General features: G+C 41.4%; 57 protein-coding genes and 1 pseudogene (1 of these 58 running past the window's edge). 26 read left to right on the forward strand and 32 right to left on the reverse strand.

The features are described 5' to 3' along the window. A pseudogene (locus tag V7K30_RS26525) lies at window positions 1-239 on the forward strand (hypothetical protein); the annotation flags it as partial. 47 nt (window positions 240-286) lie between these two features. Here V7K30_RS26525 and V7K30_RS26530 read toward each other — a convergent pair. From V7K30_RS26530 to V7K30_RS26540, 3 genes are read right to left on the reverse strand one after another with little or no spacing between them, the layout of a single operon-like run. Continuing rightward, window positions 287-451: a type II toxin-antitoxin system HicB family antitoxin gene (locus V7K30_RS26530; RefSeq protein WP_335004434.1), complete on the reverse strand. Its 165-nt coding sequence runs from the start codon at window positions 449-451 to the stop codon at window positions 287-289. Window positions 452-492: 41 nt separating this feature from the next. After that, complete coding sequence (locus V7K30_RS26535; protein WP_335004436.1) at window positions 493-2,976, reverse strand: NACHT domain-containing protein; 2,484 nt, start codon at window positions 2,974-2,976, stop codon at window positions 493-495. Then, window positions 2,973-4,184, reverse strand: a complete 1,212-nt coding sequence (locus tag V7K30_RS26540; protein WP_335004438.1) for a S8 family peptidase — start codon at window positions 4,182-4,184, stop codon at window positions 2,973-2,975. The genes V7K30_RS26535 and V7K30_RS26540 overlap by 4 nt, the downstream gene beginning before the upstream one ends. Window positions 4,185-4,356: 172 nt before the next feature. Between V7K30_RS26540 and V7K30_RS26545 the strand changes: the two genes are divergently transcribed. Then, window positions 4,357-5,124, forward strand: a complete 768-nt coding sequence (locus tag V7K30_RS26545) for a thioesterase II family protein (protein ID WP_335004440.1) — start codon at window positions 4,357-4,359, stop codon at window positions 5,122-5,124. A gap of 85 nt (window positions 5,125-5,209) precedes the next feature. Here the strand turns inward: V7K30_RS26545 and V7K30_RS26550 are convergent, their stop codons facing one another. Both V7K30_RS26550 and V7K30_RS26555 read right to left on the reverse strand, forming a co-directional pair. Continuing rightward, on the reverse strand, window positions 5,210-5,614 hold the full coding sequence (locus V7K30_RS26550; protein ID WP_335004442.1) for an ExbD/TolR family protein: 405 nt from the start codon (window positions 5,612-5,614) through the stop codon (window positions 5,210-5,212). Continuing rightward, window positions 5,601-6,269, reverse strand: coding sequence for a MotA/TolQ/ExbB proton channel family protein (locus V7K30_RS26555; protein WP_335004444.1), 669 nt, complete (start codon window positions 6,267-6,269; stop codon window positions 5,601-5,603). Before V7K30_RS26555 ends, V7K30_RS26550 begins: the two co-directional genes overlap by 14 nt. Before the next feature lie 350 nt (window positions 6,270-6,619). On the opposite strand from V7K30_RS26555, the gene V7K30_RS26560 reads away from it, so the two are divergent. Continuing rightward, window positions 6,620-8,125, forward strand: coding sequence for a TonB family protein (locus V7K30_RS26560; RefSeq protein WP_335004446.1), 1,506 nt, complete (start codon window positions 6,620-6,622; stop codon window positions 8,123-8,125). A gap of 192 nt (window positions 8,126-8,317) precedes the next feature. Here the strand turns inward: V7K30_RS26560 and V7K30_RS26565 are convergent, their stop codons facing one another. Next, window positions 8,318-8,515, reverse strand: a complete 198-nt coding sequence (locus V7K30_RS26565) for a hypothetical protein (RefSeq protein WP_335004447.1) — start codon at window positions 8,513-8,515, stop codon at window positions 8,318-8,320. Window positions 8,516-8,729: 214 nt separating this feature from the next. On the opposite strand from V7K30_RS26565, the gene V7K30_RS26570 reads away from it, so the two are divergent. Both V7K30_RS26570 and V7K30_RS26575 read left to right on the forward strand, forming a co-directional pair. Then, on the forward strand, window positions 8,730-8,975 hold the full coding sequence (locus V7K30_RS26570) for a hypothetical protein (RefSeq protein ID WP_094327534.1): 246 nt from the start codon (window positions 8,730-8,732) through the stop codon (window positions 8,973-8,975). Window positions 8,976-8,985: 10 nt separating this feature from the next. After that, the gene (locus tag V7K30_RS26575; protein ID WP_335004448.1) at window positions 8,986-10,026 is read left to right on the forward strand and encodes a hypothetical protein; all 1,041 of its coding nucleotides are present in this window, start codon (window positions 8,986-8,988) and stop codon (window positions 10,024-10,026) included. Between the two features lie 163 nt (window positions 10,027-10,189). Here the strand turns inward: V7K30_RS26575 and ilvA are convergent, their stop codons facing one another. Beyond that, window positions 10,190-11,701, reverse strand: coding sequence for a threonine ammonia-lyase, biosynthetic (gene ilvA, locus V7K30_RS26580; protein ID WP_335004450.1), 1,512 nt, complete (start codon window positions 11,699-11,701; stop codon window positions 10,190-10,192). 397 nt (window positions 11,702-12,098) lie between these two features. On the opposite strand from ilvA, the gene V7K30_RS26585 reads away from it, so the two are divergent. The 3 genes from V7K30_RS26585 to V7K30_RS26595 all read left to right on the forward strand — a co-directional run bounded on the left by V7K30_RS26585 (window position 12,099) and on the right by V7K30_RS26595 (window position 14,545). Continuing rightward, window positions 12,099-12,410, forward strand: a complete 312-nt coding sequence (locus V7K30_RS26585; protein WP_335004452.1) for an RNA recognition motif domain-containing protein — start codon at window positions 12,099-12,101, stop codon at window positions 12,408-12,410. Window positions 12,411-12,485: 75 nt separating this feature from the next. Continuing rightward, window positions 12,486-13,022, forward strand: coding sequence for a hypothetical protein (locus V7K30_RS26590; RefSeq protein WP_335004454.1), 537 nt, complete (start codon window positions 12,486-12,488; stop codon window positions 13,020-13,022). 542 nt (window positions 13,023-13,564) lie between these two features. Continuing rightward, entirely contained in the window at window positions 13,565-14,545 is a 981-nt protein-coding gene (locus tag V7K30_RS26595) for an aldo/keto reductase (protein ID WP_335004456.1), read from the forward strand. Between the two features lie 333 nt (window positions 14,546-14,878). On the opposite strand, the gene V7K30_RS26600 is transcribed toward V7K30_RS26595, so the two are convergent. Both V7K30_RS26600 and V7K30_RS26605 read right to left on the reverse strand, forming a co-directional pair. Further along, on the reverse strand, window positions 14,879-15,574 hold the full coding sequence (locus tag V7K30_RS26600; RefSeq protein ID WP_335004458.1) for a pentapeptide repeat-containing protein: 696 nt from the start codon (window positions 15,572-15,574) through the stop codon (window positions 14,879-14,881). Between the two features lie 377 nt (window positions 15,575-15,951). Beyond that, entirely contained in the window at window positions 15,952-16,134 is a 183-nt protein-coding gene (locus V7K30_RS26605; protein ID WP_335004460.1) for a hypothetical protein, read from the reverse strand. A gap of 286 nt (window positions 16,135-16,420) precedes the next feature. Here V7K30_RS26605 and V7K30_RS26610 point away from each other — a divergent pair, with 286 nt between their 5' ends. From V7K30_RS26610 to V7K30_RS26620, 3 genes are all read left to right on the forward strand, one after another. Continuing rightward, window positions 16,421-16,627 (forward strand): hypothetical protein, encoded by a 207-nt coding sequence (locus V7K30_RS26610; RefSeq protein ID WP_335004461.1) that lies wholly within the window; start codon window positions 16,421-16,423, stop codon window positions 16,625-16,627. Window positions 16,628-16,649: 22 nt separating this feature from the next. After that, window positions 16,650-17,834 (forward strand): WD40 repeat domain-containing protein, encoded by a 1,185-nt coding sequence (locus V7K30_RS26615; RefSeq protein WP_335004463.1) that lies wholly within the window; start codon window positions 16,650-16,652, stop codon window positions 17,832-17,834. A gap of 318 nt (window positions 17,835-18,152) precedes the next feature. Beyond that, the gene (locus V7K30_RS26620) at window positions 18,153-18,362 is read left to right on the forward strand and encodes a hypothetical protein (protein ID WP_335004464.1); all 210 of its coding nucleotides are present in this window, start codon (window positions 18,153-18,155) and stop codon (window positions 18,360-18,362) included. Window positions 18,363-18,489: 127 nt separating this feature from the next. On the opposite strand, the gene V7K30_RS26625 is transcribed toward V7K30_RS26620, so the two are convergent. Then, window positions 18,490-18,756: a Precorrin-3B methylase gene (locus V7K30_RS26625; protein WP_335004612.1), complete on the reverse strand. Its 267-nt coding sequence runs from the start codon at window positions 18,754-18,756 to the stop codon at window positions 18,490-18,492. A gap of 50 nt (window positions 18,757-18,806) precedes the next feature. Further along, window positions 18,807-19,142: a hypothetical protein gene (locus V7K30_RS26630; RefSeq protein ID WP_335004466.1), complete on the reverse strand. Its 336-nt coding sequence runs from the start codon at window positions 19,140-19,142 to the stop codon at window positions 18,807-18,809. A 141-nt stretch (window positions 19,143-19,283) separates the two neighbouring features. Here V7K30_RS26630 and V7K30_RS26635 point away from each other — a divergent pair, with 141 nt between their 5' ends. Further along, window positions 19,284-19,730 (forward strand): hypothetical protein, encoded by a 447-nt coding sequence (locus V7K30_RS26635; RefSeq protein ID WP_335004468.1) that lies wholly within the window; start codon window positions 19,284-19,286, stop codon window positions 19,728-19,730. Between the two features lie 444 nt (window positions 19,731-20,174). Further along, window positions 20,175-21,389, forward strand: a complete 1,215-nt coding sequence (locus V7K30_RS26640) for a type I restriction endonuclease (RefSeq protein ID WP_335004469.1) — start codon at window positions 20,175-20,177, stop codon at window positions 21,387-21,389. A gap of 115 nt (window positions 21,390-21,504) precedes the next feature. On the opposite strand, the gene V7K30_RS26645 is transcribed toward V7K30_RS26640, so the two are convergent. The 5 genes from V7K30_RS26645 to V7K30_RS26665 form a co-directional block, all read right to left on the reverse strand. After that, window positions 21,505-22,458 (reverse strand): ATP-grasp domain-containing protein, encoded by a 954-nt coding sequence (locus tag V7K30_RS26645; protein ID WP_335004471.1) that lies wholly within the window; start codon window positions 22,456-22,458, stop codon window positions 21,505-21,507. After that, window positions 22,452-23,159: a hypothetical protein gene (locus tag V7K30_RS26650; protein ID WP_335004473.1), complete on the reverse strand. Its 708-nt coding sequence runs from the start codon at window positions 23,157-23,159 to the stop codon at window positions 22,452-22,454. Before V7K30_RS26650 ends, V7K30_RS26645 begins: the two co-directional genes overlap by 7 nt. A 5-nt stretch (window positions 23,160-23,164) precedes the next feature. Continuing rightward, window positions 23,165-24,046 carry a hypothetical protein gene (locus V7K30_RS26655; protein WP_335004475.1) on the reverse strand — a complete coding sequence of 294 codons (882 nt, stop codon included), beginning with the start codon at window positions 24,044-24,046 and terminating at the stop codon, window positions 23,165-23,167. Between the two features lie 143 nt (window positions 24,047-24,189). Further along, on the reverse strand, window positions 24,190-25,266 hold the full coding sequence (gene acsF / locus V7K30_RS26660) for a magnesium-protoporphyrin IX monomethyl ester (oxidative) cyclase (RefSeq protein WP_335004477.1): 1,077 nt from the start codon (window positions 25,264-25,266) through the stop codon (window positions 24,190-24,192). Between the two features lie 652 nt (window positions 25,267-25,918). After that, complete coding sequence (locus tag V7K30_RS26665) at window positions 25,919-26,617, reverse strand: DUF2996 domain-containing protein (RefSeq protein WP_335004479.1); 699 nt, start codon at window positions 26,615-26,617, stop codon at window positions 25,919-25,921. Between the two features lie 271 nt (window positions 26,618-26,888). Here V7K30_RS26665 and V7K30_RS26670 point away from each other — a divergent pair, with 271 nt between their 5' ends. Further along, complete coding sequence (locus V7K30_RS26670) at window positions 26,889-27,737, forward strand: alpha/beta hydrolase (RefSeq protein WP_335004480.1); 849 nt, start codon at window positions 26,889-26,891, stop codon at window positions 27,735-27,737. Between the two features lie 32 nt (window positions 27,738-27,769). Here V7K30_RS26670 and V7K30_RS26675 read toward each other — a convergent pair whose 3' ends face one another. Further along, window positions 27,770-28,849 carry a DMT family transporter gene (locus tag V7K30_RS26675; RefSeq protein WP_442941110.1) on the reverse strand — a complete coding sequence of 360 codons (1,080 nt, stop codon included), beginning with the start codon at window positions 28,847-28,849 and terminating at the stop codon, window positions 27,770-27,772. Between the two features lie 230 nt (window positions 28,850-29,079). Here V7K30_RS26675 and V7K30_RS26680 point away from each other — a divergent pair, with 230 nt between their 5' ends. Further along, window positions 29,080-29,442, forward strand: a complete 363-nt coding sequence (locus tag V7K30_RS26680) for a hypothetical protein (protein ID WP_335004484.1) — start codon at window positions 29,080-29,082, stop codon at window positions 29,440-29,442. A 447-nt stretch (window positions 29,443-29,889) separates the two neighbouring features. On the opposite strand, the gene V7K30_RS26685 is transcribed toward V7K30_RS26680, so the two are convergent. Genes V7K30_RS26685 through V7K30_RS26720 form a run of 8 tightly spaced genes read right to left on the reverse strand, consistent with a single transcriptional unit; the run spans window position 29,890 to window position 38,961 of the window. Then, a complete protein-coding gene (locus V7K30_RS26685) occupies window positions 29,890-31,125 on the reverse strand; it encodes a TIGR03986 family type III CRISPR-associated RAMP protein (protein ID WP_335004486.1) in 1,236 nt (411 codons plus the stop codon). 5 nt (window positions 31,126-31,130) lie between these two features. Then, window positions 31,131-32,126 (reverse strand): RAMP superfamily CRISPR-associated protein, encoded by a 996-nt coding sequence (locus V7K30_RS26690; RefSeq protein ID WP_335004488.1) that lies wholly within the window; start codon window positions 32,124-32,126, stop codon window positions 31,131-31,133. An 8-nt stretch (window positions 32,127-32,134) separates the two neighbouring features. Next, entirely contained in the window at window positions 32,135-32,689 is a 555-nt protein-coding gene (csx19, locus tag V7K30_RS26695) for a type III-D CRISPR-associated protein Csx19 (protein ID WP_335004489.1), read from the reverse strand. Then, window positions 32,686-34,179, reverse strand: coding sequence for an RAMP superfamily CRISPR-associated protein (locus V7K30_RS26700; protein ID WP_335004491.1), 1,494 nt, complete (start codon window positions 34,177-34,179; stop codon window positions 32,686-32,688). The genes csx19 and V7K30_RS26700 overlap by 4 nt, the downstream gene beginning before the upstream one ends. Continuing rightward, complete coding sequence (locus tag V7K30_RS26705; protein WP_335004493.1) at window positions 34,179-35,816, reverse strand: RAMP superfamily CRISPR-associated protein; 1,638 nt, start codon at window positions 35,814-35,816, stop codon at window positions 34,179-34,181. The genes V7K30_RS26700 and V7K30_RS26705 overlap by 1 nt, the downstream gene beginning before the upstream one ends. Further along, window positions 35,813-36,490: an RAMP superfamily CRISPR-associated protein gene (locus tag V7K30_RS26710; protein WP_335004495.1), complete on the reverse strand. Its 678-nt coding sequence runs from the start codon at window positions 36,488-36,490 to the stop codon at window positions 35,813-35,815. Before V7K30_RS26710 ends, V7K30_RS26705 begins: the two co-directional genes overlap by 4 nt. Further along, on the reverse strand, window positions 36,491-38,110 hold the full coding sequence (locus tag V7K30_RS26715) for a Cas10/Cmr2 second palm domain-containing protein (RefSeq protein WP_335004496.1): 1,620 nt from the start codon (window positions 38,108-38,110) through the stop codon (window positions 36,491-36,493). After that, the gene (locus V7K30_RS26720) at window positions 38,107-38,961 is read right to left on the reverse strand and encodes a Card1-like endonuclease domain-containing protein (RefSeq protein WP_335004498.1); all 855 of its coding nucleotides are present in this window, start codon (window positions 38,959-38,961) and stop codon (window positions 38,107-38,109) included. Before V7K30_RS26720 ends, V7K30_RS26715 begins: the two co-directional genes overlap by 4 nt. A 79-nt stretch (window positions 38,962-39,040) precedes the next feature. On the opposite strand from V7K30_RS26720, the gene V7K30_RS26725 reads away from it, so the two are divergent. After that, on the forward strand, window positions 39,041-39,337 hold the full coding sequence (locus V7K30_RS26725) for a TIGR03985 family CRISPR-associated protein (RefSeq protein WP_335004614.1): 297 nt from the start codon (window positions 39,041-39,043) through the stop codon (window positions 39,335-39,337). Between the two features lie 21 nt (window positions 39,338-39,358). Here V7K30_RS26725 and V7K30_RS26730 read toward each other — a convergent pair whose 3' ends face one another. Together V7K30_RS26730 and V7K30_RS26735 are read right to left on the reverse strand one after the other, a co-directional pair. Further along, entirely contained in the window at window positions 39,359-39,511 is a 153-nt protein-coding gene (locus tag V7K30_RS26730; RefSeq protein WP_335004500.1) for a hypothetical protein, read from the reverse strand. Between the two features lie 63 nt (window positions 39,512-39,574). Next, the gene (locus V7K30_RS26735) at window positions 39,575-40,447 is read right to left on the reverse strand and encodes a D-alanyl-D-alanine carboxypeptidase family protein (RefSeq protein WP_335004502.1); all 873 of its coding nucleotides are present in this window, start codon (window positions 40,445-40,447) and stop codon (window positions 39,575-39,577) included. Between the two features lie 406 nt (window positions 40,448-40,853). On the opposite strand from V7K30_RS26735, the gene mnmG reads away from it, so the two are divergent. From mnmG to V7K30_RS26760, 5 genes are all read left to right on the forward strand, one after another. Next, window positions 40,854-42,776, forward strand: a complete 1,923-nt coding sequence (gene mnmG / locus V7K30_RS26740; protein WP_335004616.1) for a tRNA uridine-5-carboxymethylaminomethyl(34) synthesis enzyme MnmG — start codon at window positions 40,854-40,856, stop codon at window positions 42,774-42,776. A gap of 47 nt (window positions 42,777-42,823) precedes the next feature. After that, window positions 42,824-42,946: a hypothetical protein gene (locus V7K30_RS26745; protein ID WP_335004504.1), complete on the forward strand. Its 123-nt coding sequence runs from the start codon at window positions 42,824-42,826 to the stop codon at window positions 42,944-42,946. Window positions 42,947-43,006: 60 nt separating this feature from the next. After that, on the forward strand, window positions 43,007-44,362 hold the full coding sequence (locus V7K30_RS26750; protein ID WP_335004506.1) for a hypothetical protein: 1,356 nt from the start codon (window positions 43,007-43,009) through the stop codon (window positions 44,360-44,362). Between the two features lie 132 nt (window positions 44,363-44,494). Beyond that, window positions 44,495-44,623 (forward strand): hypothetical protein, encoded by a 129-nt coding sequence (locus V7K30_RS26755; RefSeq protein WP_335004508.1) that lies wholly within the window; start codon window positions 44,495-44,497, stop codon window positions 44,621-44,623. 702 nt (window positions 44,624-45,325) lie between these two features. Continuing rightward, window positions 45,326-46,303, forward strand: a complete 978-nt coding sequence (locus V7K30_RS26760) for a bestrophin family protein (protein WP_335004510.1) — start codon at window positions 45,326-45,328, stop codon at window positions 46,301-46,303. Between the two features lie 267 nt (window positions 46,304-46,570). On the opposite strand, the gene V7K30_RS26765 is transcribed toward V7K30_RS26760, so the two are convergent. Together V7K30_RS26765 and V7K30_RS26770 are read right to left on the reverse strand one after the other, a co-directional pair. Further along, entirely contained in the window at window positions 46,571-47,191 is a 621-nt protein-coding gene (locus V7K30_RS26765) for a hypothetical protein (protein WP_335004512.1), read from the reverse strand. A 272-nt stretch (window positions 47,192-47,463) separates the two neighbouring features. Then, window positions 47,464-48,405, reverse strand: coding sequence for a DNA polymerase III subunit delta' (locus V7K30_RS26770; protein WP_335004618.1), 942 nt, complete (start codon window positions 48,403-48,405; stop codon window positions 47,464-47,466). A 173-nt stretch (window positions 48,406-48,578) separates the two neighbouring features. On the opposite strand from V7K30_RS26770, the gene V7K30_RS26775 reads away from it, so the two are divergent. Further along, window positions 48,579-48,707: a hypothetical protein gene (locus tag V7K30_RS26775; protein ID WP_335004514.1), complete on the forward strand. Its 129-nt coding sequence runs from the start codon at window positions 48,579-48,581 to the stop codon at window positions 48,705-48,707. A gap of 108 nt (window positions 48,708-48,815) precedes the next feature. Continuing rightward, complete coding sequence (locus V7K30_RS26780; protein ID WP_335004516.1) at window positions 48,816-49,430, forward strand: DUF411 domain-containing protein; 615 nt, start codon at window positions 48,816-48,818, stop codon at window positions 49,428-49,430. Window positions 49,431-49,549: 119 nt separating this feature from the next. On the opposite strand, the gene V7K30_RS26785 is transcribed toward V7K30_RS26780, so the two are convergent. Both V7K30_RS26785 and V7K30_RS26790 read right to left on the reverse strand, forming a co-directional pair. Beyond that, entirely contained in the window at window positions 49,550-50,518 is a 969-nt protein-coding gene (locus V7K30_RS26785) for a tetratricopeptide repeat protein (RefSeq protein WP_335004518.1), read from the reverse strand. 249 nt (window positions 50,519-50,767) lie between these two features. Then, entirely contained in the window at window positions 50,768-51,157 is a 390-nt protein-coding gene (locus V7K30_RS26790) for a hypothetical protein (protein WP_335004520.1), read from the reverse strand. Window positions 51,158-51,374: 217 nt separating this feature from the next. Here V7K30_RS26790 and V7K30_RS26795 point away from each other — a divergent pair, with 217 nt between their 5' ends. Further along, window positions 51,375-51,623 carry a hypothetical protein gene (locus V7K30_RS26795; protein ID WP_335004522.1) on the forward strand — a complete coding sequence of 83 codons (249 nt, stop codon included), beginning with the start codon at window positions 51,375-51,377 and terminating at the stop codon, window positions 51,621-51,623. 495 nt (window positions 51,624-52,118) lie between these two features. After that, on the forward strand, window positions 52,119-52,862 hold the full coding sequence (locus V7K30_RS26800; RefSeq protein WP_335004524.1) for a hypothetical protein: 744 nt from the start codon (window positions 52,119-52,121) through the stop codon (window positions 52,860-52,862). Between the two features lie 20 nt (window positions 52,863-52,882). Here V7K30_RS26800 and V7K30_RS26805 read toward each other — a convergent pair whose 3' ends face one another. Next, the gene (locus tag V7K30_RS26805) at window positions 52,883-53,932 is read right to left on the reverse strand and encodes a molybdopterin-dependent oxidoreductase (RefSeq protein WP_335004526.1); all 1,050 of its coding nucleotides are present in this window, start codon (window positions 53,930-53,932) and stop codon (window positions 52,883-52,885) included. A 451-nt stretch (window positions 53,933-54,383) separates the two neighbouring features. Between V7K30_RS26805 and V7K30_RS26810 the strand changes: the two genes are divergently transcribed. Continuing rightward, window positions 54,384-57,671, forward strand: partial view of an ATP-binding sensor histidine kinase gene (locus tag V7K30_RS26810; protein WP_335004527.1) — the 5' portion only. The gene runs 2,451 nt beyond the window's last position; the window shows 3,288 of its 5,739 coding nt (coding positions 1-3,288); the start codon lies at window positions 54,384-54,386; its stop codon lies beyond the right edge, outside the window.

The following is a 57,671-nucleotide window of genomic DNA, read 5'->3' on the forward strand; positions in this document are numbered from 1 at the left end:
TTATTTCGGAGAACCCATTTGTTATTTCGGAGAACCCATTTGTTATTTCGGAGAACCCATTTGTTATTTCGGAGAACCCATTTGTTATTTCGGAGAACCCATTTGTTATTTCGGAGTACGCATTTGTTATTTCGGAGAACCCATTTGTTATTTCGGAGAACCCATTTGTTATTTCGGCGATGCTTACGGCTGGCTACGCCTACGCAATTACTGATTGCGTTCATTCTCAAACAACTTAAGACAAATAACAAGCGACGAGGTGCTGTCTCAGCAAGCGGGAACTCTTCTAAATACAGTTCCGTGCAATATTAGCGATCGCTTCTTCTATCGTCTCTCCTTGGCTGGCGGTTCCCACCTCTGGACATTCAGCTACATAAACATCCTCTTCCCAGTGCAGAATTGCTGTAAAGGTTCGAGTTTTTGTATTCTTAGCCTGTTGTGATGAACTCATGAAGCGTTTATCGGGCTATCTTTTCATTTTTCTATTGTTGCTTAACTATCTGGAACCAACAACATCCGCGCCTCAATTGCTTCCCAGGTTTGGGGTGACACCCGGACTGCTGCTTGTTTGCACTGGATAATGAGATAATTAGCGTAGAGATAATTTTCCCGTGCTTTTATTTCTTCCTCAGATAAATTGACCATTTTTTGGGTGAGATGGAAAGCATTAAGTAAGGTTTCTTGGAGGTGTTTAGTAAATGCCAGACGCACTTCCCTTGGCTGTTTATCATCAGGAATTGTACCTTTCAGTGCTTTTAATTTAGCGACCAGTGTAGTAAAATCAACATTATTGAAGATTTTTAATTCCTCAAGTTCACCAGTGTAGTTAATAACTTTGGCGTTGGCGTTGGCGTTGGCGTAGGCGCTGGCGTAGGCGTTGGCGCCGGCGCTGGCGATGTCGTAGGCGTTGGCGTTGGCGTAGGCGATGGCAATGGCAATGGCGTTGGCGTTGGCAATGGCGGCGTAGGCGTTGGCGTTGGCAATGGCGTAGGCGTAGGCGTAGGCGTAGGCGTAGGCGTAGGCGTAGGCGCTGGCGATCTCAATAGCAACTGCACGTTTACCCACAGGTTTAAAATCCCCTGGCGATCCAACTGTTACCTTTTCTGCCCAGTTTAATAAAGCTTGTAACTTCCGTGTATTAATATATTTTTGCGCTTCCTTTTCCATCAGCCGCAGCAAATCATCTGCACCACCGCGCATTAACCCAGCTACTAACAAAAACACTTCTTTCCAACGTTGATCTATTAGGTGTTCACTAACTAACTTCTCAACTTGGCGATGGTCATCAATATATTGTGCTGTTAAATATTCTTGTAGCGTTAGATGAGAGAACGAAAAGACATCCTCGGCTCGTTCTACCAAAATTCCTTGTTGAACAGCGATCGCATCTAAAACTGCTTCAGCGTCTAAATCCTTGGGTGCATTGTCGTTATTGTGCAGAAACTCTTTAATTTGACTCACAAGTTCTTGGTGAGACAAGAATAGCCGTTGTGATTTAAAGCTGTGATATGCAATCTCAGCTAGCATGATTTTCTCTAAATCGATGCCAAGCTGACGATAAATTGGATCAGTTTGAATCCGTTTTTCCGCAGCCCATTTTTTGAGTAATATATCAAGAGCATCACTGTAAACCGTAGCTCGGTTTTTAGGCAAGTCTTGAGATTCGTCATACACTAAACAGAGAAAAGTTAGCAATACAGGAGTTCTAGCTAATTCTTTAGTTGATTCTTGGTTTTTGATTAACTCCCAGCACTTGTCAGCAGTTCCGGCTTGTCTATCTACCTCTGAAGAAAACCAATTTTGAATAAACTGCTGAATTTGAGCATCATCAAAATCTGCGATGGCAATTTCCATCAAATTCCTAAACTGCGATCCATAGGCAGCAGTCCGACAAGAGATAATAAACCGATTATCTTTGTATTGCTCAACGAAGCTTTGAATTTGCCTAATTGCTAAATCTGTATTTCCCGTTGGCACTTCATCTAAACCATCCAGCAAAATTAATAACTTGCCTTGTTGTAAGGCTTTAGTAGAAAATTCTTCAGAGAATGGTAACTGACACAATCTGAATGCTTGTCTAATTACTTCTTCAATATTGATTTCGTTCTCCGTAAATAGTTTTAATTCAATAAAAACCGGAATACATTCATGTTGCAATTCACCAGCTTTGCCCTTGAGTGCTTCTAGTCCTATCTTCCGCAAAAATGTAGACTTACCTCCACCCGGTGCGCCGAGTACCATCAAATATTGCTGCTGATTGGCAACTTTAATACCCTGTTGCTTATCAGCATTTTCAACTTGAAACCCACGTTTTCCAGTTTCACGGAAAAGATTGTGTAAAGCTTCAATTGATTCAAATCGCCGGATATCATCTGGCTGCAAACATTGCACAGCTATGTAAATTGAATCCAAATCTACAGGCTGTTGCATTCCCAATATTTGCAACTTGTTATGGCGCTTGTGGTAGTTAATAATATATTGCTCAGATGCTTGATAAATTAATTTTGTGGTTTTCTCATCTAAAGGGCGGTCAAGTGTGTTTATATAAATGTCAGCAAAATGTTTAACCGCTGCATCTGGTGCCACTTCCGGCAGTGCAATCAGCTGATCTAAAGTGACATGGTTAACTCCAGACAGTGCTAATGATAGCAAAATCGCATCAGCCGAACCTTCTACAACTACAACGCGGCTGAGTCCACCTCCAACAGGTTTCAAAGAAAGTTCCTGGAGTTCTTCGATAGTATCACCCAGCACTTCGGCAAGTTGGCTTTTGCGCTGATCAATTAATGCCTGTCGATAAGCCTCAGATGATGTAAATTGCTGAGGTTTCAGCGATGAATTGCTAGCATTTAATCTGATTTGATTTTCGTCCCCCAAACTCATAATTGCCCGAATTACCTCATTCCCTTTAGCCTCCATCAAAACTTCCTGAAGCAGAGGGTCAATTTTGGCAATTTGACTTTCGTTAAGTTTCATAGGGCTGCCGTTACCTGAATTAAACCTTTACCTTGACGTTCCTTGTCATGTCCCAAATCTTGACAACTTGTAAGCAATCCGTCAATTAAATCTAAAACCGGAATTTGCTTACTATACTTCTCTAAGATTAACGCTGCTACACCAGAAACGATTGGGGTTGCCATTGAAGTTCCGTCCCAAGCTTCATAACCACCACCTTGAACTGATGAATAAACTCCTTCCCCAGGTGCAACCAAATAGGGAACATCATAAGAATGATTATTAACAGATATCCTGCCACTGCCGCTAAAACTGGCAACTTTACTATTAAAGTTTGTCGCACCTACTGAAATTGAACTCCGACAGTTTGCTGGTGTTCTAGTATTGTTACGTCCATTGTTACCAACAGCACAAACAGGGAGTATACCAACTGCCAGTAGAGTATCAATGACATCGCTCATTTCATCAGCATATGTAGGAAGACCTGCTGAAATATTAGCAATATTCACGTCTACTCGAAGTGCTAGCCAGTCCAGCCACATCACAAAGTTTGATAAGTTGCCAGTACCTCTGGGGATGAGTACGCCGTCGATTAGTTTAGTTTCTGGTGCAACGCCAACCTGTTTACCACAAATTAGTCCAGCTACGTGAGTGCCATGACCATTGGTATCTTGGGAAGATGTTGACTGGATTTGCTTACTTCTATCATTAAAACTATAAGATTCAGTTACTCTGCCTTGCAATTCTGGGTGGGTTGAGTCGATACCCGTATCGAGGACAGCAATGGTAATGTTTTTCCCAGTGCCTGTAAATCCATTTTGACGTGCTATGTTGAGAGCGATCGCATCCAAATGCCACAATTCATCTCTGGTGAGTTCATCTTTAGTATCTGTATTTCTTTGTTGTGGCTGAATCAACTCAATCAGCTGATCGCGTAAAATTAACGCATTGGGTAACTCCTCACGAATCCTCTGAGCTTCTTCATCCGGCATTTCTACAACACTTACCCCAGTAATCCCTGAGTAATCTGGGTACTTTGCCACTTGCCTTGTGTCGTTTTGTGCATCTTCCAACCAGTTTTCAATTTGTTGGTATACTGGGTTTTCATGCCAAAAATTTACAACTTCTGCAACTTGCGCCTCCCGACTTTCCGGTGTAAATTTTTTAGATGCAAGTTCTAGCGATCGCGTTACTGATGTTGCTTTGGGTCGAATAATATAAACGCTCATCAAAGACTCCTTATTATAAAATAAGCAAGATGTCTGCTTCACGAATACAGTATTACATTTTTTACAGTTTTCATAGTAGTAAATACCTGCCTTTGTGCAGTCATTTGGTATGATATGAAGTAGGTTATAGCAATAAGCTACAAAAGGTGAAACAGCTAATTCCGGGTCTATTATGACAACTACACCAAGCTTCAATTCCTGGGTTATCTGTCCCCAACCAAATCCTCAAGCAAACTTGCGTTTATTCTGCTTCCCCTACGCTGGTGGTAGCGCGGCAATTTTTCGCACATGGCCTAATAATCTATCTAGTAATGTCGAAGTCTGTGCTGTGGAATATCCGGGACGGGGAAGACAGATTAAGTCAGCACCCTTGACGCGATTAGAACCTCTTGTTGAAGCGATCGCTCCAGTTCTCATGCCATATTTAGACAAACCATTCGCCTTCTTCGGTCACAGCATGGGCGGATTAGTTAGCTTCGAGTTAACCCGTTTACTTCGCTCTCAGTATAGTCTTGCTCCCTTTCATCTCTTCATATCTGCTCGTTGCGCCCCGCAAATCCCCTTGACAAAAGCACCCCTACACGTCTTATCAGACCCTGATTTGCAAGACGAGCTACACAGTCTTAACGGTACACCCAAAGCAGTACTAGAAAGCATGGAACTGATGCAGATATTCCTCCCGATTTTGCGGGCAGATTTTGCCGTTCTGGAAACTTATATTTACACTCAAAAACAGCCACTGAAGTGTCCTATTACTGTTTTTGGTGGTTTACAAGACCAAGAAGTTAATCATGAGGATCTGCAAGCATGGCGAGAGCAGACGAGCGCTACTTTCTCATTACAAATGTTTGACGGCGACCACTTTTTTATCCATTCACACCAAAATTTATTACTTAAACTTATATCTCAAGAATTGCAGATGTGTAACCATAGTTGGTAGTAGTCATTAGATAAGAAGGAGTTAGGAGTCAGAATATAGAATTTTTCTGACTCTCTGAACTTCTGATGCATAATATATCTACTTATTATCTTTGAGTAGCGATCGCTAACTTTGCCCCCTTTACCTGACGAACTTGATCCATGATCGCCACTACCTCACCGTGCAAGACTTTTTCGTCAGCATTAATAATCACCAAGGCATCTGCGTTAGAACCAACTAAAGTTCGCACTTGCGGTGCTAAATCATTAACTGCTATTGGATTGCGGTTTAAGCTTACCTCACCTTTTTCATCTACCGTGATCGTAATTTTAGTAGGAATTTGCTGCTCTTTCGCCGTGGCTGCCTTCGGTAGATTTACTGGCAATCCTTCTGATCGTGTTAAAAACAGTGTTGACATGATGAAAAATGTCAAAAGGGCAAACATTACATCAATCAGAGGTACCACATTTATAAATGGTGCTAAATCTGGTTCATTATCATCTAGATCCATAGGTCTTCTCCTGTTTTCCGTAGTGTTCAAGTTGTTCATAGCGATCGAGGAACAGTATTTCTAGCTGTCCGCCGTACTCTTGAATCATTGTTATCTGCCTCTGGTATAGTCCCCGGAAGATGCTGGCTCCTAAAAGTACAAAGATAGCCACAATCAATCCTGTGGCGGTAGCAACTAAAGCTTCACTAATACCAGCAGTGACTACACCAGTTTTAGTACCTCCGACATCACCAATATTCAGTCCAGCAAATGAGCGAATTAATCCTAAAATTGTGCCGAGAAGTCCCAACAGAGGCGCTAAACCGATAATGGTATCAAATACAGGTTGAAACCGCTTGAGCGTAGGGATTTCTGCTTGCGCCTCGCTTTTCAAAGCCAAACGAAATTTTTCTGGAGTCGGTCTTTCTAGCTGTAATCCAGCCAGAAAAATGCGTGCTATAGGTAAATCTACATTTTTTTGCAGCTTATCCACAGCAGCAACGACATTATCAGCTCGATAAAGATTTAAAACCTCTCGCACCACCCGGTTTTGACGCTTACCAATCTGTAGCCAAAACTTCGCCCGCTCAATCATTAGTGCCCCTGCCAACACCGAAAACGCCAGCAGGGGCAACATGACCACACCGCCTGCTTCAAACAAATTCTGAATTCCCATGTAGTGCCTCTAAACGTTATCAACAATACAAAATCAGACTACCAGAATCAAGGTAAAAAATGAAACTTTTTCTCAATAGAGTTTAAGACATAATGATAATTTTTTGAAATCTAATTATCATTATTTTTATTTAATCTTTTTTTAGATTACATAAATTAATCTGATCAACACATAACACAAAAATTCATTTTATCTAGAAATCGTCATAATCAACAGTATCTTTCAAAGATATTTTTATTATTAAGTATGGTGTTCCGTAACACTGCCAGAAATAATTTTAATTTTTTACTTGATATTTGCAACCATGCATTCTAAGATAACTGGGTTAGTGAGAATAGGTAGCAATAGCTATGAGCTTTTCCGGCACTACTGTCGAGCAACGTTCCAAAGAAGTTGAGGCTCTCAAGTCTTTTCTGACTTACAGTCTAATAGGTTCACTGGCGCTGCATATTGGCGTACTGTCCTCAGGTATAGGTAATTATTTGACGAGAGTGCCCACACCAGAAGAAGAACCAATAGAGGTGGCGATCATAGATACTCCGACTGCGGAACCAGAAAAACCACTTGAAAAAATTCCAGAAGAACCCAAAAAATCACCAGAAATTGTTCAAAAACAGTCTATAGAAACTCCACCAGTACAAAAACCAGTACAAGAATTGATTGAAAGACCAAAACCAGTACAAGAATTGATTGAAAGACCAAAAATTCAGCCAGTTCAACAACAACCAAAACAAACTACTCAAATTCAGCCAGTTCAACAACAACCAAAACAAATTACTCAAAACCCACAACCAACAAATAGGGAAATTGCTCCCAAGCCAGAAGTCCCCGTGAAAACTGTTGCACCTGAGAGCGGTGGTGGCGGTGGTGGCGGTGGTAGTTCAGTCCTGACAGGTAATGGTAGCTCTGGCTCTGGCGTTGCTTTAAGTACAGGTAGAGGTGCAGGTATAGGTTCAGGTTCAGGTTCAGGAATTGGCTCTGGCTCTGGCAGTGGTATAGGCTCAGGAATTGGGTCTGGCTCTGGCAGTGGTATAGGTTCAGGAATTGGCTCTGGCTCTGGCAGTGGTATAGGCAATGGAGTCGGAAACCGTCCGACAGTAGCAACAGCGCCAACAGTGCCAACACCTCCAAAAATTAACAGTTCAGGTAATGGTAATGCTAATGGTCGTGCAGCCTGCCGCGAATGTAATGCCAAGTATCCAGAGGCAGCAAGACGGCGAGGAGTTGAAGGCAGAGTTGAAGTAGCTGTCGATACTGATGCACAAGGCAATGTGACAAATGTGCGGATTGCTCACTCCAGTGGAAACCGCGACTTAGATGAAGAAACCGCCAGACAAGCGCGTGACTGGAAATTAAAACCCGTAGAAGGAGGCAGACAAGGAGTATCGATCGCCACTGAATTTGCCATAAAAGGTTCACGGCGATCGCGCCAAGTTCAAGAACGGCAAGCACAAAGAGAAGCAGAAGAGAGAACCCAGCAGGCAGCAGCTGCTGCTAACTCCACAGAAGAACATCCAGGACGTAGACGCAGAGAGTTGACACCCTCATCTAATGAAGCTACAGCCACAAGACCAGCAATATCTGGATTGAGTAGACGGTTGGAACCTCAAAGACAGGAAAGTACTGCTACAAGCTCATCATCTGGAGCTAGGACAACTCGCACTCAAGGAAGTGCAAGAGACTCCTTACGCCGTATCCAGCGTGAACAAGCGGCTACCGATTCATCACCAAAGCCACAAGCAACCACAAATCGGCGGCGGCGAGGAGAAAACACCAGCCAGGACAAGTTGCGGGAGTCTTTGCGCCGTTTACGCCCACAACCTCAATCACAACCTGCTGCTCCCAGTCAGCAGTAGTGTGTCAAATTGAAATTGATGGGTTCGTAGTGAATGATTTATCGCTCAATTTTAAAGGCTAGAGCGGCTACGAATTTTCACAACCCATCAAAATTAATCACATGAACCACTAGTAGAGCGACAAAACTTACTGGAATCATACTTTGATTAGCGATCGCACACCGCCTTCTGTTTTCAGGAGGCGGTTGTTCTTTATACAGTAATGGCGACCTTAAGCATCACCCCTCTACCATCAGGAAGAGGGGTTAGGAGTGCGGTAATTTTATGATGGGCAATTAGACACACTAGCGATCGCGCCCTTTGCCAATCATATGGAAGTGGAAGTGAATAATCCCGTAGTTTCCCATCCCCAATTTCTCGGATTAGGGCAATGGAAATCCCCTGTGCCATTCGGAATAGTACTAGTGTTTGCTCATCACCAATTAGATGCTGAGAGGATAGTCACTGGCTAACTCTCAAGTTGCTCATCTGCACTTTATGCTAGGCGTCAAATTCACTGATTTGAATAAAACTTCTACATAAACACACACTGATGCAGTTTGATTTGCTTGAATAGCTATATTGATAAGACATTGATCCGACGGCAATTCACAATTCCTGAATTATGGCAAGTAAATTCATTGATGTTAGGGAATATACTGTCAGGGCGCACAAAAGACAGATTCATACTCGTGTTTTCCAGTTTGTCTGTAAAGAATGTAACGATCTGACAAAACGCGAGACTTTCGGACCTCGACCCTTATATTGTGAGAGATGTCGCCCTCCCCAACCGCCTAAGAAATCCCAGCCAACATCTCACAAAGCAAAACCCAGAGCAATGTCTTACAAAAGTGACATCGATTTAAATTGATTGAAACCTTATGACTCAAAATGGACAATTAGAACCACCTCCAGGCACCTTTGTGTCACCACTGTTGGAATTACGAGATTATTATGCTCGCCTTACAGAAGAGTATGAACGCCTCTTTGTGCAGGCGCGATCGCAGCTCGATCATGTAGAAGCGTTGTTGTCTAACTGGTCTTTTTCTGACGCCAACAAGCAGATATCAAGTCTGATGGCGGCTGATGAAACCTCAAATCTTTCTCAAGAAGGCTCTTTGGGGTTTTTATCACCCCTTGATGACATCGACGAAATCAACTTGGTGGAGTCTGTAGAGTCAGAACGAAAAGACAAAGACTTGGTTGAGATAGATAATTCCTTTTCTGCTGCTGTTGATACAAAAGAGAGTCAACCTCCAACTACATCGCCAGATCCAAAGATCGCCCCAGAGAACAACGATAGTTCAACAAAGGTAGCGGAAATCCCCATGCTACCCCAGTATAATCAAGCTCTCTCGCGAATGGAAGCCATAAAACAGCTATTACAAGAGCAGATAGGCACTGTCTGTCATATTGATTTTATCGTGCGATCGCTTTATGGAGAATTAGATTCCAATCTATTCAAAGTAGTTAAAGGTAGGGTTCAATCTTCCCTTACCCAAGGCAGAGAAAGAAATTACTGGGTAACTATTCCCGATGAGCCAGGTTGTTATACTCTGGATTTAAGTTTGGTAGCCCCAAATAACCGCAATGGTGCTTCTAGGAGCATCAAAAACAAAAATAAGAAGCCTTTTGTACCCCCGACAAAAACAGTACCAATGCTCAAAGCCTTTGAGGGTGAATTCTTAATTGATGCCCTCACCTCTCTGTTAGAACAAAATCCCGGTAAAGTTTTCAGCGTTGCTGAAGTCATCGCCGGAATTTATGGAGAACTAGATTCTCAGCAACTTAGAGAGATCAAAAATAAGGTGCTGAATGAATTATCTAGAGGCTATCGGACAGGCAGATTCTCTAGGGTTCCTAACCAAATCGGCTTCTATACTTGGGACTCCAATCTGATATTGGAGAAAAGTTCTCGCTAAATTGGCATTGGGCATTGGGCATGGGGCATGGGGCATGGGGCATGGGGCATGGGGCATTGTGGGGATGAGGAAGACAAGGCAGATAATTCTTCACTCCTAACTCCTAACTCCTAACTCTTGACTTCCTACTCCCCAATCCCCAGTCCCCAGCCCCAGACACACCCTATCCCAAAAACAGCTTGTATGCCGGATTCTTGTTTTCATCCCAATAGCGATAGCCCAGGTTATCGAGAAAAGCTTGCCACTCTCCCATCTCGTGGGGGGGAACCTGGATACCAACAACGATTCGCCCGTAGTCTGCGCCATTATTGCGGTAGTGAAAAAGACTAATATTCCAGGCGGGATTCATGGAAGTAACAAACTTCATCAATGCGCCGGGACGTTCGGGAAACTCAAAACGGTAGAGCAATTCATTGTGAGCCAGGGGAGAGTGCCCACCTACCATGTGCCGCAGATGTAATTTAGTTAGTTCGTCGTCCGTTAAATCAAGGGTTTCAAAGCCATGAGCTTCAAACGTTTCTACCATCTTTGCAGCATCGGCACGATTTTGAATTTGCACACCTACAAAAATATGCGCTGTTTTTTCATCGGCAATGCGATAATTAAACTCAGTAAGATTACGGTTGCCAATACATTCACAAAACTGGCGAATACTTCCCCGTTCTTCAGGAATTGTAACTGCAAAGATGGCTTCGCGGCGTTCGCCGAACTCTGCTCGTTCTGCCACAAAGCGGAGGCGATCAAAATTCATGTTTGCACCGCAGGCGACAGCAATTAAGGTTTGTCCCTCGATTTGTTCCCGTTCTACGTAGGCTTTGGCAGCTGCGATCGCTAATGCACCGGCTGGTTCTAGAATGGATCGCGTATCCTCAAACACGTCTTTAATCGCAGCACAAGTTTTGTCTGTATCCACCAGAATAATTTCATCTACATACTGCTGACATAAACGGAAGGTTTCTTCACCTACTTCCCGCACCGCCACGCCATCAGCAAATAATCCCACTTGGGACAAGCGCACCCGATGTCCGGCTTTGAGCGATTGAGACATAGCATCAGCATCTACTGGTTCAACGCCAATAATCTTGATTTCGGGACGTAATCGTTTCACATAAGCCCCAATCCCAGAAATTAATCCGCCCCCTCCAATCGCTACAAAAATCGCATGGATGGGTTGCTGATATTGCCGTAAAATTTCCATCCCGATTGTTCCCTGTCCAGCAATGACATGCGGATCATCAAAGGGATGAATAAAGGTCAACCCTTTTTCTACTTCTAATTCACGGGCATAGCTATAAGCATCGTCATAGGTATTTCCATGTAACACGACTGCTCCGCCCCTCATTCTAACCGCATCTACCTTGACTTGGGGTGTGGTTATTGGCATGACGATAATCGCTTTGGTTCCCAAGCGATTGGCTGCAAGGGCGACTCCCTGAGCATGATTCCCCGCAGAAGCTGCGATTACACCCTTTGCCAATATCTCTGGTGGCAGTTGCACCATCTTGTTATAAGCACCCCGCAGTTTAAAGGAAAATACTGACTGCATATCCTCACGTTTCAGCAGGAGTTGATTATTCAGCCGCGCAGACAAATTTGGAGCATACTCCAGTGGTGTTTCCTGGGCAACATCGTACACACGGGCAGTCAGGATTTGGATCAGGTAGTCGCAATACATGGGCGTCAAAGTGTTAGCAAATGCCGGATGAAAATTAATTTTACGTTACAAGCGATCGCACTGGTTTCATTTAATTGAACTCTCTCGAAATTTTGAGTGAATAAAATTTAAAAATTACTAATATTGTCTGAAGATAAAATATTCAGTGATTGAAATTTTTTAGTGAGTTCAAATTTAATGCGATCGCTGGTAGGTTGATTTTAAACGAGTTTCGCTAGATGTCCGAGTATTTAGATCAACAGATAAGTATAGTGTTGTTTATGAACATAACTTCTGAATTTATGTTAAAGTATGCATATAAGATTGCATTCGGCTGTGTAGTTTGTTTTTATATATACTTGTATTACAGACCTCTCCGGATATAAATCTCTACACCCCCTGATTCTGGAGACATTCTATGTCAATTTACGTCGGTAACCTATCTTATGAGGTTAAAGAAGATGACCTCCGGCAGGTCTTTGCAGAATACGGAACTGTAAAAAATGTTCAATTGCCTATCGACCGAGAAACAGGTCGGGTGAGAGGTTTCGGCTTTGTCGAAATGGAATCAGACGCACAAGAAACAGCAGCGATTGAGGCTCTTGATAATGCTGAGTGGATGGGTCGGAGCTTAAAAGTTAATAAAGCTAAACCCAAGACAGACGGAGGTTCCTCTGGTGGTAGACGAGGAAACTATGATGGTGGTGGTGGTGGCTCTCGCCGCTATTAAGTAAGGTCTAAAACCAAGAATTTAACTCTAAGGTCTTGAGGGCAGACAAGGCGTCTGCCTTTTTTTGTGCTTCGGTTGACTATCGTTTTTGTAACAGGTGTAGCAACCATGAACCCAGAAGCTAAACATATTGTTAGCGAACTAAGGCGTGAGTTCTACTCTAACTTTGCTGCTGCTATGAATATGCCGGTGATTATAACTGGTACATCTTATAGTAGTAATTCACCGATCGCATCTTGGATGGATCATAGGCAGAGACTGAACTATATAAATGTATACGCTTATACAGCACCTGATGAATTTGTCCCATTCCGCCCATTCATTCTTCGATTGGCTATTAATAAGAGTGCTGGTAGAGTCACGATGTTAAGAAAAGGACAAGTATGCCGAGGTATTAATTTGCTGTGGGACTTTGAGTTAACTGTATTACCAAAAGAAATCTTAGACTTTCTTCCCTGGATAGTTAACTTAGTTGAGGCTCAAGACAAAAGTTCGCCCTTATTACTAAAATCACCACCTCATTCATTTGAATTAAAAGCGCCAGAGGTTGGCTTCTTTAATAACGCATGGACTCAGAAAGCTTGGCTCCTTGCAAATTCGACATTATCCTAATGGTTGGTGCTAATCGCTCTTTTAGCAACCGACTAAAAATATATGTGCTTGGGCTTTGTTTGCCTAATCAGAAAGTAGCGAGCCTACTTTGGGAAACGTCCTAAATCTTTGTAAATTTTTAAAACAAAATAGGCAACGTTGCACGAGTGCTAGAAGGTTTTCCCTATTTGCCTGGTAATCATGCTATTCGCGCGTTAATAAGCTGCATATTAGCAATTGCTAAAAGACTGGCTAGGATTGCATTTCTTCTCTACCAGACGCTACGCGAATATTTTGAATGCGTGAATTTTGAATTGCTTATACCAATTCTATGTGGATCTGCACAAAATCAACTTTGATAAGACAAGGGGCTTGAGCAACTGGTTTTATGCAACCTCACAGATAATCGGTATTAAGCTAAATCACATCTAGTTTGCATAATCTGAAATTGTACATTTCTTGTGGGGTGGGCGTCTCGCCCGCCCAATATATGCAAGTTAAATGTGGAACAACTTATCTGCTATATGCCTGATAATTAATAAGGCAATCTACAGAGAGCAAAGATGCAGACTCTCCAAAAACTCTTCCTCCCAAGCATGGGCTGCGGGACTTGGGCCTGGGGCAATCAACTGCTTTGGGGATATGACGAAAGTATGGATGACCAGTTACAAGCCGTCTTTAACCTTTGTGTAAGCAACGGTGTGACTTTATTTGATACAGGTGATTCTTACGGAACTGGGAGATTAAATGGTCGGAGTGAGTTACTCCTGGGACGATTCAACCGAGAATATATAGGTTCAGGCAAAGAAAATATTTGCATTGCTACTAAGCTTGCTGCTTACCCCTGGAGATGGACACCTCAGTCAATGGTAAAAGCTTGCAAATCATCTGCCCAACGTTTGGAAAGGAACGTAGATTTGGTACAGATGCACTGGTCTACAGCAAACTATGCTCCTTGGCAAGAAGAAGGGCTGTTGGATGGTCTTGCCGATGTGTATGAGCAAGGACTGGTTAAGGGAGTGGGACTATCCAATTATGGGCCTAAACGGCTTTACAAAGTGCAGAATAAGTTTGCTGCACGAGGCGTTCCGATTACTACTCTGCAAGTTCAATACTCTTTGTTGTCTACATATCCTGTAACCCAACTAAAGCTCAAAGACCTTTGTGATGAGTTGGGAATTAAACTGATTGCCTACAGCCCTCTGGCCTTGGGACTACTGACAGGAAAATACTCTGAGCAAGGCCCTTTGCCCAAAGGTATCCGAGGTCTGCTGTTTAGGCAGATATTACCAGGAATGCGATCGCTTTTGGCATGTTTACAAGAGGTGGCACAGTCCAGAAACAAAACTATGTCACAGGTAGCAATTAACTGGTGCATCTGTAAAGGAACCATTCCCATCCCTGGAGCAAAGAGTGTCGAACAGGCAAGGGAGAATATTGGTGCATTGGGTTGGCAATTAGACGCCAGTGAGATTGCAGAGTTGGATAGGGCGGCGGCGAATACAGACAAAAAAATGGTACAAAATATCTTTCAAACTAAGTAAAATTTAAAGGTTGCTGAATATGAATCATTGCAAACACTTGGTTTAAGTCTGAGAAGAAAAATACTTGGATTTTACAGAAATCCCGACATAATCTCTTAATTATGTCTTAATACAGTTCAGTTAAGGATAATTGTAGGTTGGGTTGAACGAACGCGAACAGCGTCCCGTAGGGAAGTGAAACCCAACAAATACCCGAAAATGTTGGGTTTCGTTCCTCAACCCAACCTACGCAATATATTTTTTGGGCTGAACCCAAGCGGATTGAATTATGTCTGATTAACTAGTAATATAAATTACTATTTTTCGATTAAAATACATGGACTTCAGGTGTGCTCATTGGAGAGCAAAAGCCAAGTCACTTTCAATAAACTTGGCACCTGTTAGGTTAGCCCCACTTAAATTGCAGAAGTGAAGATTTGCACCTCTTAGGTCTGCTAGTGATAGATTAGCTCCTGTTAAATCTGCATCAGTGAGGTTAACTTCATTTAAGTTAGCGCTACTTAGGTTAGCCCCCCTCAGTGAAGCTTGTTGCAGGTCTGCCTTAGTTAGGTTTGTCCTCATTAAGTATGCCTTACTCAGGTCGGCTCCACTTAAATTAGCTTGACTTAGGTCTGCGGCTGTTAAATCAGCTTTACTTAGATTGGCTTGACTTAGGTCTGCCCAACTCAATTTTGCATAACTTAGGTTAATTTCACTCAGTTTCGCTGATGCAAGTACTGCACACCTTAAATTAGCATTAATAAAATTTCTTTCTCCCATTGCATAACGCCGTAAAATTTCATCAGCTGTTAATCTATCTAAAACAGCTTTTGATGCGCCTTGATAACACCATGTAGCTATCTTAAGTTTGGCCGCAGTATTAACAGCTACTTCATCACATTTAGCAATTATCACACCATTGCAGCCATCCCATTGACCGTTAAGCATAAGGGCAATCTCACTAGCGGCAGCAATTGAGTCAAATAGTAAAACAGATTCTTTGTGCCGTTTTAACCAGCTATTCCAACCAATCGAGATAATATTTTTCATTTCTATAAGTTTTGGCACGTTAAGTGACGATTACGGCTCTAATACCATTTCACTTTAATAATGATACAAATACGTTTGTAAGGGCATGGCAATGCCATGCACCTACGAGAAATTTATGTATATCAAGGTTTTCGTGAAATAGTATAACTTCCAGATATTAATAAACTCTGGTTATTCTACCTCTGTCTTGAGTTATTTATTCAAGGTTAGTTCCACCAGTACAAAAGACTGGACTTCGTTTTTCAAGGCTGGCTCTTTTTTGCGCTAATTTATGACAGGACGCTGCACAAAGACCTACAACACTGATGCAGCCCATTTACAGCGCCCAGTCACAAAGGAGTTACAATCGGCTTAAGTACAAATGCAAGAACTAAGTTCTAAACAGCTGAGTCTGAGCGTTCTATTTGCTGCCGAATGGTATCAATAGAAGCATTAATGCCAGCCAGTTTGGACTCTAAATCATCTCGCATCCAAATCAAGAATTTTAATTTCCGCTCTAAGCCAGCTTTGCGCGAAATGGGTTCGCTTCCATAACAGGCATTACCCCAAAAAGGAAACATAGTTGACCTCTGTATTTAGCTTTTGTAACAGTGCAATATATTGCACTACTACACTACATTCTGACTAATCACAATCAAACTGGTGTGTGTAACAACCGACCTAAATTTGACGTGCTTAACGAACTTTGCTAAAAGTTATCTCTTGAACTAGTAGAGGTATTTGACCATACTGCCATCAACTCTTTCCATTCCTCCGTTAAAAAAAGGCGAAGTAACGGCGGCACTTCAAATGAAGACAGAAAGATTCTGCCAATTTGGCATTACAAGTCTCTGTTTTGCAGTTTAAATGAGATATCAAGAGAACGGGATAGCCCAAAGACATGAGGAATGGTTTACCCTATGCCTCAGTAGCTCCACAAATCGCCAGTTGTTGACCCAACGCTGTAGAATCACTTCTCAGGCAACTTACAGCCCTCGGTCATCGCTTCTCTACGAGACGCTGTGCGAACGCTACAACTGGCAAGTAATGTACTATAAAACACATAGCAATTGATAAGTTAATCTACTGGTTAGATTTGGCAGACATCCCTGCTGGCATATTTCCTCGCTTAAATCAAGAAGATGAAAAGCGATCGCACTTCATCAAATGGGAACTCTACTATATAATAATTGCGTTCCTCACCGCCATGAAATTATTAAATTTCCTCAAATCCAAACCAGCTATTACAGCCTTAGCTATTGCAGTAAACATCACTGTCATTGTCATTGATGTACATTCTTCCAGTTCCAATCCCCCCATTGGCAGAAGTACAATTACTCAGTCCCAATCACATATTCAACTTGTTCACACACTGACTGGGCATAAAAAAGTGACTTTTGGTGTTCCAGCAGTTGTCATTAGCCCGGATGGGCAAACCCTGATTAGTGGAGGTAGAGATGATACTATTAAAATCTGGAATCTCCAGACTGGAAAATTGCTGCGTAGTTTAGATGCTCACTCAGATGGTGTTACTTCAATTGCTATTAGTCCAAATGGCAAGCTGATTGTAAGTGGTGGAATAACCACCCCAACAATGAAGGTTTGGGATTTACGCACTCAATTAATGCTTAACATCGAAAGTGGACATACCCAGCCAGTAGAAACAGTTGCTATTAGTTCAGATGGTAAATTGATTGCTAGTGGCAGTGATGATCACACAATCAAGCTTTGGGATTTACACACACTTAAACTGCTTAATACCATTGCTGCACACTCAGACTTTGTGAGTAAGGTTGCAATTAGCCCTGATATGCAAACCCTTGTGAGTACTGGGGGTGGCGATGACAGTACAATTAGGCTGATTGATCTGCAAACTAAAAAAACACGCCATGTTCTTAAAGGACACAAAACTGGAGTTGATGCTATTGCTATTACTCCCGATAGCAAAAAGCTCGTCACTGGCAGTTTTGGTCAATTAGTTTCTCGAAATCGTGCAACTAGCACCCTGAAGTTATGGAATCTTCAAACTGGAAAACTGCTACATGAGTTTCCTGACAATTTTAGTTCAGTTGAATCTCTTACCATCAGCCCCAATGGAAAAATTCTGACCTGCGGCAATTATGATGGCAGTATTAAACTGTGGAGCTTAGAGACTTTGAAATTGTTGCACACCTTTCAGGATGGTTCCAGTTCCGTTTTAGGGCTTGCTATTAGCCCAGATGGTAAAACCCTCGCTAGTAGCAATGAGGATAGCACTATCCATATTTGGCGAATTAACTAAGAAACTAAAGTGAAAAAGCAAAATTCTGGTTAGATAAGGGTTTTAGATTTTACTATGACTAGAGTGATTAAAGAGGGTTAAGGCAGAATAGGATGATGGGATAATTGCTGATTTGCCTTTACAAGGCTAGTAAACTCTTGCAAAGTTTTATGATACTTTTCTTCAGCTACCCAAAATAAATCATTAAGGTAAAGCTTTATCAAGAATAAAGGTGTCAGTCGTCAGAATTTAGTTGGCTATTGTATACGACTGATGGATGAATAAATGGGTTTAATACAGTAGATTGCAAGTTACTAAGTAACAACGTCTCGTAACTGAATGTTGCACAATCCCTGTAGACAGTTCATTGTCGTTAAGCACTGGTTTTTCTGGCGGCGGTCAAATCTTTTAAACATAGCTGCTGTTCATAAACTCTATTTTAAGATTCCAGGACTTACGCAACTGGCACAAGCAATGGTGCGCGAAGCACACCGAGCGCCCAAAAACTACACAGAAGACATAGCAATATCTGGACGTTTTAGTTGCTAAATTAAATAATTAGAAAGCAAATTGTGCTTGGAGTGGCTAAGGGGAGATGATTATATCGATGAACTGAGCATCAACAACACAGGTATCTTTTGACATATCAACGGCGAGGTGTTGCCCTTGGTAAGGACTATTTTGATTTTCGTGCCGATTTGGGCGGTGTTCGGTGTGCGCCAAAGTACTTTTCACTGCGATAACGCAGCCACACCCGCAACACTTGCGGAATCTGCTCTTTTTGTTCCTTGCTCAGTGTATTGTAAAGGGCTAATGCGCGATCGCGCTCACCCCGACAAGCAGCGTTATTGTGAGCATCCCAATAGCTGCGGGCTACCCGAATCCGCCGACAGACTTCTTTAATCAGTGCAACTCCTGTGAGTGGAGCATCCTGCTTTGCCATACTCAGATGCGATAAATTTCTAATGCCATCGTAGCGAATCAGACTCATTCTCACAATTGCAACTCAAACAAGTCAAACCCGCAAATCGATATCAAGTCGATCTCAATAAGCAAAATGCCTGATTGCTTTCTTATTTCAGTAGATTTAGCAAGCAAAAAGGCATATTGCTTTCTCAAAATGCCTGATTGCTTTCTCATTTCGGTAGATTCAGCAAGCAAAAAGGCATATTGTTTTCTCAAAATGCCTGATTGCTTTCTCATTTCGGTAGATTCAGCAAGCAAAAAGGCATATTGTTTTCTCAAAATGCCTGATTGCTTTCTCATTTCGGTAGATTTAGCAAGCAAAAAGGCATATTGCTTTCTCAAAATGCTTGATTGCTTACTCATTTCGGTATATCGCGCATTCATGACAATCATCGCTATGTAACAAAAACTATTGGAGAATTGCCGGAGTTCTCTCAAGCTGATCAATACGAAAGTTTTTTAAAGTAAAGAATATTAACTCTACTGGATTACAAGGTTCATATCATGGCTCGAAGAAAAAGAACCTCTCAGGTGTTAGAAAAAGCAGCGCGTCGTGCTGCTGGCATTAACTCAATTGATCCGAATTTAGATGTAGGTAATGGACTCAGCCTACCTGCCTTTTCCACCCTAATCGAGAAGATGCGAACTAAAGAGAATTTATACAACACTGCTCTTTCCAACCTCGATAAGTTGTACCAGGAAATGCTCCAAACAGAGCGCGAGTTGGCAGATATGGCAGAGCATATGCTGTTGGGAGTTGCTACTCAATATGGTAAAAGCAGTGTGGAGTACGGCATGGCGGGAGGTGTTCCTAAGAACCAGCGCTACAAGGGACTGCGAGGCGAGTCACCAGTTCCCAGTTTACAGCAACCATCATTCATTGCCAGTGTGAACGGCAACGGCAGCAAAAATGGCAACCAGAATGGAAACAAAGTGGCAGCGACAAGTTAGCTTGTATAAAAGGCCCCACGGATTCATCCAGGGGCTTGAATAATTAGCTTGAGCATTTTTCTTTTGATAACTGCTATAGACTAAGGCTTTATCAAAAATTATTCTCATTTATTCTTATTCATTACCAATGCCATTGCACTTATAAACAGGTTATGAGTGTTACAGGTTAGTACTTATTTGGGAATACTTTTATAGGAGTGATCAGGAAGGCGATCGCGCTAAGTAGAAGGGCTTAATTAAATCAAAGCTCGTAGTAAGCGGCTCTAGCCCCTTAAAACCTTATACCGAGCGATAAATCGCTCACTATGAACAAGAGTTTTATCTGACATTTAATTACGTCTATCTACTTAACACTTTCAATTTAAATCTACCATATCACCTTGCAATCGCTCCTATTTTGCAAAATAAGTGTATCAAAAATTACTAATACTAGGAGTAAGCAATATGGGATTCACTGAAGATATTACCAAGCTGTCTGAACAAGTGCGTAAGCGGGCTGATCAAGTTGTTGGCGAAGAAGCTACTAAGATGACACTGATTGTTCCTTTTTTGAGTGCTCTTGGCTACGATGTCTATGATCCTAGTGAAGTAATGCCGGAATACGTGGCAGATTTTGCTATTAAAAAAGCAGGGCAGTTTGAAAAGGTAGATTACGCCTTAGCTATTAACAATAATATAGTTATGCTTGTAGAGGCAAAAGCCCGTGGTCAAAAAGCTGAAGCACATGATGGGCAACTGAGCCGCTATTTTAATGGACTTTTGACAACAAAAGTAGCTATCGTCACTAATGGGGTTGAGTATCGTTTCTTTACAGACTTGCATGATAAAAATGTCATGGACAAGGAGCCATTTTTTACTTTTAACATCCTGGAATATGATACCAAAGATATTGATAACCTCAAATTTTTTCACCGTGATAATTTTGAGGTTACAGCTATTACCAATCATGCTGAGGAAATGGTTTATGTAAAAGGCATGACTCAGCTTCTAGGAAATCTTTTACGTTCTCCTTCTGAAGAATTTGTTCGCTTTTTAGTAACTGAACTCGGTACAGTTGCCCCTAGTTATGAAATTAAAGGTCGAATTACTGGGAAAGTTATTGATAAATTCAAACCAATTGTTAAAAAGTCGATTCAGGGAAGTTTAGTAGAGTTAATGACTCGCTCACTTACTCCAGTAATAGATCAGCCTATTGAACCTAAAATAGAACAAGAGATTGAAGAAGAGGATAAACAACAAGAATCTCAAGAATCAAAAGTAGTAACAACTGCTGAAGAAATCGAAGCCTTTGAAAAAATTAAAGCAATCACGCAAACTTCAAGGAGTTACAACTTTGAACTCCAATACAAGGATACTGTTTCATACTTTGGTATCAATCTTGTTGGCAAAAGTACTTGGTGGTTTTTGAGACTATATCTGTCTTCGCAGAAAAAAAGTTTTATTGCTCGGCTAAGTGTAGATGAAGTAAAGTCTCTAGCTTCAAATTTTGAAGTGCAGGAAGTAACAGCTTCTCTGGGGGATGCCGCATCAAAAGTAATTATTTCCTCTGTCAGTGATTTCGATAAGCTTACATCACTGATTATCAGATGTTACGAGGCAGAAGCAGCCAAGCATCAAGTATTCACCCCAGATGTAATCAGAATGGAAAAATCAGCTTAACTCAAGGTATCTACTGCCAAACTATCTTTGTGCTGTCTCCCATTCTGAGTTTTGAATATTTGTAGATAAAGGCAGATTGGGAATAACAGCATACTCAAAAGACAAAGTTATTAAACTAGTTTCTTGAGCAGATCCGATTTTTGCCTGACAGCAAATTAGCGATCGCAGTACTAATTGGTTGACCTGTAAACTGTTGGTAATAAGTAAAACCAGGTGAAGGATTAACCTCAAAGCAGTACCAATCACCTCCAGGTGTTTGGCGCAAATCTATGCCGCAAAGAGGTAGATTTATCGCTTTTGCTAATCCTCTGCACTGCTGTTCTACATCTTCAGAAAGATGACAAGCACGAATTTCTGTGGATTCATCATCCTCTGCTGCATAGCGATAATCATCAGCTTGGGAAATTACCTCGCTGGCGAAAACTTCTGTCCCCACGACATGAACGCGATAATCTCTGCCAGGTATATACTGCTGAAACTGAGTCGGGCACCAAGATACATTCTCAAGTCTCTCCAAATGCTCAACTCCCAGACGCGAGACTTTGCTACGGATACCACTGATTGATTTATAAATTATGTTGCCGTGGCATTCCCAAAAAGCTCGCACAGCTTCGGGGTCTGTGGTGACAAGGGTTTGGGGAACTTTGAAGCCTAGCGATCGAATTTGCTCTAGCTGGTAAGGTTTAGAGCCGTTAGCAGCCATTGCTGACGGACGGTTGAGGACTAAGGCGGGTGTAATTTCAGACCAAGACATTAAGGTATCATCAACTGCGATCGCATGTTGCCAAGCTGGACTATTTGCACCTGCTTCGGCAATTTGGGGGAGGCGGCGCGAGTCATAGGGGCGCAAGTAGGCTGCGGTAATTTCACTCAAGTCTATTTTTTGATACTTGATACGGATTTGTCCTTGAACTGGTAGTTGTAAGACATCGCCTACAGAAAGTTCGATTTCAGTATCTAAAATATCTCGTTGATCGAGGAATACTGTCGGTATGCCCAGACGGGTTAGTTCTGAGTAGACTGCTGCCAAAGGAGATTCTTCGGAAATACCCCACAACAAAATCAACATTTGGCATCACCTCTACTTAAATACTCAAATATGGCATCACCTACATCTGGTGCAGAAATATCAGTCCACAGGTCAGCGCCCAAAAACTCTGCTGAGGATTCGCTGCTGCTAAAATAAACTTTCAACAAGTCAACTTGAGCAGCATCAGCAAGGCGTCTGGCATGAGATGCCAGCGGTTTTTCAACTTCACCCAAGCAGCGATCGCCCACCACTGTCACCGTTACCAGCGGTTTTTTAGCAACCTGGGGACACACTTTTGCCGACATGGAACTGTGCCGTAGCACTGGACGTACCGGAATACCCAGTTGAGCAGCTGCATAAACCCATTGTTCGGGTCGCCAAGCAGGCCCCAACAGATATGTTGGTGTTGGTCGGTTCAAGACTGAACATTTTAAGTTGGACAACCAGGCAATTAGAAAGGCATTCATTTCCGCAGCAACATATGTCCGGTCTTCGGGGACGATGTGCAGAAGTTCCTGTTCAAAAATAGAGGGTAGACGAGTTAGGACGCCGGTGATTTGATCGAGAGCGATCGCCATCCCACCTACCACTGCTGTAGAATCCTGAGTAGCACTTAAGTAGTGTCGCCATCCAACCAGTGACAAATCTTCAGGTGTCAGCAGGCTAGCACCATGAGCCGCCCAATTAGCAACCAGCGCCTCGGCGGCTTTGTCATAGCGACTGGCGACAATAACCAACACTAGCCTTAATTCCTTGGTTGATTAACTACTTGTTGACCAACACTTGGGCGTTCTTTGGCTTGAATGAAAGACTGCCCATTTTGGCCATTAGCCGTGCGCTGTTCTATTTGATCAAGACGTTGAGCCATCAGAGCGATTAGCCGCTGTAGGTCATTAGAAGCATCTGCTGGAGCAAGATTTTCAATTTGACTTGTCTCAGCGAGTTTTTCAGCCTGAACTTTCTCAAAATCTTTATCTTTCTGAACTTTCTCGAATTCTTTAACTTCTATCTTCAGTTCTTTGCTAATTTTCAACACTGGCCCTGTAAGCGTAAACAAGCTTCCACCAGTAGATGTGGGCAGAGAATAGGCCAATTGATCGAAGTCAGGATTGGGAGCCGCCAAATTCTGAGGCAGGAATGTGCCTCTATGTTCAGGCGTCAACAGCAGGTTAACTGGAGTTGCCGCAGAGGGAGAATTTAATAAGATTTCCACATACCCGCGAATCTCTAATTTCGCTGCTTTTATAATGTCTATTTTGGTGACATCGGGCAGTAATGTAAGCAAAGCCGTGTCGTTGGCTGAAATGCCTACACTGAAAGTAAATTTGTTGGGATCGCCTGCAACAGGAGTTAAATCACTAAAATCGTTAGTTCCTTTGACATCGCTGATTATCACGGTGTCAGCTACATTTAATACTGGTGTAGTTGCAGTAAATTGCAGCGTCAACTTTATATCAGAGTTGCTAGTATTGGCAATGGTCAAAAAGTAACCTTGGATAACTGTGCGAGCAACAGCCTCAGTCCCAGGAGCGGTAACAGGTGTAATTGCTTTTACTAGCAGTTCAAAGGTTGAAACTAGAGTTGGTTTTTGTCTGATGATTCCAATTCCGTTTGATAGGTCTGTCATATGTTTGTTTACAGCGAAACTACATATCCAACCTAACTGCCTAGACCTATTGACGAATAGTACCCCTTAGGGTAATATTCTGGACAAAAAAAGTGGCTCTGCAATCAGCAGAACCACTAAAGCTTTCGCAAACCTGTTATAACTTAACGAACTGCCCCTTGAGCAGAAACAGTATCAATTGGTTTCATCAGGTACAGCCGCAATAACTGCCAGCCATTGGAGATGTAAAGCGGCAGTTTCTGGAAGAATTGCAGGAATTTGGGAGTGTTGGAGTTAGCGATCGCACTCAGCTTTTCATTATTGCTTATACAAGTATCCAAGCGCTGATAAAACTCTGGATTCTCTACATCCAACATCAGCGGGAACACCCTACCTGCGTTTTCGTTAGTCTTCTGAATAACATGGATGTCGTATTCTCGCGCATCCAGTCCAAGGGTGGCATAAAAGTCCTTGCGTTGGATGTCATTGAGATACATTGTCGCAAACACCGACAACAGGAAGAACCGACTCCACAGCCGTGCTTTCCAATCATTCAATATTTGCGGCTGAGATTTCATGATCGCATCGAAGAAATCGCCGTGACGGTTTTCATCTTGACACCAGTTCTCAAAGAACCGGAAGATTGGATAAACCCGGTCTTCGGGATGTGCTTCTAAGTGGCGATAAATGGTGATGTAGCGCCAATAACCGATCTTTTCAGAAAGATAAGTGGCGTAGAAGATGAATTTGGGTTTAAAGAAGGTATAACTGCGACTCTTAGTCAAAAACCCTAAATCTAGGGATAGATTAAAGTCCGACAAAGCTTTATTCAAAAAGCCAGCGTGACGGGCTTCATCCCGTGACATCAGGTTAAAGCACTCTGCCAAGACGGGGCTTTTACCTTTCAAGCGACGACCGAGTTCTTTATACAGCAAAAAGCCAGAAAACTCTGCCGTACAGGAACGTTCTAGAAACTCAACGAACAATCGGCGAGTTTCCCCATCAATATGATCCCAGGATTGTTCAAACTCGGCATCCCGAACAAAGTGATGGCGGTTGTAGTCAGTGCGAAACTCTTCAAGAATGGCTCTCAACTCGTCTTCGTTGACGGAAATGTCCATCCGTGCCATTTCATCAAAATCGGTAGTATAAAACCGAGGTGTTAACAGGGTTTCTTTTGCCGGGACTTTAATCCCTGGCCGGATTTCTTCAAAGCCTGGTTTTTTGAGGGAATCTACCATGTCTTGATTGCTCTTTCGTCTTTATTATCTTAAGTAGACTCTTCGGGTGACGCTACGCACAGTCGCTACCGCTACGCTAACGGCAGTTCCTCATAGGAGAAACCCCGAAGACCGGACTGCCTCACCAGAAAGCCAAGGGTAATGCTTTGGCAAGCCGTAACAGCCCACAATAATCCAATTGTATAAAGTTCAGTCTACCAAGGTGCGGGTTATAAATTTGTAAGCAAAAGATTAAGAGTTGCAACAATAATTCAATGTTTGCGGAATCAAAAATCGCAGATTAGTAGTCAAATAAACGTAGTTCAGTGATTAACACTGTTTCGATTAAGTGGAGTAGCACGCACCTTTTGTATTCTCAAAGCACTGCTATCTCAGTAATTTTCTGTGGTTGTTACTACAACATGGAAAACCCATCTCAGACAACAAGAGCAAATCCAAAGGGTTGAAAACAGTACAAATCAGGTTATGTAAAAATCGATAACGACCCCAATACTGGAGCCGTTATCTACCATTTCCATGAACTTTAAGGAGAGTGGGGAAGAAGTAGGGGTTAGGGGGCAAGGGGAAGAATAAAAAATTACCTCTTTGCTCCCTGCTCCCTGCCCCTCTGCCTCTTTTCAATGCCCAATGCCCAATGCCCAATGCCCAATAACTAATTTATACCTAACCACTTTTGACCGTCCAAGCGCTGAACTAAGCCAAATACCAACAAATCGAGTGTAATTCTGCGCTCATCGATTAAAAATGACTCAAGAGTGCTAGGTTTTTTGCCTTCATTACAGGAAAATCCCTTTTTCCCTTGAATATCTTCTTCGGGGAAATAGAGGTTAAACTGACGCAGACCTGTTTCTTTCCAACTGCCGATAATTTGCCAGCATTCTTCGGCTGATTCAAAGCCAGTGATTGGCACCTTCTGCTTGGCAAAAGACATCTGTAAATCTTGCACCCCTTGTTGAGCGATCGCTTTTTGTAAAGCTGGCAAGTAGTCTTGCTCGATGAACTCTACAAATGGCTTATCTTCAACAGCTGGGGCTTTTTCCTTTTTCGCGGCTTTAGCTGCGGCGGCTGGTTTTTCTCCTGTTGCTGCGGCGCCTGCGGGTTTTTCTCCTGTTGCGGCTTTAGCTGCGGCTGCGGGTTTTTCTCGCTTGGGTGGTACAGCAGCTGGTTTAGCAGCATTGGGGTTATCTTCGGGGTTTGCGGCTTGAGGATCTGGCGCGTTGGCACTAGGAAGGTCTGTCGGTTCGGGTGAGTCTGTGCTAGGAGCGTGTTCTTCAGCCACACTGGGAGCTTGCTTGTCAACAGTGCTGGGAGCTACTTCTCCCGCTTGATTGTGATTGGTTTGGTCTGCCATTGCTCAGGTCAATCCTTTAATCTAGCTTTCGGAGCGATCGCTCACCTTGATGTATCGGGTATTCTCATTTTGACATATTAACGGAGTTTGTAGTAAGCACTTTAGTGCTTCAATCCCAAGCTATAGGAGCAATAACCTGCGGGAAGCCGTAACTCTTGGAGACGCTTTGCGAATGCGTCTACATGAGTTGCCTTTACCTGAATAAAGCGCAATCTCACATAAAATTGCTATTAGAAAACATAATAAAGCTTTACCCGATAAATAAAAACTAATGGATAAACAGCAACTTATAAAACTGCTAATTGGTGATTTTACTTGGCAACGACTGGTTAAATCTTTAATTTTTATCTATATATTTTTTGCTGTATTTGTATATTTTCGGGCAGATAGCATGATTTTTCTGTCTCAACCTTCTAGCTATCAGGATGATGCCGGAATTATTAAGTTAAGAAGTGGGGAAAATACAAATATCTCAGCTACATACTTATTGAACAATAAAGCTAAATATACTATTCTTTATTCTCATGGTAATTCTGAAGATTTAGGAGATATAAAACAGATCCTAGAAAAATTACACGCATGGGGTTTTAGTGTCTTTGCTTATGATTATCGTGGTTATGGTACGAGTCAAGGAAAGCCTACAGAAACTCACGCATACGAAGATATTGATAGCGCTTACAATTATTTGACGCAAAATTTAAAAATACCACCTGAAAGAATTATAGTTTTAGGTCGTTCGGTTGGCGGTGGTTCTGCGGTAAATTTAGCAATGCGGAAACCAGTAGCGGGTTTAATTATTGAAAGTTCGTTTATTTCCGCTTTTCAAGTAATAGTACCTTTTCGGATTTTACCTTTTGATAAATTTCCCAATCTTGACAATATCAAAAAAGTCAAATGCCCAATATTAGTAATTCATGGAAAAGCAGATGATATCATTCCTTTTGCTCATGGAGAAAAGTTATTTAATGCTGCAATATCCCCAAAACTTTATTTGTGGGTTGAAAAGGCAAATCATAATGATTTATTCCAGGTAGCTGAAGAAAAGTATCGTCAAACTTTGCAGGAGTTTACTAACCTTGTAAAGACAAATCAGCAATTACCCCGTCCCAGTAATTCGTAATTGCTAATAGGCTAGACGCTCCCTTGCACCCTTTAAATCCCCTTGAATCCCATACCAGTTTCTACCTGTTGCTGTGCTTGAGTAGAACTCACCTTGCCAGACGCAATGCTAGAAGTCTGACGCCAAATACCAACTTGGCTTAAGAATAAGCCTACTAAAATCAAGCTACCACCAATATATTGAGGTAGGGTAGGAGCTTCACCTAAAATTAAATAGGCTGCTAGGATGCCCGCAATTGGGCTAAATGAGCTAACTAAGGAAGCCATAGATATAGTGGAAGTTTTCAAGCCTTTAATCCAAAAAGACTGACCTACTACCACAATTAACCCACCATAGAGAAACATCCATTGCCATAAGAACGGTGAGAGGAAATCAGCAAAATGATCCCTGCCATAGAGGACTAAAGCAATGAAGAAAAAGATTACGGTTCCTAGTGCAGTCCGAAAAATGCTATAGATTCCCAAAGGTATCTGCGAAAGGTATTTCTTACCAATAATCGTAGAAGCGGCTACAGCCACAGATCCTACTGCTGCCAAAATTTCCCCTATCCCTAAACCGAAACCTCCCATGTTGAGCATGGCTTCTGTTGGGGGCTGAAGGATGATAGTTAGGATAACACCGATAAAGGCTGCGATCGCTCCGATAAATTGCCAAATATTTACCCGTTCCCTCAATAACCAGACTGATAAAGCCAGAGTTAAAGGTGGTTCCAAGCGTCCCACCAAGATGACATTGTTCACCCCTGTGAGTGCGAGTGCCTGGAAAACTAAGCCAGGGGCCAAGGCTCCTGATAAAATAGCTACTGCTGTTAAACTGACCCAATCCGTCCTTGAGAGTTGCTTTAAAGTGGCTTTGTTCCACTGTCGCCCATAGATGAGAATCAGAAGTATCAAGGCGCAAAGGTTTCCCACAAATAAAACATTACACAAAGAAATCGGATTGCGATTGCCTATGAAATGTTGAGCGCCAATTTCTGTTAGCTTCCGAGTAACTGCGCCAGATGCGGCAAAAATTAGCATTGCTAGCCAGAGATATGTTTGTCCTGAAACTCTATGGATTAAGCGATGTGGTCTTTTGGGTCTAGTCACAATAACACACTGCAATGAAAGCATTGCTCATTATATTAAGTTGCCCTCACCCAGTTATAAATGAGGTTTTGTTGAGAAAATACTTAAATTATGCTGTGACTTTGAGCTACCATCATTGCCTGAGAAAGTGCTGAGAATCAACTAAATTTTCTCAAGGGATAAATTCATGAAAATAGTGGTTTAGTTTCAATAAGCTCTCACTCCCACCTGAGATGCTTGGGATGTTCAGGATAAAACAAAGAAGAGAGTAACAAATGAAACTCGCACCATTACTTACAAGTTTTGCTTTGGTTGGTTTTTTCACAGTTTGGGACGCACCATTAAAGGTGATCAATCCATCATTAGTGCAGGCATCAGCAGCCGAAGAGATGTCTGTAGCACAAAAACTAGACTTGCTTACTAAGAGTAAGGGTCAGATTGGTAGTGGTGATCAACTACGTCGTTTCTTTTTTGGTGACTTGGAACCAATTGGTATCCAGCTAGGTGGTGCAGGTCACGTAGTTAACCTTTATAATAAAGCTAATGATGTCACCTTCGCTTACTGTTCTCACTACGATGTGATTGTAGCGGTTAAGAAAGGTAAGGTAACTAAGTTTGAACCCAGCGAAGTAAAGTAATTTATTCAGGGCGTTGAGTGCAAAAACTCATTAATCATGAATATGTCCAATCTGGATGCTGAGAATTTGGAAAAGTGTAATATCGTAACTAGGAAAAAGAGTGCAGTTTTCCCTTAATGTCCCCATAAACTACTACCTTTCAAAACAGTCTTATTGAAACCGTGTGGACAAGGGGTATAAGTTCTTTTTTCCCTTGTTCCCTTGTCGATGTTGAGAGTTTTAGTGAAGAGGAAGGGTGCGATCGCACTTTTTAGAAGGTGAAGAATATCTTCACAGAGAAATAAGTGTAGTGTTTCCTAATCTGAACATTCAAGAGATTCCGTCACTAATTGTAAAGATACCGCATGGTAGGAAGACGGGTTTTTCGACAAACAATCAGGGAATGGGTAAGGGGACAGATGGGTTAGATAGGATACTTTCAATATCTAGGGGTGGTGCGATCGCACTTCATTTTTTCGGCTTTGGTGGTTTTTGTGGTCTAGCTATTGCTGGATTAAAGCTAATCCCTCCATCTGAATTTCTTCTATCTGAATTATTTTGGAATTTATCTTTGAGTTGCCCAGTTTTTTTAATTGGTTTCTCAAAATTTCTAGATATTTCAGATGATGGCGTTGATGATTCTTCAAATTTATGATTATCTGAAATATTCATCACTTGCAATGGAGTTGGTAAAATAGGGCGTTTATTATACTCATTTGTTCCTTTGCCATTTCGTTTCAATTCACTAATACAAGGTTCTTGGTTTCGCGCAATTTCCATGTAACGACCAGAGTGTTCAGAAACTCCTTTCCAAGTCAACATTGTTAGTAGAGATTTGATCCGTGGTAAATCTTTTAATTGTTTAACGCTAGGATTCATATATTCGAGAATATAGCTTTCAAAATCTTGGACACATTTTTCACGAATTTCTCTCTCAGAATCTAATCCGTTAGCTTCAGCCCAATAATTATCTGAAAATAAGCTTTGATATCGTTTTTGGCGATCGCTTAACCATAGTTTTTGATTGCTAATCTTCACCGCTCCCATTCCCAATGGCTTACCCATCCCTAGAGATAGGCGAAAATTATCATCATCAGCAATATTCAAAACCCAAAGTAAACTTCCTAATTCAACACTACTTAAATTTTCAAATCTTATAGCGAAATCAAAAGATATATCAGGCTTTATAGGTTTTATACCAGTATATTGAAGAGGAGATTTAGCAATTTTAGTTTTATCACTTTCTTCAATCTGACTGAGTTTAGTTTCTCCTTGATGCCAATAAAGTTTATGGCCGCGAATTACAGTTTCATTTGATTGGCTAGCGTAATGTTTTAAATTTCCTTCATTGTCACTATCCTGAACTAGGTAATGTTGAAATGTTGTCGGCTTTGGACTAGCTAATATTTTCGGAGTGATGGATTTTGTTTTATCGCCACTCAACCAAATATCTTCATCGGCGGTTTTTTGACATTTCGCGTCGCTAAAAAATACTCGCCCAGCTTGCTCTTTACTTTGTTTTTTGTGCCGAATAAAGCCAAAAATTGCTTCAGCGATATCTACATCTATCTGTTGAGTTTCTGAGTTATATAAATTGTTCGGTATAAATTTTTTTATTGACTGTTCATAAGGCAGACGAAACATCATGGTATGCCCGAAGAACACCAGTTTGCCGTCCTCAATTAAGTAAAATATGGGGTGCATAGGTTTTAATACACCATCTTTCCCCCCAAGTTTATCCTTTTGTTCTTTTGTTCGTTAGTAATTTGCTCTTTATACTCCTGAATCATGGAATAATCAAAATTATCAGGAATTGGTATTAGTGTTGCGTCTTCATCAGGCAAACCAAATACACATTCCATTTTTTTCTTCCCTGGTATTCCTCCAGTTTCTACTAATACTCCAGCAGATTTGTTGGCATTATTTCCTGGAGTTGCGTTCGCATAATATAACTCGATATATCCTTCTCTACATGGATGCCAAGCTAAAGACTCAACACATACATTAACTTGGTGAGCGTGTTTCATATCATGCCAAGAACGTTTTATTAATTTGGAAATATCCTTGATTTCAATCCTTGTAAAGGAAGCTCCTAAAACCAGTTCTTTCGCAGGCTGAATTGCCCATCCAGAACCTTGTTGAGATGGAATCAAATAACCAGCCTGCATTAAGAATATATATCGATGTTGACAATCTTCATTGCTTTCGGGTTCTACTTTTTGCAGAAGGCGATCGCGATAAAATTCACCTAAAGATGTAGTATCTGCAAAAGCTCTATAAATCAATTGTCTATCTGCAACTTGGTCTATTTTGCTATGACTTGCAATTTCTACTAAAGCGTGTAGCATTCCCCTAATACTACTTCCAGGGATAGTCGGATGATAATTATCTGGATGGCTATAAAACGAAGCAAGTATTTTTCGCTTTTCCTCTTCCCATTGCTTCTTTTGATCTTCCGTTAGTTTCTCTTCTGCTTTACCTTCATATTTAGCAAAATCAGAGGGAGTCCAGCCACAGCGAATATAAAGTGGTGAAGAGGTAGTCAGCGTACATTCAATTTTGCCAGTAAAACGCTGAGAATCATAAACATTGTGTCCTGGAAGTGGTAACTGTGCTGGTATGACTTTATCGGGTAATTCTACAAAATTATAAGGAGCTACAGCACAACGTTCTTTACGTACATTTGATATATGTTTTTGAGTCATGATTTTATTTACTTGGCTGTGAGATTAACCAAACGACTAAGATAAATACGCGCTACACCTGCATCGTTATAATCAATATAATGATTTACTTTTAAACGAACTGGGTTTTTAAGCTTCCCATGTTTTTCAAGCACAATATCAGTAAAGGGTACAGCGTGTTTTAAACCTTGCTTCCCATCCCAAAGTAAAGTGAAACCTTTATCTTCGCTTTTTTCCCCATGCGTTCCTAAAAGTATTTGATACTCGGTAATATATTCGTCTTGTTTCAAATGCTCATCTTTGATAATACGAGCTTTTAAACCTTCATCGGTTTGCCAAAGCATAACTTCTGCATTTTCACCAAAAGCGCGACATTGTTGTAATGTGCAAGAACGTAATTTTGTACATTGAGAAAATTCTGATGTCAGTAAACTTCCATTTAGGATGAATTTTCCCCAGATTACCCCATCTTCAGCGTGTGCTAATAGGGATTTTAATTTATAGCTTTTTGCGTGTTGTTCTAACCATTCTTGTAAATCTAAATTCACTGGAACTACTAAAGGTTGACATAATGGTTTATTCAATTTACTAACTCCTTATTTAATGCAGCAACAAATTTATCTAAAGACTCAACATCATTCACAACCAAAGCTTCATCTTTTGCAGCTTGAAAAATAGTCCACGTTGTCTTTTTCTGGAAATTATGCAAAGTAATAGTTGTGTCTTTACCGTATTTACCCTGCAATCTTCCCCGTCCGATGCCGCTAGTACCACCTACAGGTAAATCTCCAGTCCATAAATCTTTAATCAAAAGCAGAAGCAACCCAATTTCATGATTTTTTGGTTGGCGTAACTCTAGTTTTAGCTCTAAACTCGTTTCATCACCGCCAAAAATTGGCTGTTCGTTAAATAAAGCACCATGTAATGCACCACCTGTAAAGCGATCAATAGCGATACGGTTTTGTACTAAATCATTATCTTTAGTAGCACCTTTGATAATACTTTCATCCACAGTTAAGCGGCTAGCCTTTGCTCTTTTTGTCTGATCATCATTTGTTGATTCTAATTTTTGTTTTTTATCCTTGACAAAACCAAACATTTCATTAACGATTTGTTCGGTGATAAGTTGTTTTTTACCTTGTGTCAAAGTGTTAATAATTCTTTCTGCACGGTGACGCAATGCTCCTGTTAAAGCTGTACCAGATAAAATTGGTTTCAGTTCATCATTACGTCGGGATTTAAGATGAACTACATCAGGAGCTTTATTCGTAGACGCTTGACCAGAACGAATTAATAGTGGACTTGCGAGGGTGAATGTGGCATTGATGGTTAGGCGATCGCGTTTATCTCCTCCATCCACAGATACACCAAGAGCATTTTCTATTGAGTCATAGGGTTGATAATTAGGTAATAAACCTGTAGACCAATGCTCGAAGGTTAACCATGCTATACGCTCATCATATTTTTGTAAATCAAATTGCCATACTTGCCAATTTTCTACATGAGCGCGACCAAAACCCCGTCGCTTTTTCATCCCTATGGAAATTTCACCACATTCTAGTCCTTGAAGTGCGATCGCTAATTCTCTAACTAGTTGCTCCTGATTATTTTCTGCGTCAATCAACAATTCAAAATAAAGGTCGAACTTTGTTTCTGCTTCTAACAACTCCAGGTCATATTTTGCCCCAGGTTCGGCTGTTCTAGTAACGCTATTAATTTTGACACCATCTCGCAGTTCTGCTTTGATATTTTCTCTGCTGAGTGCATCATTTACTATTAAAGGACTTTGCTCACCCTCTTCATCACTACGCAGACCGCCAAATAATAAAGATTCTTCTGTAGCACTATAACCATTTTTATATTCTCGCAAATAGTTCCGTAGCGCTCCGGCAATAGATGAACCCATCAGTAAAGCTTTATCTTCTCTACTATCTCGCAACAAAATTAAATCAGTATCGCCATCAGCATCACCACTTCCCAAACAAGTTGGAGTATCTAAAACTAAAGTGCCTTTTACTATAATGCGTTCGATAATATAGCGTTGATTGCGATTTATCAGGCGATCGCTACTCATTATATTTTCTCCTTCATTGCCTTTTTAGTAATCGCCATAATTAGACGCAGAGTGTATTTTTCAGCCAGCTTATTTTTTATGGCAAATTCATCTGTGATACTTCGCTCTATCTTTGCAATACTGACTGTTAAATCCTGTGGATTGCTAATCCAAGACCAAGACATAGGATGACGCAGCCATTCATCAAGCTTTTGCTTCAGAGAATCTTTGTCTGCACCTATTTTTGCTCTTTCAAATTGACCTCTGGCATTAGCTGGTAAATTATCTAAAAGTGACAGTACTAAATCACAATCACCTATTGTTAGTGCCTGTCTTGCTACTAATAGCAAGCGCGATAGTTGACTATTCTTGATTTCACCTTGTATCCCAGGATACTTCATCTGCTTTTGCAAAGCTTGCTCTAGTTTTTGGAGCAAAAGCCTTTCAGCCATTTCTGCTGCTAAAGTACGTGATGCTTTTTGTTTTAATGTTGGCTGATTGTTTCTAGTTGTGTCAGGTTGCTTTGGCTGAAAACGGTTTTCTTCTAACCAATTCACAACAACTCTGCCAAAACCTTCTACTCTTCGTTCTCCAATGCCTTGAGTTTCCAGTTGTTGAATCTGCTCTAAATTTAAGGAAATATTCTCAAAAACAAATACACTTCCTGCTTCTAGTGCTGGGACTTGAGGTAAAGGAAGACCCCATTTACGATTAAATCCACCGACTAAAGTGTTAGTAGTAAAACTTCTTTTTGGCTGCGGTTCTACACCTAAAAACTTTTTTATTTCTTCTATTAATGGTACTGGGACTTGATGTTGTGCTGATGGAGGAATTACAGCGTATTGCCCCCATTCATCACGTAAAATCATGTCACTTAGCAGCGTAATTGTAAAAATGTCCCTATCAATACGGTCTTCAATTGGAATACTTACTTCATCCCAAGCATCATGACAATTTACATCATAAATTTTTGTATGTCCATAACCAGCACTTTGGGAACCACCCAGCCAAAAATCTTCTGATTTATAGAGCAATTTTTTCAGAAAGTCGGCATCTGCTTCTTGGCAGAGGATGACAGCTTGAAACGTTTGTCCAGCATCAATTGCTTCGTAGCGGAAAATTTCTCCTTCACCCTTGAGTTGTTTTGTTTGAGGGTCGCGTTTAATTGGAGTAGAACGTCCTTGTTTGCGATCGCGTTGATTGTGAATGTTAATCCGTCGTTTTTCCTTGTAGAATCTTACACAGCCACCCTCTTCTGTCCAAAAACCTTCACCAACAAACTTAGGATTTTCTAATTCATCTGCTTCATTCAGCAACGCCAAATCATAAACCGTTATTTCAGGTGATTCATCCCTTAATTCTGCATCCTTGTCCTTAAACCAAGAACGGGGTACAGGTAGCGTCCGTTTGTTTTTTTGACTTAGCAAATATGCATTTAGGTAGCGCGTGCTTTTAGCATCAAAAAATAGGTGTTTGACTGTATCATTGCTCAAATCAAGCTCTGATAATTGATGTTGCTTCATGTAGCGACCAATTATTGCACCCCGAATCATACTACCGGGAATAAAACTATAAGATACATCACTATTTGGGTCGCCTTGAAACGAAGTAGCAAGGAGTGGCTGTTGAGTATGCAATGAAAAAGTAATTATCTTCACGTAACTGCCTTCCGAACTTTACTAAACAGGCTTACATAATCTTGTGTAATTTCTTGTCCCACATTATTATGTAAATTATGTAGCGTACATCGCACATATCCTCTACCTCGGTTGCGTCCACTTCCTAAACGTCGAAGTGCTAGTACTCCCACTGCTAAAATTGACAGCATTTTATCACTAGGTTGAGTTTCAAACAGCAAATCAGCTTTGAATTCAAGTTGGCGTATAACTACTCTGAAAGAACGTAAACTTCCTTGATATGCCGTACCAGTTTGGGAATCAATCGCAGTTTGGCGACGGATAGTAGTTAGAGATTCTAGAACATCTTCTTTTGTCAATGTTTTATCTTGAATTTGCCAAGCAACAGCTTCGCGTAAATCATCTGGCAAGCAAGCATCCCCTACGTGCATTGCTGCTATTGTTCCCAGAGTACTGCCAGGTGTACCGAAAAGAGTACAAGCGAGATTTTCCCAATATGCGGGACTATCATTTTGTAAAACTGCAATTAAATTGTCACATTCTTCCCTCAATAACCCCTTAAGCGTGCGTCCGCGCAAGTAAGGAAATCCACAGGAATCATGCTCAACTTCCTGGTCAATTAAACCAGCTATACCATCACCTCTGCCAAAGGTCGTATCACTTAATAATTTAATTTTCAGTTGATAAATAATCACCTAATCCTCCAGTCCAATGTAAAACTCCATAGCTTCAATAGCATCAAAGTAGCCACATTTACTGCTTACCCAACCATTTTTAGCTAGTTGTTCGCTTTGACCGCTAGACTCTGGGAATAGTGGTAGCTGTGACAATTTATAAGCACATAAAAATTCTTCAGTAGCTTCAATAGATCCTTTGCGTAAAACTTCTCGCAGAGCCATAATTTTGTTGTGGCGTTCTTTCCAGTCTTTTCCTTCCTTAAACTCTTTAACAACTTGAGTGAAATTTTCCCAAGTACGCCACTCCCTGTTATTGTTTTGCAACCGTACAGGACGCATTGATAACTTCCAAGGTTTATCTCCATTATTGACTTGATATTCACGCTGGCGAATTTCGGAAATATCACCAAGTAATCCACTTGCTGCTAAATGCCAATCAATAGCAGAAAAATAATCTACTCCATATTGTTTTCGCTCATCCTTCACAAATTTCTTGGCTTCTTTACATAAATCTTCACTAATTTTATAAGCTCGTGCAAAAGGATAATGAGTTTTAACCACAGAAACACCTGCACAAGCCGTTAAAAGTTCACCATCAGCTACAGGTTGTTTTTCAAATTCTTTCAGAAATAAAGCTGCTAATTCTAGTCCTATTCTTCCTTCACAAACAAAGGTAATATCATCACCACCATAAACTAAAGGACGAAAAGGAAGATAGTATTTAGCATTTAAATTAAATTCTCCAATTTTACCAACAAGTTTTCCTTGTTGAATTGATTTAATTAAAATACCTGTAACAGCCTTTAATGCATTGATACCAGCTTTATCAACACTTTTAGAAAATTCTCGTATGTCACCAATGTAATTTCGATTTTTTTTTCCTTCTCCACATTTTTTAAACCTGTTTCCCATCCCATTACCATCAGCATGAACAATAGCAGCATAGCTAGATTCACCTTTAGAGCGACCTAAATGGTCGGTTCGATAGGGAAACTGATAAATATTTTGGTCAACTACATCAGTAAAAAAGTTTTGCAGCTTTTGATTAGCTTTGTCAACCGCTTGTAATTTTTGCTTGGTTTCCGTAGAAATCAAATAACTATCTGTTTCTTCTTCATCGCCATAATTTACATAATCATCGCTTGTATCTACAGCAGGAAGCTGAGTTGAGTTACAACTAGCAGTTACACCCAATCCCAATAGCGGAACCGAAGGAATTCGCTCATATTTTTGACGTTCTATGTCATATTTTTTCAAACTTTCAACTATTGAATGTAAATTTTCGCTCTCCCAATCAAAATCGGCATGAGCAACTAAAAGGTTAACTCCTTGCGCTTCTTCCAAAACTCGCCTACTCAATATTTGGGTAAACCTAACAGCAATTTCGCGTGATTTAAATAATATAAGTGCGTTACCACCAGCCGCGTATATTAGTTCTCCATTTAATTCACTAGTTTCTATTGCTTCTTCTTGGCATTTTATTGGAACCTTTAATTTTACTAATGTTTCTTCAACCCATTCTTTTGTAGATTGAGATAAGAGAAAAGAGGCTCCAATATTTTCGCGTAGACGGTTGCTGCTGAAGATATAATTCTGTTTACCTGTCGTATCAACTACAGTTACAGTAAATTGTGTCATTTTGCCTCCCGGTCAACTTGAGTAATCCACTTATCAATTTCTTCAGATAAGTTTGCTAGATGTTCGCGTCCAAATACAGCAATTTTTTTATCATTAATAGATGCCAAAATTTCAGCTTTCAGGGTATCTGGTTCGTTAGAGCAACAAATTAAAGCCACTCTAGCTTCATCTCCTCCCATTTGTCTTGCTCTGAGGTATGCTTCAAAAAGCTTACTTTTGCATAAGTCTCTTTTGCTGGTTGTTGTGCAAGAAATAGCAAAAAGTTGATAGCCACGGGTAAATGCAACATCAAACTGAAATCCATCTCTAGTACCTGTAAGAGGTATTGCAAAATTCATTCTATAGTCTTCTATCAATTGCTTTTTAGCAATATTTTGAACTTGCTCTAACACATAATGTTCTAGCCATAAACCATCAAGCCACTCACAAAAATGTTTAATTTTTTGGAAAACTCCTGTTTTTTGGACTTGTTGTAACGAAAGTTCATTTTCATTTATAAGAAAGTTTTCTTGTTTAAACGCTACAACAATTTCTTTTGGTAATTTCTCTAGAGATGTTGATACATCTATCAGAGATGTTTCAGATTTCCAATCTCCTCCACTGTTTGATTTTTTCCTATAAGCTTGCTCACGAAAAACGTTATAGAACCAATCAAACCACTGCTTTGATTTACTCTCTTCCTTCAAAACATTGGCAAGTTCTGTTGCTAATTTTGGTAATTGTGCTTGTTGTGTAGGCTTTTGCTTTAACTCCAACCCATGTAGCTGAAAGATTGTTACAAGTTCAACTGGTAATGTATCTGGTTTTATTTTTAAGCGGATGCGCTCGTTATCTTCTCTATCGATGCACATCTCTAATCTGCGGGGGTCGAGATAGCTAAAAATAATATCTGCACGCTGTCTGTATGTCTTATCTTGTCATCAAGGCTATATTGAGAAAATTAGTATTCATGATACATTTACTAAAATTAGCTATGATCAAACAGACAAATTAACTCAACAATATACACTTAACCTTGAACGTAGAAAGGCTATTTTAGACATTCTCAAATCTCGTCCTACCACTGATGCTTACTACAAAGTAGATTACCGAGTAACAGACTACTATGTTGTTAGATGGTTACGGGCGTTAGGGTCAAAAGTAGAAGTTTTATTACCTTGGGAATTAAGAGAAGAAATGTCCTTAGAAATCCAAAATACTTGGAATTTATATAAAACGCGATTCTAAGATTGATTGTCATTAGTTGTATTAAATTACCCATTTACGCAACATTAAAGCTAAGTTATCATTTAGTTTACTTAAGTTATGTTGCAAAATTGGATATACTTCCTGATTCTGATAAGTTGCTTTTAATAAATCTATCAGGAAGGTTTGCTCCTGGTTAGCAGCTTCGTTTGGCATAGCTAAATCCCTGACAATACACATTTAAGGTTAGTATTCCCAAGTTTTGATGCTGTCTAACAATTATAGTGGCGTAATCCAATAACTAATGCCCCGAATAGCTTGTTTTTTAAAACCAAACAGAGGTAAATTCTCTTCAGATAAACCGACATAAGTCCAATGCGGAACATCGTTTTCTACAGTTTGAAACCAACCATTTTGATTAAGAGCTTTTCTCTGTTCTTGGTTAGATACACGTAAATCAATTGCTAATCCCCAGAGATGTTGTGAAGTTCCAGGAGGTGCAACCAAACCGAGAATTTTTGTTTCTCTGCCCTGTTGAACTTTTGCTAAAACTTGATTGTCAGCATATTTGTGCCAAAATTTTAAATTCGTGTCGAAAGTGCGAGTACAATCACCAGAACCATAACCAGACTTTAGCGAGATATGTTGTTGGATTCGCGCTTTATTTAAAGCGTCAGCCGCGGATTTTTGTAAGTAACAGTCGTTAGTGCCATCAACATGAGCCATTGTTAAAGTAGCTTGAAATTCTTGAGTTTCTTGTTCATTCGCCAAGATATCTTTTTGCGGCAGTTTAATCCCAACATCTTGATTTACAAAGACTGCGCCATATGCCCTGAGCAAAATATATTCATAACTACCAGGCTGGGGAATTGTGGGTAACTTTCTAGCGATCGCAGATAAAAAACGCTGTTGCTCATTTAATTCTGGGTTGGGAAGAAATGGTTCTAATATTTTCTCTTTAGAGGCATCTGTACAAGGTAATAAATCAGTAGCCAAGCATCCGTTTAATGGTTGGGCAGTTCTAGCTAATTTGTTGTGGGAAATCTCATTACTGGCTACTAAGACAAAAATCATCAAGATAACTATACTGATGAAAGTTGCTTTTCTAATAGTTTTAGTAACATTTTTTTTCTTCTTGAGGGAGAGTTTCATTTTTAAATAATTGCTTAGTTGATTCAAGATAAAAGTAATGGGCGTTTTGGAAAAATCTGTTATTGAGGAGTTGAAACTACAGATTATAGAGATGACATAGATAATTCATCAATGTTGATTTCTGGTTCTATAAAATTTGTGCAAGATATCTAATATATACCTACGATCAATTAATTTGTGTTTATGGCTAACCATGTAAAAAATAGCTGTGATAAATAAACCGGAACATTGCCACGATTCTTAAAAAACATTATATTTTTTACTTAATACTCAAGTTTAAAAATATAAATTTGTCTTTCATTGAGTACTAGTAAATTTGATAACTTTTTTATCAGAAAGTTACATCCATGAAACCACTGGAACAGCTAAAATTGAAAAGAACTCTAAGCTTGCCGATCCTGTAAGTATGACCATGCACAATTCCGTTGAATTCCAAGACGCTTTTGATGTCATAGTCGTCGGTGCAGGTCACTCCGGTTGCGAAGCAGCTCTCGCCTCTGCACGCCTCGGTTGTCGTACCCTGTTATTGACGCTCAACTTGGATAAAATCGCTTGGCAACCTTGTAACCCAGCAGTGGGTGGCCCGGCCAAATCCCAGCTGACCCATGAGGTAGATGCACTCGGCGGAGAAATTGGTAAAGTAGCAGACCGCACCTACCTGCAAAAACGTATCCTCAACTCTTCACGGGGGCCTGCTGTTTGGGCATTACGCGCCCAGACGGACAAGCGCGAATATGCAGCGGTGATGAAAAGCATTGTCGAGAACCAAGAAAACTTGACAATCCGCGAAAGTATGGTTACAGATTTGGTGCTGGGCGCTAATGATCAAGTCATCGGCGTTGAAACTTATTTTGGTGTGGGGTTCCAATGTAAAGCGGTCATCTTGACAACTGGCACCTTCCTGGGAGGCAAAATTTGGGTTGGTAACAAATCAATGCCAGCCGGACGGGCTGGGGAATTTGCGGCTGAAGGATTGACACAAACCTTAAATCGCCTGGGATTTGAAACTGGAAGACTCAAAACTGGAACTCCAGCCAGGGTAGACAAGCGATCGGTAGATTACAGTAAAATGCTAATCCAGCCAGGGGATGAAGATGTGCGCTGGTTTAGCTTTGACCCCGATGTGTGGGTAGAACGGGAACAGATGCCTTGCTACATCACCCGCACAACCGCCGAAACCCATCGCTTAATTCAGGAAAATTTGCACCTGTCGCCAGTTTATGGCGGTTGGGTGGAAGCCAAAGGGCCGCGTTATTGTCCCAGTATTGAAGATAAAATTGTGCGCTTTGCCGATAAGGAAAGCCACCAAATCTTTATTGAACCAGAAGGAAGGAATATACCCGAACTTTATATCCAAGGGTTTTCCACAGGATTACCAGAAAATTTGCAATTGCATATGTTGCGGACTCTCCCCGGTTTGGAAAAATGTGTGATGCTGCGTCCCGCCTATGCTGTGGAATATGACTATTTACCTGCAACTCAGTGTTACCCCACATTGATGACCAAGCAGGTTGCGGGACTGTTTTGTGCTGGGCAGATTAACGGCACCACAGGTTATGAAGAAGCCGCAGCCCAAGGGCTTGTGGCGGGAATTAACGCAGCTCGATTTGTTCGCTCTCAAGAAATGATTGTCTTTGCCCGCGAGCAAAGTTACATTGGGACGCTAGTTGATGACCTGTGTACAAAAGACCTGCGGGAACCTTACCGGATGCTTACCAGTAGGTCAGAGTACCGATTGCTATTGCGTTCTGACAATGCCGACCAACGCCTGACACCCTTGGGACGAGAAATTGGTTTGATTGACGATCGCCGCTGGGATCTATTTACCCAAAAACAGGTGAATATTACCACAGAAAAACAAAGATTGCAAGTTACACGAGTCAAAGAACATGATGAAATTGGAATAGCGATCGCATCTAATACCCAGCAAGCAATTAAAGGTTCAATTACCCTCAATGACTTACTGCGGCGTCCGGGATTCCATTACGTTGACCTCGACAGGTTCGGACTGGGAAACCCCAACCTCAACCGCGCCGAGAAAGAAGGCGCAGAAATTGACATCAAGTATTCTGGCTATCTCGCTAGGCAACAAAATCAGATTGACCAAATTGCCCGCCAAGCGCACCGCCAGTTACCTGCGGATTTGGACTACACAAAAATTGATACTCTTTCCAAAGAGGCACGGGAAAAGCTGACTCACGTAAAACCACTCACTCTTGGTCAAGCTGCACGTATTGGTGGTGTAAACCCAGCCGATGTTAACGCTTTATTATTATATTTAGAATTGCGTAGAAGCAAGAGCCAGTCAGGGTTTCCAGCATTAGCTTAACACCAACTTCATAAAGACTGAGTATAGTAGTAGGGAGGGAGATTGGTATGATAGATGACATAAATATTAGTACTGCTATCATCAGCAATCCCCAGATTAAAGTTGATTTTAATACCAGCGCTCAACCAACTCGTCTCAATAAGACGGCGGATTGGATATTTCATCTGTAATCCTAACTCCCAGGCAGTAGGCGCGGCGTTTCCTCGTCCTAGCAACAACCCAGAACGTCTATGTTACAAGAAGCCAGCACCCGTCTCATAGTACCCGAACCATCAGAAGACTTAATCGCCAACGAGCCTTGGTCGATAGAAAACTATGCTGATGGCCTAATGGATGAACTCTTTGCCGATATCGACTACATTCTGGATGTTAGTGGTAATCTGCCTTCTGAAACCGTTAGGCACAGTAGTCAGAACAAATGGCAGTCTGTTGCTGGGGTTTACCCCCAAGCTCAACGCCAGTCGCCTCCAGAAAACGTGCTGCAAACAGTTACGATACCGCAGATTATCTTACCGAACACACTCAACCAACCAGTACAGTCAGTTGCTCAAGATAACCACAAGCACTTGAGTACTGTTGTGTTTGACACCGCTACCGTTAAACCAGTTAGTAAAAAGCGTCACAAAAGTAGCCGGACTTTGGGCAAACTGCTGATTGTGGGAACAACTTTAGGCGTGGCGATCGCTGGTATTATCTACCTGATACAGTCTGGAGTCATATATCTTTTAAATACCAAATTGCCTGAGTCAGCTCTTCTAATGCCGCAACCGCAGTCACAGTTGCCTGTAAAAACAGAAATTGAGGCAGAGTTAGTTGACTATATGCTCGGAGCGCTGGCAGTTATAGATAAGCAAGGAACAAAAAGTAATCAAAAATCTCTCAGCCCGCGATTCTTCAATCAGGCAAGTACTAACCAAATAGCCCTTGGTAATCAGCAAACAACTGGTAATCTACCACCACTTCCACTTTTAACTAACAATACACCACCAGCCCCTAACCGTTCTGGAAGCGTTGTTGAGCGCATCTACGTCCCCGTTTATCAAGCGCCGTCGCCAATGCGCTACGCGCTTCCGGCTATTCCTGGGACTCCCACACTTTTACCACAAGTTGCCAATGCGTTAAAGGGATATCAACCTAATGCTGTGAAAACTGCCCTGAATACAGTGCGACAAGCTGCCAAGCCTGTAAGCGTCAACATGTTAGCTGCGGCTGTACGAGCCGAACTCAAACCTGTAGCGGCAAAAACTGCACCCATTACCGTGCGGCAAACACCCAAGCCTCTGCCTGCATTACCAGTAGTTCCATTGCGTGCTGCACTCGCCCCAGAGTCAGAACCAACTATTACCCAGGAACAAGTATATCCCCCAACTGCGATCGCAGATGCTCCTAGTAATACCTTAGAGGGGTTGCTAGAGTTGGGCAACAAATCTGCCGCTTTGTTTAAAATTGATGGCGTGACTCGCCGCATCAATATGGGTGAAAGTATCGGCTCAAGCGGTTGGACACTAGTAGAGGTTAGTAATGGCGAAGCTGTCATCCGGCGTAACGGCGAAGTGCGTTCGATTTACGCAGGGCAGAAATTGTGAAAGTTCTTCTGTCAGCAACTCTTCTACGCACCAAAATATTGCAATGATAAACTCTAAATTGCACATTGCGTCATATCATATTTGCCTAATTATAAGTTTAATGAAATAGCTGATACAGATACATAGGTAGGGGTGACACCTGGACATTGGTGTCAACTTAAGGTGAAAGCCAGCCTAGAACCAGTTTTTAGAGATTATTTCGTGTCTCGTTCCCAGTCTCCGGCTGTGAATGCCTATGGGGGGCTGCCGCCTCAAGACTAGCGGCAGAGCCGCAATTAGAAGTACATTTCTAGCCTCTGGCTAGAAACGAGGTTTTAAAGGAGTTTTAGCTTAAGTTGACACCTGTACGCCCCTACAGTCATTACCATATCTATTTATCTGGTGATTAGATACATTGTTATGAATCCGATGAATCTCGGATCTTAATTTCTACATCTCCTATCATCAAGGTTCCAAGTTCATGAACAAAGGTAGCAACAATCAAGGATAAGAGTATGGACTTAATTATTGATTGAAGTTGTGCGTTCTTAATCTCAAGATAAATAAAGCATAAATTGACCACTGAATCGTCAGCATTCTATTTTTGAAAAATTTTAGATATAACAAGTTTTAGGATATTTCCTTGTTTTCTGCCCTGTCAGTGAGAAAAAGTGAGTATTTACGATAAATAAATCTAAATTTTGCCTAACTATCTTATAAAACAGTGAATTAACACAAACTTTAAGCAATATAAGCAGAAAACCAAGTTTATGGTGAAGAATTGGAAAACACTCATGAACTTCCCTACCTAAAGAGGGTTCACAGAAATAAATTTCAATGTTAAAACTAGGATTTATGTTGATTATAGTTGCACGACGGTCGCTATTTGAAAACCTACATCTTGCACCTATCTTGCTTAAGCAAGATAACTTTTGCTAAATAAAGTTAGTTAGCTAATTGATGTAATCGTCAAACCTTACCAATATGAAACGACCTAACTATTTTCAAAATAATTCCAAAAACTCTTTAATAGAAAAGTATCACCTTTACAAGGGCGAAAAATTGAACTGGCTTCAAGTAACTCTTCGGCTTGAAAGGTCAATTATTTCTATCATTCTTCCTTGGGTACTTTTTTGCACTGGATATGGTATTTTAATATCATTTCTCTATCATTTAGGTTTCCCAATAGCATTTTCCAACTCCAGCAGTATTCTTACTAATGCTGTTTTAAGTTTTAATATTGGTTTTACATTACTATTAGTTTTTCGGACGAATACAGCCCATGAGAGATTTTGGGAAGGTCGTCAACTATGGGGAGGTTTAGTTAATACATCTCGTAACTTAACTCGTGGAGTTTGGATAATAGTTAAAGAAAAGACACCGCAAGATAGAGGAGAAAAAGAGGCAATACTTCGGTTAGTAACTGCTTTTGCATTTGCAATGAAGTTGCATCTAAGATCAGTGCCTTTAGACACTCAGTTAGCATCCTTAATGTCTGAAAAACAATATTTACAACTCCAAGATACTAATCATCCTCCACTACAAATTGCTTACTGGATAGGAGATTACTTGCAGTATCAGCATGACCGGAATTCTCTAAATGTCTATCAACTAACTACTCTACATAACTGCGTAGATGATTTAGTAGATATTTTAGGTGGTTGCGAACGCATTTTAAAAACGCCACTACCTTTGATATATACTATTAAACTCAGACAACTGTTATTAATTTTTTGTCTGATATTACCTTTAGAAATTGTTAGCTTTTTGAATTGGTGGACTGGTATAATAATGGCTTTTGTAAGTTTTACATTATTAAGTATTGAACAAATTGGCTCAGAAATCGAAGAACCTTTCGGGTTTGATCCCAATGACTTACCTTTAAATGCGATTTGCAATACAATCTCAAACAATGTTGAAGAATTAATCAGACTTGCTTCTAACAATGTTCGTTCTTCCTAAAACTATAAACCAATACGCTTGGGTTAAGGATAGTTGTAGGTTGGGTTGAACATTCGTGTTACCCAACAAACCAGCGTAGGTTGGGTTGAGGAACGAAACCCAACCTACGCTGGTTTTGGTTTTTGGCTTTAACCCAAGCGTATTGAACTATAAACAAGTTTTACCAGATAAATTATTGATGATAGGAGAGAAAATTTTGTACTTTCTTAATAATAGATAATAGTTAACTTAAAAATGCACAATAAGTAGCCCACCCTGAGACATCGCTTAATAAATGTTTCGCCAAGCTTTCACCGTCTCTTTGCCAATTTCGCTATCAACAGTTTGACCTCCTTCTAAGACTAGTCTGATGTCTAAATTCTTGTCTGGAGCATTTTTCAAAGCAGTGGCTAATTCTTGACTGACAGCAAACGTGCCGGTTGAACCGTCTAATTGAAAAACCTTTTGCCTAACCTTAAGCAAAAGTTTATCGACTTTCTTAGTAGTGACAAACCTACGATAGTCAGGTCTGGGATACACACGACCTGCGGTGTAGAAAGAAGACCTTGCTTGATCTAAATTTACTGTTACGAGGACTCGAATGCTCGAAAGAGTCCACAAACTAATAACTTGCTTTGAATCCTCACGATACAAATAGCCACCTAAAGAGTTGCGGTCGAAAACCCCAAGAAACTCCCCTTCAAAAGGGTCAACGATTCTCACGGGTTTCGACCAAGGCACATCCATATCGGGGGACAGTCCTGCTGATTTGACTACTGGCAAATCGCTTAATGCTTGGGCAAGGCTAGCTACCTCTTGAACGGTGAAAGCAGCACAAACTTGAGGGGAAAGCACAGCCAAGCTAGTCCCTAAAAGAAGAACTGGAATTGTCTGCGGTAAGTTCATCATAAGTCAGGGGTACAATCTTCAAAGACAATAATCGGACAGCCTTTACTAGTCATCCCCCGCAAGACTTTTGTTTGCTATGAAGCTTTGACAATTGAGCAAATCCCTGTGTCTTGGGGCGATGTCTTTTGATTTGCCGCATTCTTTACGAGATGCTTTACGTAGCTTGCTATCAAGCATACATTAGTACTAAATATGTACGGTTACTTAAGTAATATTATTTAATATTGCTTTCATAGTTTGAGGTTTTTGTGCAAAACTTCGTGAATGCGATTTTATTTTTGGTATACAGATAAAAGCAGACATTCCCAAACTAGCCGTGGTTGAGCGTAAGCAAGTAAGTATTTACGAGCTTGTTCTAGCTGGTGAATGATGGTAGGTTGATGCCACTGCTGCCAGTAGAATTGCTGAAGATAATCAATTAACCACAGTTGTGCTTCTGTATCTAAATCTTTATCAATTTTTTTGGCTAACTCCAAGGCTTTGCGGTAGGAAGCAGGGGCTTTTTTCAAGTCTTCGAGTAACTCCGAGGGAATAGCTTGTAATTGTTCATAAGATGCGATCGCACTTCCCGCACTGCCAGCTGCTATGCTCAATACTGCCTGATTTTGCAAAATTTCTTGATGACTAGTTTGTGTGAGTACAACAGCCAAAGACTGTGCATCTAAGCGATAAAAAGGAATGCGTTGACAGCGTGACACCAAAGTTGGCAAAACAGACTCAGGCGTAGGTGCAATTAAAATTAACGTCGCCTGTCCCGGTTCTTCCAAGGTTTTAAGTAAAGCATTTGCTGCGGCTTCTGCCATTGTTTGGGCTTCTTCCAGCACTACCACATTCCTCGGTGCTTCCAAGGGTGGCCGACTGAGAAACTCGGTAATTTCCCGAATTTGCTCTAGCCGAATTACAGGTGGTGCCTTACGCTTAAGTCCTTTCTCGACCGCTTCTGCTGCTGTTAATCGTTGTCCTTGGTGTTGGTACGTTGGTTGCACCCACAACAAAGCTGGGTGGTTCCCCTGACGTAAACGGTTTTGTAAAGCCGCAGTCACTCCCATCTCACTAGAAAATAGCAATTCCACAAAACACTTGGCTGCTAAACTCCTTCCTACACCATCTGGCCCCACAAATAGATAGGCTGGAGCAATCCGGTTTTGTCTGACTGCCTGAGTGAGTAATTCTATGGCTTGCTGTTGTCCTACAATTGGTGCAAATGGGTTAATAGTTCAGTACCTTCGCCAAAACAAGAATATGAAAACAGAGGGCTGATGTAGCTTCTAAGTTGTCCAGAACGACAATTTAAAAGCTACAAAATACCAATATTTGACATACTAGCACTGTTGCAATGACTTCTACTGTGTAAGGGCCGTAGCCTTTTTAAATGCAGAGGGATGCAATGGCATTGTCAAGCGATGCAATGGCATTGTCAGCTGATGCAATAGCATTGTCAAGCGATACAATGGCATTGTCAGCCGATGCAATGGCATTGTCAGCTGATGCAATGGCATTGTCAGCCGATGCGTAGTGTTTTTAAACGCAGAGGGGGGCAAAGTAAACGCAAAGGTACGCAGAGTTTTTTTGAAGAGAATTTGTTACAACAAATTTATGCAGTGTTGTACTTAGGAAGTCTCAGATGTCGTACAAACAATTTATTTATTGCTGGCAAAAATGGTTATCTCCCATCTTGGTACGTGCTGCTGTGCGAGTAGTAGTAATAATTTGTTTAACAGTAGGGGTGTTGGGTATCTTGGGAAGCACTGCTCCTATGAGTCATGCTCAAGCTGTTTTTCCTGGTTCTGTTGCTAATGCTCAACTGGTAAGTACCACTAGGCGCATCCAGGATAAACAAACACCATTAAAACCAACAGTGCTAAATGCCACTGTATATCACAGTCCCGATTGTAATTGTTGTGGCGGGTGGATTGACCACTTAAAGACACAAGGTTTTCAAATCACAGACTTTCCCACGCCTGACATCGAAACAGTCAAACAAAAGTACAACGTGCCAGATAACTTGTCATCTTGTCACACAGCAATTGTTAATGGATATGTGATTGAAGGACACGTCCCAGCAGACGACATCAAACGTCTGCTTCAAGAAAAGCCAAATGTTGCTGGTTTATCTGTTCCCCAAATGCCCGTAGGCACTCCTGGGATGGAGATGGGGAATCGAAAAGACGCGTTTTCTGTGTTTTCTTTTGATCGCAAAGACTCAGTTGCGGTATTCAATAAATATCCGTCTTCTTAATGTAATCTCGCTGTATTCAGAGGATGTTTTAAAAGTGGATTTTCATGTATTTTGGCGATTAAAATTCGCCAAAAGCTTTTAAAACTTCCTCACATTACCTGAATCAGTGGTGAGAGATGTTACTGGTTAGAACCAGCTTTGATCAACTGCGACAAATGACTTAACCATCTCCCAAACCAGAAGCCAGACGCTGCGCTTGCAACATTTTGAGAAAGAAGCTCAATCGCATGATTACAATCTTGCAGGCTTGCATCGAGTCCCATTGCGTGATATATTTTGCTGGCATTGCAAAAAGCATCCATCGCTTCTGATTGTCGATTGATTTTTTCTAACACCAGACCCAAATTAAACCAGGCGTTTGCTTCCCCATTTCGGTCATCAATATCCCTTCTGATCTCTAATGAATACTGATGAAACTCAACCGCCCTTTGGTACTGTCTCAGAGCCTTATAAGCACTTCCCAACCCACTTAAGGCCATGGCTTCTCCATTGCGATCGCTAAGGAATCTTGCCAGCTGTAACCATCGCTGGTAAAACTCAATTGCCAGTTGGTACTGCCCCAATGATTCATAAGTATTGCCCAAACTTCCCAGGCAAATGCATTCCTCAGTCCAATCGCCTGTTTTCTTCGTTATAGTCAACCACTGCTGATAAAACTCAATCGCTTGCTCGTACTTGCCCAGGTATTCATAAGTATTGCCCAAACTTCCCAAGCAAATGCCTTCCCCAGTGCGTTGGCTTTGCCCGCCTTCGGCATCGCCTATTTTCCTGGTGATACTCAACCACTGGTGATAAAATTCAATCGCTCGCTGGTATTTACCCAGTGATTGGTAAGCGTTACCCAACCCAGATAAAGATTTGGCTTCCCCGAAGCGATCGCCTATTTCTCTAGCTATATCCAACCACTGCTGATAAAACTCAATTGCCAGGTGGTACTCCCCAATTGACTGGTAAGCGTTGCCCAAACTTGCTAAACAAATGACTTCGCCATTGCGATCGCCTGTTTCTCTGGCTTTGTGCAAGCACCGCTCTTCAAACTCAATGGACTCAATGTTATTTAGGCTCCCGGATCTAATTACTTCTGTCATTCTCTATAGAAAACGAAATTTTTGGTTGATGGCTGTTGATTATACAATTTTCTGTGCCTTTCGCACACCAGAAGTGTAACTTATAGCCACAACTTTTTTCAAAATCTAGAAATTGTTCTTCAATATTAAATTTTATTTTATACACAGTAATTCCTGTGTATAAAAGGCTTTTATTTATATTAGTAACAAGCGTCCGAATATAGGATGTTGAGAAATTTAGCTTTATAAAAAGATACAAGAAAAACCAAATCAATCAGCAGCCGCATAATCAGGCAATGCATTGAGTTGTAAATTAACAGCACTTAAATAATTTTGGTCGTTTAAAACTTGTGATGGTAATTTATCTGCATTAACAGCAGCCTTCACCAAATCTTTTGCAATAATATTTCTGTTCTGAGTTTCAAATACTAGCGCTTCTCCACTAGGAATCCCGTGCTGCTTAAGACCTCCCTGATAAGCAAAATTAACTAGATTGAAAGGCTGGAGGTAACTAACAGAAGTAGAGTTTCTGGATAAATTGTTAGAGTTAATAGCTATTTCACTACTTTTGGTAGTAGCTGTTTGAGCGCCAGCAATTCCAGGTACAAGAGTAATAGAAGCAACAATGAGTGCAGAATTTATTAAGGTAACAAGTTTCATAAGGTTATTTTTAGGTAAAATGCGATCGGTGTTCTTTAGTAATAGAGTCCTCTTTATTATTAATTTCAGCTTCCTTCAGTCAGGTCATCTGATCGGTTGATATATGACTCACCCAAAAGGGTGAGCTAATTGAGCGAGACAAAGAGCAATCGAGACTCCGTTAAGTCCAGACAAAGAACAGATTGGTTGATATTTTCAAGTACTTAACTGAGGCGAGTTGAACATTTATGCAATTTTCAATTCCCCTCTTGAGTTGCCCAAGCATTGCAGAAATTGCCGCGATCGCACTCTCAATTCGCCTCTCAGGATGTCGCCTCAAGACTGGGAAGCACTGAAAAACAAAGCGTCTCAACTAGGAATGACTCGAACGGAGTTTTTTACCCAGATAGCGAGGCGAGAAATCAAGCTAGAACACGGGTTACTCCTCAAGGACAAGCAACTATTGGGGGAATTTATCGGAGGCTGAAAGAATTATACGAAACTTGCTTAAGTCTGATTGAATCATCAGCAAAAGCAACTTGAAGCCAGCCTAAACAACAGCAAGGAACTAACAGTAGAGATAAATGATTTGCAGAGACTGTTAGCTGAAACTTTGGACGATATACCAGATCAAGAATAAAACCGTCCTGCCCACTGTGGCTAGGACGGTTTTGTTTTGTGCGATCGCGCCATCACAAAGACCGAAACTAGTTAGGATCTGGATTTGGCAACCTTTTACTTTACATTTCGGCAATTTTTTACTTGAAGTCACATTTGGTCAGGTTACGATTCACATTTCGGTCAATTTATCGGTAAAAGCACAGTCCTTAACACAGGAATAATTTGCAACACATCAATGATTATACGGTTTCTGATTAAAAATATTTAAAGTTATGATTTGACCCAGGTGGCACAGTGCTAGGTCTGATCGGATAACAAGCCGATTAGCAGCCCCTTATCTATTGCTTTTAGGAGCCTTGAAATGAAATCAATTCTTGAGTTGATTGAGCAGAAGAACCAAGAGTATGCTCAGTTGACGTTCTTTGAGTATATGAAAGACGAGATGATTGATCCACGGCAGAGGCTGGCATTTGCACCTGTAATTGCTCCACTGGCACTGGAGTTCAGTGAGTTGTGCAAACGAGTTCTCAGAGATGAGCCAACGACTAATTACATTCAAGAAATGGTTAATCTGCATACGCACGAAGAACATTTCCACTGGCAATGGTTACTGGAAGATATGGAGAAGATGGGGATTGACTATCCTATGCGGTTCAGTGATGCGGTGCGATTCCTTTGGAGTGAGGATACCAAGGTTTCCCGTTCTATGTTTCCTCTGTTTGAGAGGTATACTCGTGGAGCAGATCCGATCATAAAATTGGTTGCCATTGAGGTATCTGAGGTGACAGCGAATGTCTTTTTCCGTTCAACCATGTCTGCGGCCCTGCAACTGCAAGAAATGACTCAAGCAGAGTTCCGTTACTTCGGTATGCGTCATAACCATATAGAAAATACCCATACTCTCCATACTCCCGCTTCTGTGCAAATAATGAAAGAGATTGAGGTGTCGGACGAGATTCGTCAACAAGCACTTGAATTGATTGATGTGGCGTTTGAGTATTTTACAGATTTGGTCAATGAGTTTTTGGTCTATATTAAGACCCATTCTTATCAAGAACCCTTTTCTAAAGTCTATCAACTAGAGCGATCGCTAAGAACTGTCTAAGCTATCTGCTCAGTTTTCGGTCATTCTGCGATGGTAAAGGGTTCAAAACCTTCTACCGTCGCTTCTTTAACGGTGACTGCTACTGTATAAATAGCATTGCGCTCTTCCTGAATCGGTTGAATTGCTCCATCACAGTCAGTGGCTCGGCTCATCAAGCTATATTTTCCTGGCGTTGGTGGAATCCATTGAAATGTAAATCGTTGCCATGCATATTGCAACCGTGCTTCAACTTCAGCCGCTTGCCAGGTGATGCCACCATCTGTACTGACATCAACCGACCGGATGCCACTGGATGCCCATGCCCAGCCCCAATGTGTTTGAGGTTGAAGATTTAATACCTCATTTTGGTAAGGATGAACAATTACAGACTCCGGTGCAACTTCCCAAACAGGTTTTAAAGTCGCACTATCGCCTCCAACTTGATCGTTATAGAAGGTTGTTGTAAAGGTTCCTAGCGATCGCTGATCTGTGACATAAATATTCGAGAGCCACTTCACTAAGTTAGTACCATAGTAGCCGGGAACAACAAGCCGCAACGGAAAACCTCGCTCTGCTGAAAGAGGTTCACCGTTAAGCTTGTACGCCAGAAGCACATCCTGACCCAAGGCTTTTGCGATCGGAATATCTTTAATATATGAATCGCTAGAAACTCCTTCATAAACACCCTGGTCAAGTCCGACAAACCAGACATAACGAGCTTCAGGTTTGACTTGCAATTGATTAAGAATTGCTCTGAGCGAAACTCCACCCCATCTAACATTACTAATGAGTCTTGTGGGAACCTTGGGTTGAAGCGGATTGCCTGAACATTGGTGGAAAACTGTTAACTCCTGATACTCCAGACTCAGCAAATTCTCATATGACAACTCAAGACTCTGCTCTACTAATCCCGAAATTTTCAACCTCCATTGATCGATATCAATGGCTGGGATTCCCATATGGCTGAGAACGAACAGATGGTTCTCAGAAGTAATAAAAGACTTGAGATCGTGAACACCCAGTGGAAATTTTGTAATCGTTCCAACATAGCTCATGCTCTTGTCTTCTAAAGTTTTGCCGAACTCACTCATTTGAGTAACGCTCCATCAACAACTTTTCAAACATTCTCTTACTTACAGCAGTTTGCAAATAAGTGAGGTACAAAATGCAGGACTCACGCATCAGATATAAAGAGTTTCTACCTCCTGCCTCTTCGTTGAGGCTCTTGGATGGGGGCAGGGAGCAAGGGGAAATGACCCCATCCAAGATCTGTGAAGCTGTATCGGAACATGGATCTGAGTCCCCCACTTCTTATAAGTGGTTCTCGTGGCTGTGGGGTCGAATCCCAATTGTTTTCTATCCCCGCTGCTCCCTTGCCTCTTTTTCAAAACCCGCAGCTTTGTACTTCATGCAAAAGAAAACTGCTATATATTATGACTGGACTGTAGCTTACCACTATAGTCATACCCATTTGACGTATAAATTGTAATATTACCAGTGAATTAGGGAAAACTGAACTCAGGTTATCCAGTAGCAATAATTATGCTAGAGAATCGAGTTGATCTTCCCGGCTATCGGATTGGTGAAAGCATTTACACCAGCACTCGCACCCTGGTTTATCGAGGTTGGCGAGAGATTGATCAAACCCCAGTTGTCATCAAACTCCTTAAAAGTTGCTATCCCAGTCTGATTGAATTGAGCCAATTCAAAAATCAGTACACAATTGCGAAAATCTTAAATGTCTCTGGGGTTGTCCAGGTCTACAGCCTGGAGAGTTGCCAAAATCGACTTGCCCTTATTTTAGAAGACTTTGGCGGAGTTTCTTTGAACGAGTACACCGCTTTTACAAGGAAAGGACTCAGCGAGACAGGAAATCAGGAAAATTCCTTACCCCTTCATCCTTATTTATTGACTGAGTTTTTACAGATTGCGATCGCGCTTGCCGATATTCTGGGTGATCTCTATCATCACCAAATTATCCACAAGGATATCAAACCCGCCAATATCCTGATCAATCCTACCACCAAGCAAGTCAAACTCATCGACTTTAGCATTGCTTCACTGCTGCCAAGAGTTACCCAACTTTCAATCAGCCCGACTATTTTAGAAGGAACCCTCGCCTATCTCTCCCCCGAACAAACCGGGCGAATGAACCGGGGGATTGATTACCGCACTGACTTCTATTCTCTTGGAGTCACATTCTATGAGTTGTTGACGGGGCAATTGCCATTTCAATCTGATGATTTGATGGAATTGGTGCATTGCCATATCGCGAAACAACCTGCTCCTTTGGAGCAATTCCAAATTCCTAAGGCAGTTTCAGATATTGTAATTAAACTGATGGCGAAGAATGCCGAAGACCGCTATCAGAGTGCATTAGGGCTAAAGCATGATTTGGAAACCTGTTTGGAGCAATTGCAGGAAAGCAGCAATATTGTGCCGTTTGGGCTAGGACAGCGGGATGTTTGCGATCGCTTTGTGATTCCCGAAAAACTCTACGGTCGTCAAGTAGAAGTCGCAATGTTGCTAGCAAGCTTTGAGCGGGTGCGCCAGGGAACTTCTGAACTAATGCTGGTGGTGGGTTCCTCTGGCATTGGTAAAACGGCAATTGTCAACGAAGTTCACAAACCGATCACCCGTCAGCGGGGATACTTTATCAAGGGCAAATTCGATCAATTTAATCGTAATATTCCCTTTTTTGCTTTGGTGCAAGCGTTTCGGGACTTAATGGCACAACTCTTGACAGAGAGTGATACTCAAATTGAGCAGTGGAAAACCCAAATTTTATCCGCATTGGGTGAGAGTGGTCAGGTGATTATTGAGGTGATTCCAGAACTCGAACGCATCATTGGTAAACAGCCCTCCGTTCCGGAATTATCGGGCAGTGCTGTCCAAAGCCGCTTCAATTTGCTGTTTGTGAAATTCATTCAAGTATTCACAACCCAAGACCATCCCCTCGTCATTTTCCTCGATGATTTACAGTGGGCAGACTCCGCTTCATTAAATCTGATGCATCTGTTGATGAGTGAAGCAAGCAACTTTTATTTGCTAGTGATTGGAGCATATCGGGATAATGAGGTTTCATCTGCACATCCCCTGATGTTGACCATTGACGAGATGCGTCAAGAGGCAATTACAGTTAATAGTATTGTCCTTTCTGTGCTTACCCAGACTGACCTCAATCAACTGATTGCAGATACCCTCAAATATTCACCAGAACAAGCACTAGCGATCGCAAATCTGGTGTATCAAAAGACCAAAGGCAATCCATTTTTCACTAGCCAGTTTCTCAAATCGCTGCATGAAGATGGGCTGATCACGTTTGGGACTAGAATAGGCAGTTGGCAGTGTAATATTGCTCAAATCCGGGCGCTTTCTTTTACAGAAGATATTGTGGAGTTTGTGGCGCTGCAACTCCAGAAATTACTACCGCAGACTCAGGATGTTCTGAAACTGGCTGCGTGTGTCGGCAATCAATTTGATTTAGAAACCCTGGCGGTTGTCTATGAAAAATCTCCAGCACAGACGGCTGCGGATCTGTGGCCAGCTCTTAAGGATGGATTAATCTTGCCCAGTGGCGAAGGGTATAAATTCTTTCAGAATGAGTCTGCTGTCATGGGTGATTTGTCATCTGTTGAGAACAATCTGCCAATGACGAATGACCCTTACGGGTTCGGTAGTTACTACAACTTTGGGAACCAAAGCAACGCACTGCCTGACAAGGGACAACTGACAAACCCGCAAATCACAAATAGCAACGGATCAATAACTATTGCTTACAAATTTCTCCACGATCGCATTCAACAAGCCGCTTATTCACTAATTCCGGCGAATCAAAAAGCAGCAACTCACCTCAAGATTGGTCAATTGCTGTTAAGCAATACCCCGGAAACTGAGCGAGAAAAGATCATTTTTGAAATTGTCAACCAACTAAATATTGGCATAGAACTGACCGCATCCCAGGCGGATCGCGATCAACTGGTACAACTCAACCTGCTGGCAGGACGCAAAGCCAAGTCTTCCACGGCTTACCGGGTAGCAATTGAGTATTTGACCACTGGGATTCGTTTATTGAGATCCGGCTGTTGGCAAAGCCAGTATGAATTGTCTCTAGCACTGCACGAATCAGCCGCTGAGGCTGCTTACCTTTGTGATGCCTATGAAAAGATGGAAGAATTGGCTCAAACAGTGATGCAGCAAACCAAAACTCCACTGGATCAAGTCAGCATTTACGAAACCAAAATCCAGGCATATACAGCTCAAAATGATGTGCTAGGCGCGATCGCGCTCGCCCGCCAGGGAATGAGTCAGTTCGACGTGGTTTTCCCAGAAACACCCACTTTCCACGATATTCAGCAAGCCCTTCAGGAAACTGCTGCCCTAATTAATGGACGTGAGATTGCTTCCTTGGTTGACTTACCCGTGATGACAGCAAAAGACAAGCTGGCAGTTACCCGAATTGTGGCAAACGTTGCTCCAGCCGTTTACATCGCCGAGCCAAATCTGTTTCCGCTACTTATCCTGTCTCAAGTCAAAGCGTCGATTCAGTATGGCAATGCCCCATTTTCTGCCTTCTGTTATGCCTGCTATGGCATTCTTTTAAACGGAATTCTTCAAGATATTGAAACAGCCGATCAAGTGGGCAACCTTGCCTTGGCATTAACGGACAAATTTAATATTAGTGATATCAAACCCACTGTATTTTATGTTGTGGGTGCTTTCATTACCTATTTAAAGTCTCCTCTGCAAAAATCCTTACAGCTCATGCTGGAGGGCTACAAGATTGCCCTAGAAACCGGAAATGTATACTACGTAGGCTTCAATGCGAAA

It is taken from the genome of Nostoc sp. (genome assembly GCF_036917655.1).
In the GTDB taxonomy this organism is placed as follows: Bacteria; Cyanobacteriota; Cyanobacteriia; order Cyanobacteriales; family Nostocaceae; genus Nostoc.

Bases quoted from the DNA above. Each gene is read 5' to 3' on its own strand.
- V7K30_RS26680 (WP_335004484.1), top strand. From the start codon at position 29,080: ATGAAACTCGCACCATTACTTACAAGTTTTGCTTTGGTTGGTTTTTTC.
- V7K30_RS26655 (WP_335004475.1), bottom strand. From the start codon at position 24,046: ATGACAGACCTATCAAACGGAATTGGAATCATCAGACAAAAACCAACT.
- mnmG (WP_335004616.1), top strand. From the start codon at position 40,854: ATGACCATGCACAATTCCGTTGAATTCCAAGACGCTTTTGATGTCATA.
- V7K30_RS26750 (WP_335004506.1), top strand. From the start codon at position 43,007: ATGTTACAAGAAGCCAGCACCCGTCTCATAGTACCCGAACCATCAGAA.
- V7K30_RS26605 (WP_335004460.1), bottom strand. From the start codon at position 16,134: ATGTTTCCTTTTTGGGGTAATGCCTGTTATGGAAGCGAACCCATTTCG.
- V7K30_RS26540 (WP_335004438.1), bottom strand. From the start codon at position 4,184: ATGAGCGTTTATATTATTCGACCCAAAGCAACATCAGTAACGCGATCG.
- V7K30_RS26685 (WP_335004486.1), bottom strand. From the start codon at position 31,125: ATGCACCCCATATTTTACTTAATTGAGGACGGCAAACTGGTGTTCTTC.
- V7K30_RS26785 (WP_335004518.1), bottom strand. From the start codon at position 50,518: ATGACAGAAGTAATTAGATCCGGGAGCCTAAATAACATTGAGTCCATT.
- V7K30_RS26745 (WP_335004504.1), top strand. From the start codon at position 42,824: ATGATAGATGACATAAATATTAGTACTGCTATCATCAGCAATCCCCAG.
- V7K30_RS26700 (WP_335004491.1), bottom strand. From the start codon at position 34,179: ATGAGTAGCGATCGCCTGATAAATCGCAATCAACGCTATATTATCGAA.
- V7K30_RS26530 (WP_335004434.1), bottom strand. From the start codon at position 451: ATGAGTTCATCACAACAGGCTAAGAATACAAAAACTCGAACCTTTACA.
- V7K30_RS26665 (WP_335004479.1), bottom strand. From the start codon at position 26,617: ATGGCAGACCAAACCAATCACAATCAAGCGGGAGAAGTAGCTCCCAGC.
- V7K30_RS26715 (WP_335004496.1), bottom strand. From the start codon at position 38,110: ATGACACAATTTACTGTAACTGTAGTTGATACGACAGGTAAACAGAAT.
- V7K30_RS26560 (WP_335004446.1), top strand. From the start codon at position 6,620: ATGAGCTTTTCCGGCACTACTGTCGAGCAACGTTCCAAAGAAGTTGAG.
- V7K30_RS26640 (WP_335004469.1), top strand. From the start codon at position 20,175: ATGGGATTCACTGAAGATATTACCAAGCTGTCTGAACAAGTGCGTAAG.
- V7K30_RS26575 (WP_335004448.1), top strand. From the start codon at position 8,986: ATGACTCAAAATGGACAATTAGAACCACCTCCAGGCACCTTTGTGTCA.
- V7K30_RS26805 (WP_335004526.1), bottom strand. From the start codon at position 53,932: ATGAGTGAGTTCGGCAAAACTTTAGAAGACAAGAGCATGAGCTATGTT.
- V7K30_RS26800 (WP_335004524.1), top strand. From the start codon at position 52,119: ATGAAATCAATTCTTGAGTTGATTGAGCAGAAGAACCAAGAGTATGCT.
- acsF (WP_335004477.1), bottom strand. From the start codon at position 25,266: ATGGTAGATTCCCTCAAAAAACCAGGCTTTGAAGAAATCCGGCCAGGG.
- V7K30_RS26675 (WP_442941110.1), bottom strand. From the start codon at position 28,849: ATGCTTTCATTGCAGTGTGTTATTGTGACTAGACCCAAAAGACCACAT.
- V7K30_RS26720 (WP_335004498.1), bottom strand. From the start codon at position 38,961: ATGTGCATCGATAGAGAAGATAACGAGCGCATCCGCTTAAAAATAAAA.
- V7K30_RS26610 (WP_335004461.1), top strand. From the start codon at position 16,421: ATGAGATATCAAGAGAACGGGATAGCCCAAAGACATGAGGAATGGTTT.
- ilvA (WP_335004450.1), bottom strand. From the start codon at position 11,701: ATGTATTGCGACTACCTGATCCAAATCCTGACTGCCCGTGTGTACGAT.
- V7K30_RS26550 (WP_335004442.1), bottom strand. From the start codon at position 5,614: ATGGATCTAGATGATAATGAACCAGATTTAGCACCATTTATAAATGTG.
- V7K30_RS26730 (WP_335004500.1), bottom strand. From the start codon at position 39,511: ATGCCAAACGAAGCTGCTAACCAGGAGCAAACCTTCCTGATAGATTTA.
- V7K30_RS26630 (WP_335004466.1), bottom strand. From the start codon at position 19,142: ATGAGTAAGCAATCAAGCATTTTGAGAAAGCAATATGCCTTTTTGCTT.
- V7K30_RS26545 (WP_335004440.1), top strand. From the start codon at position 4,357: ATGACAACTACACCAAGCTTCAATTCCTGGGTTATCTGTCCCCAACCA.
- V7K30_RS26735 (WP_335004502.1), bottom strand. From the start codon at position 40,447: ATGAAACTCTCCCTCAAGAAGAAAAAAAATGTTACTAAAACTATTAGA.
- V7K30_RS26790 (WP_335004520.1), bottom strand. From the start codon at position 51,157: ATGAAACTTGTTACCTTAATAAATTCTGCACTCATTGTTGCTTCTATT.
- V7K30_RS26670 (WP_335004480.1), top strand. From the start codon at position 26,889: ATGGATAAACAGCAACTTATAAAACTGCTAATTGGTGATTTTACTTGG.
- V7K30_RS26600 (WP_335004458.1), bottom strand. From the start codon at position 15,574: ATGAAAAATATTATCTCGATTGGTTGGAATAGCTGGTTAAAACGGCAC.
- V7K30_RS26765 (WP_335004512.1), bottom strand. From the start codon at position 47,191: ATGATGAACTTACCGCAGACAATTCCAGTTCTTCTTTTAGGGACTAGC.
- V7K30_RS26780 (WP_335004516.1), top strand. From the start codon at position 48,816: ATGTCGTACAAACAATTTATTTATTGCTGGCAAAAATGGTTATCTCCC.
- V7K30_RS26620 (WP_335004464.1), top strand. From the start codon at position 18,153: ATGTTGCACAATCCCTGTAGACAGTTCATTGTCGTTAAGCACTGGTTT.
- V7K30_RS26565 (WP_335004447.1), bottom strand. From the start codon at position 8,515: ATGGCACAGGGGATTTCCATTGCCCTAATCCGAGAAATTGGGGATGGG.
- V7K30_RS26570 (WP_094327534.1), top strand. From the start codon at position 8,730: ATGGCAAGTAAATTCATTGATGTTAGGGAATATACTGTCAGGGCGCAC.
- V7K30_RS26595 (WP_335004456.1), top strand. From the start codon at position 13,565: ATGCAGACTCTCCAAAAACTCTTCCTCCCAAGCATGGGCTGCGGGACT.
- V7K30_RS26585 (WP_335004452.1), top strand. From the start codon at position 12,099: ATGTCAATTTACGTCGGTAACCTATCTTATGAGGTTAAAGAAGATGAC.
- V7K30_RS26635 (WP_335004468.1), top strand. From the start codon at position 19,284: ATGGCTCGAAGAAAAAGAACCTCTCAGGTGTTAGAAAAAGCAGCGCGT.
- V7K30_RS26555 (WP_335004444.1), bottom strand. From the start codon at position 6,269: ATGGGAATTCAGAATTTGTTTGAAGCAGGCGGTGTGGTCATGTTGCCC.
- V7K30_RS26760 (WP_335004510.1), top strand. From the start codon at position 45,326: ATGAAACGACCTAACTATTTTCAAAATAATTCCAAAAACTCTTTAATA.
- V7K30_RS26645 (WP_335004471.1), bottom strand. From the start codon at position 22,458: ATGTTGATTTTGTTGTGGGGTATTTCCGAAGAATCTCCTTTGGCAGCA.
- V7K30_RS26775 (WP_335004514.1), top strand. From the start codon at position 48,579: ATGGCATTGTCAAGCGATGCAATGGCATTGTCAGCTGATGCAATAGCA.
- V7K30_RS26690 (WP_335004488.1), bottom strand. From the start codon at position 32,126: ATGACTCAAAAACATATATCAAATGTACGTAAAGAACGTTGTGCTGTA.
- V7K30_RS26535 (WP_335004436.1), bottom strand. From the start codon at position 2,976: ATGAAACTTAACGAAAGTCAAATTGCCAAAATTGACCCTCTGCTTCAG.
- V7K30_RS26625 (WP_335004612.1), bottom strand. From the start codon at position 18,756: ATGGCAAAGCAGGATGCTCCACTCACAGGAGTTGCACTGATTAAAGAA.